Source organism: Microbispora sp. NPDC088329 (genome assembly GCF_040685655.1).
Classification (GTDB): domain Bacteria; phylum Actinomycetota; class Actinomycetes; order Streptosporangiales; family Streptosporangiaceae; genus Microbispora.
In genome coordinates this window covers 166,764-224,434 of record NZ_JBFBIP010000010.1, presented here as the reverse complement: position 1 = coordinate 224,434, position 57,671 = coordinate 166,764, and the positions used below count along the sequence as shown (strand labels likewise).

The following is a 57,671-nucleotide window of genomic DNA, read 5'->3' as shown; positions in this document are numbered from 1 at the left end:
GCCGGGACGCGCGCACAGCGCCAGAATCGCACCGCCACGCTTGCGCTGCCACAGATCCGTCTGGGCGTCTCTGCCGTCCGGGTCCACTGCCGGAAGGTGTCAGTGAAGCGGTCCTACCGTTCCCGTCATGGCATTCGCGGAGAAGCTGCTCTTCGTGCCGCCCCCGATCACGGTGAGCGGCTACCACGTCAAGCGTTACCACGTCACCGCCGACCCGGCCGGCATCGATCCGGCGGTCGAGAAGGCGGCGTACGCCGTCCTGCCCGAGCTGCTGCCCGAACCGGACGGCACGCCCCCGGCCGCCTTCGTCGTCCTCCACAGGGGCGGAGACGACGGGGCCTACGTCAACGCCTACACCTGGGCGTGGGACAACGCCCTGCACTACGGCAACGCGGTGGCCGGTCAGCCCGTGCTCGGCTGTCCCGACCGGGATCCCACGCACTTCATCCGGCCGGAACGCCCGCTCATCGGCTGCGTCTGGGAGCTGCCGCCGATCCTGCACGAACGCGACGCGTGGGTGCGGCACGTGCTCGCCCCCGACCGGCCCGACCTCGGCGCCTACCTCGCCGACACGCTGCCCGAGGGCACGACGGGAGACCGCCGATGAAAGAACGCCGCTGAAAGAACCACGGGTGCGACGAGCGTGCCGATCAGGGACGACACCGCGCGCACTTGACCGGGAGATCATCGCGGGTGATCGTGAGGCCTGGCTCCACGAACCGGTCCCCCCTTCGACACCGGAGTGATTGATGCGCGCAGCTCTGGCCGTGCCGCTCGCCGCGTTCGCGGCCGCCGTTCTGCTCGCGGCGGCCCCCGCCCCGCCTCCGCCGCCCCCGTCCCCCGCTCCTTCGCACGGTCACGCCGTAGAGGTCACGGTCAACGCGAACGCCGGGCTCGGCACCGTCCACGAGGCGGCGTACGGCGCCAATGCCGCCATCTGGGACTCCCACATGAACGATCCGGAGGTGGCGCGGCTGTACAATCGGGCGCACATCGCGGCCGTACGGTATCCCGGCGGGTCGTACGCCGATCTGTACCACTGGCAGACCCACACGGCGCCGGGCGGGACCGTGGCTCCGGGCACGGGGTTCGACGCGTTCATGGGCACGCTCAGGAGGGCCGGCGCACAGCCCGTGGTGATCGCCAACTACGGCACAGGCACTCCGGAGGAGGCCGCCGGCTGGGTGCGGTACGCCAACGTGACGAAGAAGTACGGCGTGAAGTATTGGGAGGTCGGCAACGAGCTCTACGGCAACGGCCACTACGGAGCCACCTGGGAGACCGACGACCACCCCGACAAGAGCCCGGCGGCGTACGCCCGCAACACGCTCGAGTTCGTCCGCGCGATGAAGGCCGTCGATCCCACGATCAAGGTCGGGGCGGTGCTCACGATCCCCGGGAGCTGGCCGGACGGCGTGGTGGCCGCGGGGGACTCCGCGACCTGGAACCACACGGTCATCCCGGCGCTCGCCTCCGAGGTCGACTTCTTCACCGTGCACTGGTATCCGGGCACGAGCATCCCGGACACGACCGGCGACGTCGCCGCGCTGCTCGCCTCTCCGCCGGGGCTCGCCGAGATGCTGGCCCAGGTGCGGGCCGACGTCACCGCCCTGGGCGGACGCGACGTGCCGCTCGCGCTGACCGAGGTCGCCTCCAACATCGGGCGCAACACGCACGCGGCCGGGCTGTTCGCCGCCGACACCTACCTGACCGCCCTGGAGAACGGCGTCTTCACCGTGGACTGGTTCGACACGCACAACGCGCTGGAGAAGGCCGGCACGATCGACGGCGAGACCGACTACCAGGACATCGGCTTCCTGTCGCTCGGCCAGTGCGCCGACGGCGTCTGCGAGCCGCCGCTCAACACGCCGTTCCCCTCCTATCACGGCATCGAGATTCTCGGCACGGCCGCCCGGCCCGGCGACGGCCTGGTCAGGGCGTCCTCGGACGAGCCGAAGGTGGCCGTGCACGCCGTACGGCAGGCCGGCGGCGACCTGGCCGTCGTGATGATCAACAAGGATCCGGCCACCGCCTATCCCGTACGGCTCCGCTACACCGGGTTCGCTCCCTCCGGCCGGACCCCGGTCACGTACACCTTCACCCGCGGGGCCACCGCGATCGCCCGCGCCGAGCAGGGCGACCCGTACACCCGGACGCTCCCGCCGTACTCGGTCACCACGATGACGGTGCCCGCGGCGAAGGGCCCGAAGGCCGCACCCGCCCCGGGCACGCCGACGGCACGCGGCGACGCGGGCGGCGTCACGGTGACCTGGCCCGCCGCCGCGCCCAGGGTGGCCGGATACGAGGTGTACCGGCAGGTGGGCGCGGACGCCGTCCTGCTGGGCACGACCCGGGGCACCTCGCTGACGCTGCGCGAACTGGAGCCCGGCGCCTCCTACACGGTCAACGTGCTGGCCAGGGACCGGGCCGGACGGCTGTCCCTGCCGTCCGCGCCGGTGACCTTCACCGCTCCCACGCCGCCGGACAGCACCTGCGCGGTCCGCTACCGGGTGACGCAGGGCTGGGGGCGGGGCTTCACCGCCGCGGTGACGGTCACCAACCGCGGCGCCGCCGACGTGACCGACTGGGCGCTCGCGTTCCGGTTCCCGGTGGCCGGGGAGCAGGTCCGCAGCGGGTCGGGCGGCACGTGGACGACCGAGGGCCGGGACATACGGGTCATGCCCGACGGGCAGACCAGGACGATCCCGGCGGGCGGGTCGGTCACCCTCGGGTTCGTCGGCGCCAACGAAGGCGCCTACCCCTCCCCCACCGTGTTCCGCCTGAACGGCACGGTCTGCTCGACGCTGTGACCGGTGGTTTCTTGGGGCGATCGTGGCGCCGTCTTGCACGCGGTCGAATACCGCGTTTGACGGCCGAATGCGACACTTTTGAGCAGACGCCTGACGTGTCAGGCGCGAACCCCGCGGCTCATCGCCACAGAAGCCGCCCGGTGTGGTAACGGCGAACCGCTGGAAGCCCGCCCTCCTCGCCGCGAAGGCCGAGGAGGGCGGTGCCCTTTCAGGGCCCGATCCCGTACGGACGCTTTCCGCGCCGGACCACGGGTGGGGCGTCCGTGCGGACGGACGACCGCCGAGCAGCACCGCGCATGCCGGCCATATCATCAGGTGTCGCTTTCCCGGAACACAGCGGACGGGGCGCGAGGGAAAGGTGGTCCGGCAGTGCTGTGCGTGGCGCGCGGCGGGGGCGTCGTGAGACACCGGATGACGGCACGTGGCGGTTGCGCGCGATGAGCCGCGACGACTCGGGCGGGCCGCGGTCCGGCGCCCGCGGCATCGGGAGCCTCGTCGCCGGCAACCTGCTCGGCGGGGTCGCCGTCGCCTCCGGATTCGCGGTCGGCGGCCTGCTCGTCGAACGGCTCGGCGGCACGTCCCTCGCGGGGCTGGGCCAGGCCGCGAGCGTGCTCGGCGCGGCGGTCGCCGCGGTGCCGCTGGCCGGTGTCGCGGCCCGGCACGGGCGGCGCCGCTCACTCACCCTGGGCTACGCGATCGCCGTGCTCGGCGGCGTGCTGATCGTCACGGCCGCCGTCGTCTCCCAGGTCGTCGTGCTGCTGGCCGGGCTGGCCATGTTCGGCGTCGGCCAGGCGGTGAACCTGCAGTCCCGCTACGCCGCCGCGGACGGCGCGGCCCCCGGCGCCCGGGCCAGGGCGATGTCGATCGTCGTCTGGGCCACCACGATCGGATCCGTGGCCGGCCCCAACCTCAGCGAGGTGGCCGACCGGCTCGGCAGGCGGCTCGGGCTGCCGGGCCTCGCCGGGCCCTACCTGATCTCGGTCGTGTCGTTCGCCCTGGCGGGCGCGGTGGTCGCGCTGTTCCTCCGGCCCGCCGTACGGCCGCTCGCGCCGGTCGCCGGCGGAGCGCACGCCCCTCCCCGGACCGTGGGAGCGGCGGCGGCGCTGCGGTGGGCGGCGGCCCATCCCGCGGCGCGGTTCGCGGTCGCGCTCGTCGCGGTGGCGCACGCCATGATGGTCATGGTCATGGTCATGACGCCGCTGCACATGCAGCACCACGGCATGTCGCTGCGGCTGGTCGGTGTCGTGATCAGCCTGCACGTGCTCGGCATGTACGCCTTCAGCCCCGTCTTCGGATGGCTGGCCGACCGGCTCGGCGTGGTCAGGGTCGCGTGCGCGGGAATGCTGATGCTCGTGGCGGCCGTCGTGCTCGGCTTCGTGGCCGCGTCCGCCTCGGAGGGCAGCGCGCTCACCGCGCTCGCGCTGACCGTCCTCGGCATGGGCTGGTCGGCGTCGATGATCTCCGGGTCGGCGCTGCTCACCGGCGCCGCGCCGGACCACATACGGGTGCCGTTGCAGGGCGCCACCGACGCCGGCATGAACTACGCGGGCGCCGCGGCGGCCGCGCTGGCCGGGCCGATCCTCGCCGCCGGCGGTTTCCGCGCGGTCAACGTCGCGGCGGCGGTCATCCTGGTGCCCGCCGTCGCGGCGGCGACCGCCGTCCTCGGCCGGGGCGGCGCTCCCGCCGGCGCCCCCGGGATCCGGGGACGGCACGAGGAGTCCGCGGAGCGCGGCGCCCACCCCGCCGACACCGGCTCCGGCTGACCCTCCTCGTCCGGTCACCGGCAGCCCACCAGGACGTACTCCATGGCGACCCCTACCCTGAGAGGGGTGCCGTGACTCTACGCCGGTCACGGCACCCCCGATCGTTCCCCTTCAGGAGGTTCGGATGAGGGGTCGGGTCCGGATCTGCCGGCGTCCCTTATGGGCAGGAGTGTGACGGCTGACATGCGGTTCGAGACCGGCGTCGACATCGACGCCTCTCCTGATCGGGTCTGGCGGGTCCTGACGGACGTCGCCAGGTGGCCCGAGTTCACGCCCACCATGACCGCGGTGGAGCACCTCGACGACGGCCCGCTGAGCCCCGGCGTCCGCGTACGCATCAAGCAGCCGGGGCTTCCCCCGATGGTGTGGCAGGTGACGGAGCTCACCGACGGCAGGTCCTTCGCCTGGCAGGCGGCCGGCGGGGGCGTGACCACGCTCGCGACGCACGTGCTCACGCCCCGGGACGGCGGGGTGTCGGTTCTGCTCGGGATCGACCAGTCCGGGCCGCTGGCGCCACTGATGAGCCTGCTGATCGGCGGCCGCACCCGCAGATACGTCCGCACGGAGGCCGAGAGTCTCAAGCGGCGCTGCGAATCCGGCTCCTGAGGGGGCCGGAGTCCGGGGACGCCGGCCCACCTGCGCGAACAGGGTGACTACTGGGCCGGGTAGTCCGCGACGTACTGCGGCGCTCCGACCTTGGTCGTGTCGGCCGCGTCGCCGACGCCGTTGACGACGTGGTCGATCGTCCCGGCGTTGAGGTTGACCGTCATGATGTGGTGCAGCTTCACGCCCGGGGTCGCCGGAACCTCGAAGCCGTTCTCGGTGTGGATGGACGGGTTGTTCTGGTTGAAGACGTAGACGCCCGCGCCGTACAGGTTGTGCCGCTTCACGCGGTCGCCGACCTTGTAGCCGGCGTAGCCCTTCACGCGGCCGTTCATCCAGTCGGCCTGCGTGGGCGGGTCGTACGGCAGCTCGTTCTGGTAAAGGATCGTCGTGCCGTCCTCGCCGTTCCAGACGGTGTTGTACCGCTGAAAGTGCTCGACGAACAGGCCGGTCGCCGTGACGTGGTCGCCGTTGACGACGGCGCCGTAGCGGCCGATGTTGGTGTTCCAGCGCTGGGTGTCGGTGAAGCCCTCGACCCCGTGGTCGGCGCGCCACACCCACGTGTGGTCGATCAGCACGTTGTCGCTGTTGACCTCGAGAGCGGTCTCGGTCTTGCCGACGTGCGGCCCGCCCACGCGGAAGTACACGTCGGACAGGGTCGTCGGGTTGTCCGCCGGGGCCCTGCGCCCGCCGTGCTCTCTGCCCACCCGCAGCAGGACGGGGGACTTCTGCGGACCCGCGTCGACGGTGACTCCGGCGATGATCACACCGGGCACGTCGGCGACGTCCAGCGGGATCGAGCCGCGTACGGCGGTGAGCGTGGCGTGCCCGACGCCGAGGACCACGGTGTCCGGTCGCTTGACCTCGATGCTCCGCGCGATGTCGTACACGCCGGGCGTCAGCAGCAGGTTCTTACCGCGCGCGAGCTGGCTGTTGATGGTCTGCACCGAATCCGACGGCTTCGCGACGTAGAAGTCCGACAGCGGCACCGTGCGGCCCGGGGTCATGCCGTTCGCCCACGAGACACCGCGCGTGTTCGTCCTGGCCGCGGGCACGCGGACGTTGAGCCTGCCCTGCGCGTCGGCGTACAGGTAGGGCTTCTCCCGGCTCACGGGAGTGGCGTCGACCGTGGTGTAGGGCGGGTTCGGGAACCCGGACTCGTCCGGCGCGCCGACGACCCCCGAGAAGACCTGGTTCCACACGGCGTTGGACCACCCGGCGACCTCGGTGTTGCGGGTCAGCCACTGCTGCTGGGAACCGTTGGTGACGGACGGCAGCTTGGAGTCGGCGATGAACCCGCCGCTGGCGTACTGCGGGCCGGCGGTGCAGTAGTCCATCAGCGACAGGGTGCCGCCACTGATGTTGAGGCGGCGCATGGACACCGCCTGCGAGACGGCCCAGAAATTCGCCGTCTGGCGGCAGTCGTCCTGGCCCGCGCCGTTGACGTTGACCGACAGGTTCGACAGCGTGCGCCAGAAGTTGACGAGCGCGAGGCAGTTGCCGGTGCCGTTGTTCTCCAGGCAGCGGTTGTAGACCTCGACCTTGCCGTTGATGACCACATCGGTGGGCGATGCGCCCAGGCCGGCGATCTCGGTGTAGTAGCCGACCTTGATCTGCAGCGGGTGCTCTGCTGTGCCGTACGTGCCGGGCTTGAAGAGGTAGGCGTGGCGCTCGGCGCCCATCTCGTTGTCGACCTGCGCGGCGTGCGCCGCGTCCAGAGTCGCCTGGATCTCCTCGACCGGCATGCCCGGATCGAAGACGGTGACGTTCGGCCCGAGGTCGACGACTCCAGGAAGCCCGTGATTCCCATGATTTCCGGGGTTACCGGGGCCGGGTGCCGCGGCGGCGGCCGTCGCTCCCGCCGTCACGACGACGGTCGTCAGCACGAGACCGAACGTCAACGCCCGGTCGATCAGCCGGCGGCGTGGCCGCCGCCGTAGAGGACTCCCACTGCCAGGGGTGTGGGTCGTCATGCGGTTGGTCCTTTCCGCTGCGTGACCCTGCGAGAGAGCGCTCTCTCGCAGGCTGGCCTTGTATAAAGCCCTGAAAAATGTGTGGGACGTTTGTACCGCGTGAACCCGCCTCGGCGCTATGGCCTGAGTGCCCTTGATCTCCGCGGTGGGCGGGCACGCCGGAGCGCCTGATCGAGCCCGCCGCTGGAGGACCGGGAGGCGTACGAGGACCAGTGCTGCAGCCGGCCTGTGGGCGGCTCCCGTTGGCTAGGGTCGATCTATGCGGGCTACCACGGACGCCGACGTACGCCGGGTGTTCGACCGGATGGCGGATCGGTACGACAGCCAGATGCTGGCCTGGGAGCGCCGTCTGTTTCCGGGCAGCCGCGAGTGGGCCGTCGGGCAGGCGCGTGGTCAGGTCGTGAAAATCGCGGTCGGCACCGGGCTCAACCTCCCGCTGTACGCCGCCGACGCCACGGTGATCGGGATCGAGCTTTCCGAGCGCATGCTGGAACTGGCGCGGCGGCGGGTGGCGCAGGCCGGCCTCGGCGAGCGAGTCGAGCTGCGGCAGGGCGACGTGCAACGTCTGGACCTGCCCGACGGCGTCGCCGACACGGTGCTGTCGACGTTCACGATGTGCACCATCCCGGATCCGCCGGCCGCGGCACGCGAGGCGTATCGCGTGCTGAAGCCGGGCGGGCGGTTCGTGCTGGCCGAGCACGGTCCTTCGAGCAACCCGGTCATCCGGGCCGGGATGCGGCTGCTGGAACCGCTGTCGGTGCGGTTCGAGGCCGACTACCTCACCCGCGATCCCCGGCCCTACCTGGAGCAGGCCGGTTTCGCGATCGAGTCGGTAGCACGGACGACCCGCGGGATCGGCTTCCGGGTGCTGGCCGTCCGGCCCTGACCCGGCCGGCTCGCGAAACCGTCGCGGCCGTCGTCAGCCCACACCGGCGAGCCCGCCGGGGAGACGCGACCTAGTCGAGCCAGAGCACGATGCCGGTCATGCCGTTGAGCACGGCCGCGGCACCGGCCCGGACCGCACGCCCGGCACGCTCGGGGGTGAAGCTGGCGGGATCGTACGCCGAGGACATGCCGAGCCCCTCGCCGCGGAACGACGCACCGGTCCAGTCGGCGGCGGTGACGTTCTCCGTGGGCTCGGCCAGCTCCGCGCCGACCACGAGAAACTGCTGGTCCAGGTGGTTGGGGGTGACCAGGGCCAGGGGGTCGACGAGGTCGTCGCCGGCGCTGACGACGAGGTCGGGCCTCATGTCGATGGCCCTGCCGATGGTCGGCACGAACTGGTCCGGCCGCGCGGCCGTGAGGGTCCTGAGGCTGACGCCCTCCTCCTCGGCCCACGCCGTCACCGCGCTCGCCAGCGTCGTGGTCTGGCGGTCCTCCCCCGCGGTGAGCAGCACCACACGATAGCCCTCCGGCGGACGGACCCCGTTCCATGAGCCGGGCCGGGGCGTGATCGTCGCCTCCGGTGCCGGTGACGCGGCCGGGAAGAAGCCCGGGCCGGGGGTGCCGACGGCGGTGGGCTTCGCGTGCGGCCGGGACCAGTCGTCGGCGGAGCCGCATCCGCCGGCCGGCAGGGCGATCGCGACCGCCGCGGCCAGTGTGCAGGCAGGCAGAAGCCGAGAGCGCATGGGGATCGTCCTTCAAGGTGGTGCCGGGAAGTGCGCCTATTTCCTACCGCATGATCTGCGGCTTTCGGCGCCGAGGCCGTCTCCGCCGGGCGTGATTCCTCGACGGTTCTCGCGCGAGATACCGCTCGTTCATCTCAATCGAGCAGATTTCGTACGCCAAAGCCGAAAAGGAGTCATATGTCCCCCGCCGCTCGGCGTCGTGTCTGTGCTGTCATCGCCGCCGCAGCCGTGGCCGTCCTGTTCAGCGCCCTTTCCGCCGCGCTGGGTGCCCTGCCCGCCCTCGCTCACGGGTTCACCTCGACGGTTTACGTCAACCTCGTCTCGCCCCGGGCCGGGCACGTCCGCACCGAGCTCCAGCTGGAGTACGACCTGCTCGTCGTCTCCGCCGCCGACTCCGAGAAGGACGACCCGCTCTTCCGGGCGGGCACCGCGGCGTTCGAGGCCGGTGACGCGGCACAGCAGGCCGCCGCGCTCGACGCCCACACCGGCTCGGTCGTCGCGTACGTCACCGAACGCTTCGGCGTCACCGCCGGGGGCACGGCGTGCGCCCCGGTCAAGGACGGCGGCTTCACGATCGGGCGGCGCGAGGGCGTCCCGTACGCGCGGCTGACCCTCGACTACCGGTGCCCGGGGTCCGCCGACGCGCACGAGGTGCGCAGCGCGCTGTTCGCCGGCTCCGAGGGGTACGTGCGCGACAGCAAGACGATCGTCACCTACGACCTCGACCTGACGTCGGGGAGCACCGCCCTCGACGCTAAGCATCGGTCGTTCTCCACGCAGCAGTCCTGGTTCGAGCGGTTCTGGCAGTTCTTCCGGCTCGGGGCCGAGCACCTGCTCGGCGGGATCGACCACATCCTGTTCCTGCTGGCGCTCATCGCGGGGTCGCGCCGCCTGCGCGAGATCGTGCTGGCGGCGACGACCTTCACGCTGGCCCACTCGGTGACCTTCGTCCTCGCCGCCCTCGGCCTCGTGGAGGCGCCCGCGGCGTTCGTCGAGCCCGTCATCGCGCTCTCGATCGCGGTCGTCGCGGGCTGGCACCTGTGGCGGCTCTGGCGACGCCGCTCGCACGCCACGGACCTCGAGACCGCCGGTCACGGCCGCCTCGGCCTGGACCACGCGGGCTGGACGCGGCTCGCGGTGGTCTTCTGCTTCGGCCTCGTGCACGGTCTCGGCTTCGCCGCGGCCCTGGGCATCGACCAGGCCTGGTCGTGGACGCTCCTGTGGTCGCTGCTCGTCTTCAACGTGGGCATCGAGGTCGTCCAGCTGACGATCATCGTCGCCGTCTTCCCGCTGCTCGCCCTGCTGCGTCATCGCCGGCCGATCGCGGGGCTGTGGACGACCGGGGCGATCGCGGCCGGCGTGTCCGCGATGGGCCTGGTGTGGTTCGTCCAACGCGTTCTCGGAACCTGAGATCACGGCACAACTTCCGGCAAGCGCAACGGCTCGCCTGCCCCACGTTCATCTCCGCGACACCGAATCCCGAAATCGTGCAAATCGCTCCAATACCCCCAAATGGATGGAAAGCAATGAAGCTCGACAAGGGGACTCAGGGCCCCAGCGTCCTGCGCCGGGTGGCCGTGAGCGCCACGGCGGCGGCCCTCGGCGCCGGCGCCGTGTTCGGCGGCCTTGCCACCGCGGCCCACGCCGACAGCGCGACGCTCACCGGCATCGTCCTCGGCGTGGGCGCCGACGAGACGCAGCGCGTTCTGTCGTGGTACTCCTCGGCCGGCACCGCGCAGGTGGTGCAGGTCGCGCCGGCGTCCAAGGTCGTCGACGGCCGGTTCCCCGCGAACGCCGTCACCTTCCCCGCCACGGTCACCGCGAACGTCGTCAACGGCGGCTACAACGCGCACGCCACGATCGACAGCCTGAAGCAGAACACCGCGTACTCCTACCGGGTCGGCGCCGAGGGCGACTGGTCCCCGACGTACTCCTTCACGACCCAGGACTTCAACGGCAACAACCTCGACTTCCTGTTCTTCGGCGACCCGCAGATCGGCTCGTCCGGCAACGTGGCGAAGGACGGCGCCGGGTGGGAGGACACCCTGAACGTCGCCCTCGCCGCCAACCCGAAGGCCGAGCTGCTGGTCTCCGGCGGCGACCAGGTCGAGTCGGCCAACACCGAGACGCAGTGGAACGCGTTCCTCGCGTCCGACAAGCTGCGCCAGTATCCCTGGGCCGCCACAATCGGCAACCACGACGTCGGCGGCAAGGCGTACGAGCAGCACTTCTGGACGCCGAACACCGACCGTTCCGCGCCGTACTACAACGGCAGCGCGACGACCCGGTCGGGGGGCGACTACTGGTTCAAATACAAGAACATCCTGTTCATCGACATCAACAGCAACGCGTACGCGAGCGGCTCCGACGCCGCGCACATCGCCTACATCACCGATGTCGTCAACAAGCACGGCGCCGGCGCCAAGCACACGGTGCTCATCTACCACCACGCGATCTACTCGCCGGCCAGCCACGCGAACGACGCCGACAACAAGGTGCGCCGCCAGGACTTCCCGACGGCCTTCTCGAAGCTCGGCGTCGACCTGGTCCTGCAGGGTCACGACCACAGCTACTCCCGCAGCTACGTGATCAAGAACGGGCAGAAGGCGAACAAGGACGAGCAGCCCGGCGCCACCGAGGTGTCCAAGGGCCCGGGCGGCGTCATCTACGTGACGGCGAACTCGGCCTCGGGTTCCAAGTACTACGACCTCACCGCCCCCGACACGAACAAGGACCCGAACTACGGTCCCGACCCGCTGAACCCCAAGAACCACTGGGCCAACTCGGTCGAGAACCAGGAGCACGTCCGTACGTACGTGCGGGTCCAGGTGCGCGGGAACAAGCTCGTCGTCGAGAACATCCGCAGCGGCACCTGCGCCGCTCCCAACGCCGCGGTGGAGCTGGGCCAGGAGTCGTGGTGCGGCCCGGACAGCGGCGCGAGCGCCGCTCAGCCGGTCGGCTCCACGGTCGACAAGGTCGTGATCCACACGAACGAGGGCAAGGCCGGCGAGGACAAGCAGGCCGCCTCCGAGTCCGACTGGCTCCAGTAGACGGCCGAGGGTGAGCGGGGTCACGACGAGCTGATCGGCCCCGCTCACCCCGGTGGGCACCGTCGAGGCGCCCGCCCCACGGCACGTCGTCCTGTCCCGCCGCTTCCGGAACCACCCGAGGACCGATCAGATGCACCCGTCAAGGCCGCGTACGACAACCGCGGCACGCTCCCTCGCCCGAGCCGTCCTCGTGGCGCTGCTCGCCGCGTCCGGTCTGATCGGAACGGGGACGGGCCCCGCCGCGGCGGCGGACGGCGAGGTCACCTGGACGGTCGCGACGGCCTCCGGCGACTTCGGGCCCGGCCGGCGCAACTACAGCTACACCCTGGACCCGGGCGGGCGGGCCGAGGACGGTCTCGTGGTCGCCAACCACGGCACGACGCCGCTCCACCTGAGCGTGTACGCCGCGGACGCGTTCACCACCGGGCAGGGCCGGCTCGACCTGCTCGGTGCGGACGCGAGGTCGACGGGGGTGGGCGCGTGGGTCCACCCGGACCGGCCCGGCGTGACGGTACGGCCCGGAGAGTCGGCCGAGATGCCGTTCACGGTCGCGCTTCCCGACGACGCCGCGCCCGGCGAGTACATGGGCGGCATCGTCACCACGCCGACCGGCGCGGCGGACGGGCGGCGTCTCGGCATCCGGATCCGCCTGCGCGTGGGCGGAGAGCTCAAGCCGAGCCTGTCGGTGGAGGACCTGGACGTGCGCTATTCCGGCACGCCCAATCCGCTCGGGACGGGCGAAGCCACCGTCACGTACACGATCCGCAACGACGGCAACAGCGTTCTCACCGCCCGTCAGGCGGTGTCCCTGTCCGGTCCCTTCGGGCGCTGGGACGCCCGCGCGGGACACATCGACGACTCGCCACGGCTGCTGCCGGGCGACACCTGGAAGGTCTCCGTACCGGTGCACGGAGTGACTCCCGCGCTGCGGCTGACGGGGACGGTCACGCTCGTCCCGCTGCTCACCGACGCCGCGGGCTCGACCGCTCCGCTCGCCGCCGTCGAGGGCACCGCACACGCGTGGACCCTCCCCTGGGCACTGCCGCTTGTCCTCGTCGTCCTCTGCGGGCTCGTCGTCGCGGCTCTGGTCTTCCGGCGCCGCCGGAAGACCACGCTCCACGAGGGACCCGGCGTACCGCTCACACAGGGATGAACCGGCGGGTCGCTGGTGATGTCACGAGTTCCTGGAACCGCACGCGTCCGGCGCACGGCGAAGACACAGGACGGGAAGCCCGCTCATCGCGTCCAGCACCACACGATCGCCCAGCGGCCTGTCGAGCTCGACGACGCCCTGGCCGCCCATGCCGGTGCCCAAGCACAGGCCGCCGCCCTGGGAGGGGACGTCGAGCCCCAGGACCACCACGTCCGGCTGCTCGCTGACCCGTAGGACGACATCGAGCGGCTCACCGCCGCAGGTCCCGTACTCGTAGCTCACCAGCAGCCGGCGTGCGCCGCGCGTCTCGACGCCCATGATCTGCTCGTCGCCCGGGTCGTGCCTGCCGACGGCGCGTTTCACGGTGTCGAGCGCCTCCTGATCGACCGCGACGCGGTCGATCGGGCCGGGCAGGTTGGAGAAGTGCAGCCGCCACGCGGGCACGGTCGCCATGCCGCGTACGGTTTCCAGCCGTATCGTCGTGAACTCCGCACCGGTCAGCTTGTACGCCTCCCCGTCGGGGTACGCGTGCCGGTCAGGCCAGATCCACTCCTCGGGCCAGGGAGACACCGCCTGCAACGCCTCCACCGGCCCGATCACGGGGACCCGCATCGCCGACCCGTCGTCCCAGCGGACCTGCCCCGCGCCCGGCGAGGCGGGGAGCGGGCCGGCCACGACCCAGCCGTATTCCTCGTCATGCTCGATCTGCTCGCGCACCTCCGGCGGCATCACGGTCAGGTCGCCGACAGGGACGAAGCCGTCGCGCCAGATCTGCGCGGCACCGCTGGCCCGCCAGATCCCCACGGCCTGTGCGGCGTGCTCTTCGAACGTGCGCGGCCCGGTCAGAAGGCGGCCGCCGCCGAGCAGCGGCACCGCGACCAACAGAGCCGTGACCAATCGCAGCATGGTGTGATCTTGGCAGGAGCCCGCCCGGAGGCGCCGGTCTTTCAGCGTGGTTCCGCGACGGCCTCCGGGAGACGCGTGGATGTCCTTCTCGGCGCCAGACCGGTGTGTTCACCGGCGAAGGCCAGGATGTCCGCGGTCAGGGCGCGTTCCTTGCTCGCGGGCGAGGCGGCGTGTGCGGTGTCGGGTTCCCTGCGCATGAGGATCGGCCGGTCACCGCTGGTGGCGTGCTGGAGGGCCGCGCACATTTTCGCGACATGAGCCTCCCCGGTCTGCAGATCGGTCACCGCGCCGGTGAGGAGGAACGCCGGGTAAGCGGCTCCTGGCACGACGTTGTGATAGGGGGAGTATCCGAGCAGCCAGCGCAGTTGGCCGGGGTCGGAGGCGCTGCCGAATTCGTCGGTCCACGTGCACCCCAGGCCGAACTGTTCATAACGCACCATGTCACACAGCGGACCTTCGGCGACGACCGCGGCGTACAGGTCCGGTCGCTGAACGGCGGCGGCGGTGACCAGCAGCCCGCCGGCGGATTGGCCGTAGATCGCCAGTTGGTCGCGGGTGGTTCGGCCGGTCTCGATGAGCCAGGCCGCGGCGTCGTTGAAGTCGCTGACCGCGCGGTGTTTGTGCGGCCCGCGACCGGCGTCGTGCCAGCGCTGGCCCTCTTCGCCGCCTCCGCGTACGCAGGCGACCGCGTAGGTGCCGCCGGCGCCGACCCATGCGGCCGCCAGGGGGAAGAACCACGGGCGCATCGGCATGCCGAAGCTGCCGTAGCCGTACAGGAGAGTGGGGCGCGGCCCCTGACGATCCTCGTCCGGAGTGAACAGGAACAGCGTGATCTCGGTGCCGTCACCGGCGCGACAGCCCACGGCACCGCTGCGGATCTCCGGAGTGCGTCCCGCTGTCGCGGCACCGGCTTCCTGCTCCGTCGTGCCGAGCACCGCGTCGTAGCGATAGATGGTGGGAGGTGTGGTCGCGTCGCAGTAGCTGAACCACGCCCGATGTCCGTGCGGGACACCGGCGCGCAGGGATGACACGACGCCGGCGCCGGGAAGGGGCAGATCGGCCAGCGTCCGCCCACTCGCCAGGTCGTGCAGTGTCAGGACCGAGGTGCCGTGGCGGGCGCGTGCCACCAGCAGGAGGGGCCGCGCGAGCGCCGGGCCGTCCAGGACCAGGCACTCGTCCACGGGGGCCTCGGGATCCTCGGCTACCAGCGTGCGCCAGGAGGCCGGGTCGGCATCGTGCCGGTCCGCCACGCAGACGCGGCCGCACGGAGCCTGATAGTCGGTGACCAGCAGCAGATCGCCGTCCGCGAGGAAGCGCGGGAGGACGCGGGCGCCGATGGCGCCTCCATCCACGATCTTGACGAAACGCGGGGCCTGTGGATCGACGAGTTCGGCCACGTACACGTCGTTGCGCGCGGCGGGTCCGGCCATCGCGGTGATCGCCAGATGGCGGCCGTCGGCGCTGACCGTGAGCCCGTAATAGTGGTCCGGGGCGTCCTCCGCGCCGAACACCACCGCATCGGCCTGCCAGGGCGAGCCGATCCGGTGCAACCGCACCCGCCGGTGCAGGCGCATGTCGCCGGGGGCCAGTTCCTCGTCGGGGACTCGGCTGACGTAGTAGAACGCCTCTCCTCCCGGCAGCCAGGCGAGCGAGGTGTTGCGGGCACGCGGCAAGGGCCCGTCCACGACCTCGCCGGTACGGACGTCCAGCACCGTGATGTCGCTGCCGGGCTGCTCTGCGACCTCTAATTGCACGGCGACACGGTCACCCTCGCGCGACGGCCACCAGGCGTACAGCCCGGTGCGGCCGGACGGGTCGATTCTCGCCGGATCGACGAGCACCCGCCTGCCGCCCCCGGCTCCGACGACGAGCAGGCGCCGCTGCTCGTCCCCACGGAGCTGCTCGGCGAGGAACATGACCGGACCACGGACCATCGGAGGCTCACACACGCCGAAGGACGACAGATCATCCACCGAGGACGTCCACGAGTCCTTCTCCCGCCACCGGGCGCCGCAGGCGCGGAAGAGACGATCCTGGGCCGCGAGCCATTCCCGTACGCGTGGATCGTCGCCGTCTTCCAGCCATCGGTAAGGGTCGGGCACGGAGATTCCGGACAGATTATCCACCGTATCGCTGCGCCACGCCGCAGGGTAGAACAATCGCGCCATATACGCCCCCGATGTACGGGCCCCGCTTGAGAAGAGGTGGAGGCACTGCGGCCCGTATGCGCCGCAGTACCCCGGTCCACTCGATTACGACTCGCCGCGGAGAATGTCCGCCTGCCAGCCGCGTACGCCGCCAATGCGGGCGGCCGGAGTGGAGTCCTTATACGGCAGGTATCCAGTCATGTCAGCCTCCTGGATTCCGGCGACTCGCCCATAATGGGCGATTACGACGGCAACCGTCCCCACACCCGGGATCGATAAACACCCACGCGCTTCGCGGACCTCGACTACTGCGAAGCGAAAAGCCGTCAATCATCTTTGCGTTAAATCCCCCGAAAGAACGAGGGCATACGGGAATGCCGATGGAGATCAATTCCATCCCGCGCCTGACGGCAGAAGGACGCGGCCGGATCGACCCGGCGTCGCGAACCGTGATCCCCTGTCAACGCCCCCGGGCGGGCAGGTGAAAAGCTGTACGGGTCCATCCGCCGGCGGAACGGGGCCATCATCATGGGGGATATCGATGCGGAGAGCCATCGCAGCGGTAGAGAAGACCTCGACCAGGCGGCGGCCACCTTCGCGAGCGTGCGGCCACGCCTGTTCGGAATCGCGTACCGGATCCTGAGCAGTTCCACCGAAGCGGAAGACCTGTTACAGGACGTCTGGCTGCGCTGGCAGGCCTACGACCGCAGCACCGTGGCCGACCCGGGGGCGTTCCTCGCGACGGTGACCACGCGCCTCGCCATCAACACCCTCCAGTCCGCGCGGGTCCGCCGCGAGACGTACGTCGGCCCGTGGCTTCCCGAACCCGTCGACACCGGTAACGACCCCCACCTGGGCGCCGAACGAGGCGAAGCCCTCGGCTTCGCGGTCCTGCTCCTGCTGGAGAAGCTCTCGCCCACCGAACGCGCGGCCTACGTGCTGAGAGAAGCGTTCGACTATCCCTATCGGCAGATCGCCGAGATCCTCGAGGCCAGTGAGGTCGCGGTGCGGCAACTCGTCAGCAGGGCACGCAAACACATCGTCTCCGAGCGCCGGGCACCGGTGACCCGAGCCGACCAGCGCAGGCTGCTCACCGCCTTCGTCGCCGCCGCCCGCTCAGGCGACCTCGCCGCGTTGGAAGAGCTCCTCGCCGCGGACGTCGTCAGTTACTCCGACGGCGGCGGCGCCGTCCGCGCCTCGCGCATCCCCGTGATCGGCGCGCTCCGGGTCGCGAAGTACATCAGAGCGTTCGCGGATCACTTCTGGGCCGGGGTCGAGGTGGAATGGGCCGACGTGAACGGGCAGGCGGCTGCTCTGCTGCGTCACGACGGCGAGCTGTTCACGGTCCTCACCGTCAACGCCTCCGACGAGGGCATCGACCAGGTGCTGTGGATGATGAACCCTGCCAAGATCTCCGCGCTGTCCGCCCCGGGCTGACGCCGTCGCCTCGCGCGCCGGGTGACGGCCGCCGGCCGTGAAGCCGTCTCGCCCTTCCTCAGGCGGGGAACTCGACCCCGGCCAGTCGCTCGGAGACGGTCCACAGCCGGGCCGCGTCGCGCTCGACCCGGACCGATCTGTAGAGGGGCAACTCCGTGGGTCCACCGGTGAACTGGCCGATGCCGTCGGGGCCGTAGAAACGGCCGCCCTGCGCCTGAGGGCTCGTGGCCGCGTACAGGGCCGGCTGCAGCCCGGCGTCGACCGTCTGTACGAACAGACCCCACCGGAGGAGTAGCGTCATGATCCTCTCGTAGGGTGCGGAACGGGTGCGGCCCAGGTTCGGGCCGGACGCGTAGAGGTTCGTCAGGGTCGTGCCGGGGTGCGCGACGGTGCTGACGACGCCCCACCCGCCGGCCCTGCTGCGCCGGTCCAGTTCGAGCCCGAAGAGAAGGTTGGCCAGCTTCGACTGACCGTACGAGCGGATCGGCGAGTATTTTCGTTCACTCTGCAGGTCGGCCCAGTCGATGGCGGCGGAGCGGGCGGCGCTGCTGGACATCGTGGTGACCCGCGCTCCGCGCAGGCGCAGCAGCGGAAGGAGCCGTGCCACCAGCGCCACATGGCCGATGTGGTTGGTGCCGAACTGCAACTCCAGGCCGTCCGCGGTGGTCTGCCGGGTGGCGGGGGCCATCACGCCCGCGTTGTTGATCAGGATGTCGATCGGGCGGGCCTCGCGACGAAGGGTGGCGGCGAGCGCCGCGATCGATTGCAACGAGGCCAGGTCGAGCTCACGAGTGGAGACGGAGGCCTTCGGCACGGCCGAGTGGATCTTCTGGACGGCGGCGGCGCCCTTGGCGGAATTGCGGACCGGCAGCACGACCTCGGCCCCGGCCTGCGCCAGTCGTATGGCCAAGCCGAGACCGAGCCCGTCGCTCCCGCCCGTCACCACGGCCACCTTGCCGGTCAAATCGGGAACGCTCCCGGCATCCATAGCAAGCCTCCTGGTCAACAGAGAGTTCCGGTCTGCCGAAAAAGACAGGCCAGGGTTCTCGTCTGTGACACGTGCGAGGCGCCGGCCCCGGCTACTCCACGTGAGTGCCGAAGACGTAGGCCCCGGGAGCGTTCGGGTCGTCGCCTGCCCAGAACTCGGTCCAGTGGGTGCGGAACTCGTCGCGGGTGAGGTGGCCGTCACCGTCCAGGTCCAGGCGCGGGAAGATGTCGTCGGTCGCCGTGGGCGTGCCGTTCCACGTCTCGATGAGCGCGCCGTACTCCGAACGGGAGATGAGGCCGTCCCCATTGAGGTCGACGGCCTCGAACATGGCGTCGGCGGTGGCGGAGACGGCGTCCGCCCTGTCGCCGAGGCCGTCCACGACGAGGAGCACCTCGTCGAGGGTGACCGCGTTGTCGCCGTCGAGGCCCGAGGCGGCCCGGAGCACCGGCCACCAGCCGGTCATGACGGCGGCGAGCCGCTCAGGATCGGCCGATCCGGCGACCTCCGTCCAGCGGCGGGCGAGCGCCTGGAAGTCCGCCTCGGTCAGCCGGCCGTCGCCGTCCACATCCATGGCCCGGAAGACTCCGTTCACCTTTCTCCGCTGGAACTCACTGGCCACATCCGTCTCCGTTCCTCGAGGGAGACTCAATGATGCCAAGGGGTCACTTTCGGTGACCATAGTCACCGGGTGACTAAAGCATTACGCAGAGTGGAACGCGCATCCGAATGAGCCGTGGCGCCCGCGGCCGTCGAACACGTTGATGTGGCCGGTGCCGTCGTACCAGGTGTTCTCGATCGCCGGGACCGCGACCAGCTCCTTCTGGCCGGCGTTGAACTTCTCGGCGCTCTCGTGCAGGTAGCGCCACTCGGCGTCCCGCCAATCGTCGACGGAGTCGCCGTCGTCGGGACGAACGTCGTGGCCGCCGTGAAGCCGCAGGCCGGGCACCGAGCCGGACCACCCTTGCCCTCGACTCGCCGCGGTCATCCCCGCCGGTTGGCGGCGAACTCCCATACGTCGACGGCGACGACCACCACGACCAGCAGGCAGAGTGCGCCCAGAGCGGGGACGAGACGGGCGACCGGCAGCAGCGCCGGCATGAGCACGGCCCCGGCCAGCCGGATTCGGGGCACCGAGCGCGAGATGCGCCATCCCGTGTAGGCGAGGGTGGCGACGAAGAGCGCGCAGCCCCCGAACAACAGGACGCCCGGCGTGCCGCCCAGGTGGTGGCCCGGCCGGTGCACGGCCTCCCCGACGCCGTACGCCACGCAGACGATGCCGGCGATGAGACCGAAGTGCGCGTACGTGAGGATCTGCCGCACGGTGTCCGCGGGCACCCGCGAGGTTTCCACCGCGTGGTGCACGGCCTCGGCGGCGAACTCGAAGTACATCCACCACAAGCCGCCGACCAGCACGAACGCGACGGCCACGGCCACACCCACGCCGGTGTCCAGCGCGCCGTGGGCCGCGGCGGGCGCACCGAGCGCGACGACCGACTCGCCGAGCGCGATGATCAGGAACAGGCCGAACCGTTCGGACAGGTGCGCCGGGTGGAACCGCACGACCCGGCTCACCCGCCTGCGGGTCAGCGCCGGCGCGGCGATGTCGACCACCGCCGCCACCGTCCACAGCGCGACCTGCCAGGCCCCGCCCAGAGCCGCGCCGGCCAGCCGCAGCGGCGCGGCCACGAACACGGCGACGCTGAACGGGTTGGCGAACCACCCACGGGTGCGGGCCACCAACACCAGCAACAGCGTCCGGACCGCGAGATAGGAGACGGCGAACAGCATCGCCCGCTCGCCGTACGCGCCGGGGATGGCCAGTGTCATGAGCAGGCTGCCGAGCCCGGCGGCCAGGATCCCGAAGCGGTCGACCGCGTTGTCGACGTCGCGGGTGTTCGTGTGGACCGACGTGCTCACCCACACCCAGTAGACCGGGACGAAGACCACCAGTGCCCGGCCCAGCCCGGCCAGGGAGTCGTCCGCGTGCAGCGAGGCGGACAACTGCGTGACGGCGAAGACGAAGACGAGGTCGAAGAACAACTCCGCCCAGGTGACCCGCTTGGCCGCCGGTGTTCGCGCCGCGGCGCCGGCCGCCGGGGCGTCCGCGGTCACGAGTCGAAATCCGTCCGAAGCGAGCGGACATATCCCATGATCAGCAAATATAACCCAAGGGCCGGGTCCGCACCGGGCGTATCACGCCCACGCGGTCTCGGAGGGCGGTACGTCGCGCACCACGTTGAGACAGGTCACGACCGCACGGACATGGCGGTGGTCCCGGTCGGACAGCTGCAGGCCGAGCTTGTCCGATCTCGGACAGTTCGGCGTGGTCGCCGATGCAGGCCAGCAGCGGCTGTCCCTACTCGCCCGGCAGCGCCGCCGGGTTCGGCACGTATCCGCAGGTGACCCCTTCGGTAGTAGGTATCGCCAGGAGAGCACGAAGACCGCCCCCGAGCCCGTCGTGAAGAGCGACCATCGTCACCAGGCGCAGGCACCGCTTTCAGCGGCACCTGCGCCTACGGCTTCTACAGATCCAGCTGTGCGGCACCAGGTCGTGCAGGACTCGCGGCCGTCTTCCAGGTGTCTGTCGTCCCCCGGCTCAGCGGTTGGTCCACAGGTGCCAGAACCAGTCGCCCTCCGAGCAGGTGTAGTGCTCCCAGTGGCCTCGATCGATCCCTCCCTGGCCGGCTGCCACGCAGTTGGCGTGGCTCGTATACCAGGTGCGGTACACATCGTCTCCGGCGGGCCGCTGGGCAGCGCCGCTGTCCCGGATCCCGACTACGCCCGGTGGCGGTTGCGCCGGCAGAGTGGCCGCCGTGGCAGGCAGGGCGGCGGCGCCGGCTGCCAGCACCAGGGCGGCGGCGCCGGCCAGACGGCGGACGAGGGTGGGAATGCTGGAGAGCGTCAAGGAGCCTCCTCGGCAGTTGTGGTGGTCACCCCCAGATCCTGATGCAACTCTCTGTTACGTAACAACTACCTGAAGTGACATAGTCGCCTGTCGGTCAGACGGCTTCAGCTCACCCACGGGGGCGCACGGCTGCGGCGGCCGAAGGGGAGCACGCTAGTCGGAGGCCGGCTGTGTACGGCCGGCCAGGGCGCAGAGCCTGTCGATGATGGCGGGCCAGAGTTCGCGTGGAAGGTTGTGGCCCATACCCGGATAGAGGACGAGACGGGCGCCGGGAATGGCGGCTGCGATCTCCTTCGCCGCGCGCGGCCGGATCATCGGGTCGTCCTCGCCGTGGATGACCAGGGTGGGCACGTCTATCACGGCCAGCCGGGGCAGCAGGTCACCGGTTGCCGCAGCCGCGGCGGACTGGCGCATCTCTCCGCCCGCGGGGCCGGAGTCGCGCTCATAGGACACGCCCGCGGCGTGGCGCCACCATGCCTCGTCGAGCGGATAACCGGGCGATCCGAGGATCCGCATGGCGTCGACGACGCGTTGGATCGCCCCCTCCCTGCCTGTGGGGTACCTCTTGAGACTCTGGCCGAGCACCAGTTTGAACACGGTCGACATGTTCACCCTGCCGCGCTTCCAGCCGGCGTAGGCGGAGGAGACGGTGAGGGTGCGCACCCTCTCGGGGTGCCGGATCGCGGCGAGCTGGGCGATGGCGCCGCCCAGAGACGCTCCGAAGAGGTGCGCGCCGCTCCAGCCGAGCGCGTCCATCACGGCGAGGGCGTCGTCGGACATGTCCTCCAGCCGGTACGCCGCCGCCCTGCCGGCCCTGAACCAGTCCTTGGCCAGGCCCGGCCGCCCGGCCTCGGGAAAGTGGGTCGACAGGCCGGCGTCGCGGTTGTCGAACCTGGCCACGGCGAAGCCTCTATCGGCCAGCATGGCGCACAGGTCGTCGGGCCACATCACCATCTGCATGGCCGTGCCCATGATCAGCAGTAACGGGTCGCCGTCCGGCGATCCGAACGTCTCGTAGGCGATCTCCACCGCGCCGTAGCGCGTCGTCCGGATGGGCATGGGTCCTCCTTCAGAGGATTACAATGCACTCGCATCGTAAAAGCGAGAGAGACAGATTGCAATGCATCTGCATTGTGAAAGCGAACTGGCATGCCCAAACAGGTTGATCATCAGGCCCGGCGCAGGCAGATAGCCGACGCGCTGCTGCGAATCGTCGATCGCGAGGGGCTGGAGGGCGTCAGCCTGCGGCACGTGGCGGCGGAGGCCGGGGTGTCCATGGGCAGGATCCAGCACTACTTCGCCACCAAGGATCAGATGATGATTTTCGCGCTGATCCACGTGCACGAGCGCATCTACCAGCGGGTCAACGCCTGCCTCGATCCGCGCTCACCGCGCGATCTCGTCCGCAGCGCGATCATCGAGATGCTGCCCCTGGACGACGAGCGGCGCACCGAGGCCCGGATCGCGCTGGCGTTCCTCGCCCGGTCGGCCGTCGAGCCGGCGTACGCCGCGACCCTGCGAGAGGGCTACCCCTACCACACCGTCTTCTTCGCCGAGCAGATCCGGCGCGCTCAGCGGAGCGGCGAGGCGCCGGCCGATCTGGACCCCGAGCGGGAGGCCGTGCTCCTGTTCGCCATCACCCAGGGACTGGTCAACCCCACGCTGATCGGCCATTACACCGAGGAGACCGTTATCGGCGCCGTCGACCGCCACCTGGACCGCATATTCCGCGTCCGATAACGCCGCGGCAACCGAGCACAGGATCGGTGCCGACCGCGCATATCTGACATAACATCCTTCTCTTGGGCAAATACACAGAGTACCTATGCATATACGCGGAGTTGTGATGACATAGTGGCCGACCGCCTGGCCCTGCGTCAGGCGCGCTGAATGAACCCTGGCCGGGACAGCAAGCCGATCGGCGAAGTGCCGAGTCGTGGTGGACCTGAGCAGGAAGGGCGACATGAGCGCGGACGACCCGACAGCGGAGCAGGCATGGCCGGAGCACGCGGCGGCGGTGGTGGGCGTGGGATGCCGCCTGCCCGGCGGCGTCGTGAACCTCGACGGGCTCTGGCAGGCGTTGCGGCAGGGCGCGGATCTGGTCGGCCGGATACCGCCGAGCAGGTTCGAGGCCGATCGGTTCGTCGACGACACCATGCCGAGGCCGAACAGGAGTTACACCCGGGCCGGAGGCTTCCTCGACGAGGACATCACCGTCTTCGACGCGGCCTACTTCGGTATCTCCCCCAAAGAGGCCGCCTCGATGGACCCGCAGCAGCGGTTGCTCCTGGAGATGGCCGTCGAGGCCCTGGACGACGCGGGCATCGATCCGGCCGTGCTGGCAGGCACGGACACCGGAGTGTTCATCGGCATCTCGGATCCCGCCTACGGCACGATGCAGGCGTTGGAGCCGGGCGCCATGGGTCCGTACTCGATGTCGGGGGGAACCCTGTCCATCGCGGCCAACCGGCTGTCGCACTTCTTCGACCTGCGCGGTCCGAGCATGAGCATCGACACCGCGTGCTCGTCGTCGTTGACGGCCGTGGAGCGCGCCTGGCGGTCCCTCGCTGAGGGATCCAGCCGGATGGCGCTGGCCGGCGGGGTCAACCTGCTGCTCGGTCCCGGCCCCTTCATCGGTTTCAGCCAGGCGTCGATGTTGTCGCCGACCGGCCGCTGCCGCGCGTTCTCCGCCGACGCCGACGGGTTCGTACGCGCGGAGGGCGGCGGTGTGGTGGTGCTCAAGCGCCTGGCCGACGCGATCGCCGACGGCGACCGTGTCCACGGCGTCATCGTCGGCGCCGCCACCAACAACGACGGCCACACCATGGGGCTGGCGCTGCCGAACGCCGAAGCGCAGGAAGCCCTGTTACGGCAGGTGTACACCACGGCGGGCATCAGCCCCGACGAGATCGTGTACGTGGAGGCGCACGGCACCGGCACCCAGGCCGGTGATCCGGCCGAATGCCAGGCCCTGGGGCGGGCCCTCGGCAGCCGGCGCACGCGCGGAGTCCTGCCCATCGGCTCGGTGAAGTCCAACCTGGGGCACCTGGAGCCCGCCTCGGGCATGCCGGGGCTGTTCAAGGCCCTGCTGGTGCTCCGGCATCGGATGATCCCGCCCTCGTTGCACGCCACCACGCTCAACCCCCGCATCGACTTCGACGCCCTCGGGCTGAGCGTCACCGTCGGGCCGCGACCGCTGGACGAAGCAGGCGAGCGGCCCGTCGCCGGAGTCAACTCCTTCGGGTTCGGGGGCGCGAACGCCCATGTGGCGCTCGCCGCACCGCCCACACCGGCCGCCGCCGGGGCGGAGGGGGACGAACCGGCGGCACCCCCCGCAGGAGCGCTGCCCGTCGTCGTGTCCGCGCGCAGCCGGCCGGCGCTGCGGGAAGCCGTGGAACGGACCGCCGCGCACCTGGCGTCCCTCGACGAACGGGATTTCTATCACGTGGCCTACACCGCGACCCGGCGGCGCGGCGGCCACCGGCATCGCGCCGTGGTGCTGGCCGGCACCGCCGCCGCGGCGGCGCGGGCGCTGGCGAGCCTGGCGGATGCCCCGGAGCGAACCGGCCCCGCCACCGGTGAATCCGGTACGGGCAGGCGGCCCGGAGCCGGGGACGCGGCGGTGGCGGAGTCGGAGGCGGTGGAGCACGGGCGGGTGGCCTTCGTGTTCTCCGGCAACGGTTCACAGTGGGCCGGGATGGGCGCCGACCTGCTGTCCGACGAGACCTTCCGCTCGGCCGTTGAAGCGGTCGACGCCGAACTGTCCGAGCGGCTCGGCTGGTCGGTGCTCGAGGAACTGTCCCTGCCTGCCGAGCGGGCACGGCTGTCGGCGACCGAAGTGGCGCAGCCGTTGCTGTTCGCCGTCCAGGTCGGCCTGGTGGAGATGCTCAAGGCGGCGGGCGTACGGCCGGGAGCGGTGCTCGGCCACAGCGTGGGCGAGATCGCCGCCGCCCACACCGCCGGCGCCCTGTCATCGGCCCAGGCGGCGCAGGTGATCTCCGAGCGCGGCATGGCCCAGTCGGTCACCCGGGGGCAGGGCCGGATGGCCGCGCTCGGGCTGCCCGAGACCGCGGCCAGGCAGATCCTGGCCGGCTACCCTCACCTGGAGATCGCGGCGGTCAACTCCGACCGCGACGTCACGATCGCCGGACCGGACGAGTCGCTGAAGTCACTGGCGAAGGACCTCGCCTCGCGCGAGATCTTCTTCCGCGAGCTGGACCTGGACTACGCCTTCCACAGCAGCGCCATGGATCCGGTGCGGCGGCCCCTGGCCGAGGGACTCGCCGGGCTGCGGCCGGCCACGGCGCGGATCCCCCTGGTGTCCACGGTGACAGGCGACCTGGTCCGGGGGCCGGAGCTGGACGCGGCCTACTGGTGGCGGAACGTCCGCGAGCCGGTGCGGTTCGACACGGCGGTCGAGCGGGTGCTCGGCGACGGCTTCGACGTGCTGCTGGAGATCGGACCGCATCCGGTGCTGCGCTCGTACCTGCGCCGCATAAGCGGCACCGCACGGGTACGCGCGGCCGTCGTGACCACCTTGCGCCGGCACGAGCCGGGCCCGGCGCGTATCCGCGGCGCGGTCGCCGAACTCGTCGCGGCCGGTGCGCGGCTCGACTGGGATCGGTACTTCCCCCGCCCCGGCGCGGTGCGATCGCTGCCTGCCTACCCCTGGCAGCGCGAACGGCACTGGATCGGAGGTCCGCACACCTGGGTGCAGACCAACATCGACACGACGATCCGGCATCCGCTGCTCGGACAGCGGATGCCGGTGCTGGACCCCACCTGGCAGGGAGAGATCGACCGGGTACGGGTGCCCTGGGTGGCCGACCACCGGGCCGGCGGCGCCGCGGTCATGCCGGCCACCGGATACGTGGAGATGGCCGTCGCCGCCGCCCGGCTAACCATGCCCGACGCCGCCGAGGCCGTGGAAGTGGACAGGGTCGACATCAGCCGGGCCATGGTGGTGCCGTCACAGGCCGACGCCGATCCGGTATACGCGCAGACGTCGCTGTGCGCCGAGACCGGGCGGATCACCGTGGCCAGTGCCGGCCGGCAGGCGGATCAGCCCCGCGAGCACTTCCGTGCCCGGGTACGGCCGCTGCTGCGCCGGACTCCGCCGCCGCTGGACGTGGCCGCGCTGCGCGCTCGCATCGGCACGCGCGTGGACGTGCCCGGCTACTACGCGCGGGCCGCGGAAGGACACATGGTGTGGGGGCCGCGGTTCCAGGTCCTGACCGAGCTGTGGATGGGCGAGCGGGAGGTGCTGGGCGCCTACTCGTGCCCGGAGCAGGGGCAGGGGCGCTATCAGATGCACCCGGTGGTGCTGGACAGCGCGCTGCAGGCCGGCGTGCTGTGGCTGGTGGACTCGCTACGGTCGGGCCGCGGCTACATGCCGGCCGCGATCGGCTCCGTCCGTCTGTGGGGAACGCCCTCCGCGCAGGGGCTGGTGTACGTACGGGAACGTTCCCGCAGCGCCGAGGAGGTCTGCTGGGACATCGTGGTCGCCGACGACGACGGCCGGATCGCCGCCGAAGTGGAGGGCTGCCGGCTGCGCCGGATGCCCGGCGTCCACATCACCCCAGTGGCCCGTTACGAGACGGCGCTGCGGGCCGCGCCCCGGGCCGGCGCTCCAGCCGAGCCGTGGCCGGCCCCCGGTCCCGGGCGGATCCTGTCCGGCGCGGCCGAGCGGATCGACCGGCTGCGCTCGGCGTGGCACGAGCTGCACTACCCGGAGTACGCCGCACGGCTCGAGGAGGTGTTCGCGCACACGCTGGCCGGCGCGCTCGGGGAGCCGACCGGCGGGCGGCCGATCGACGTCGAGGAACTGATCGAGGCATGTCCGGGGGCGCATCACCGGCGGATGATCCGCGCGGCCCTGCCACTGCTGGAACGGCACGGGCTGCTCAAACGGGACGGGCTGCTCAAACGGGACGGGCTGCTCGAACGGCCGGTCGAGGGCCCTCCCCCGATGCCGACGCACGTGGACGACCTGCATCGGGACCTCCTCGCCAGGGGAGCCGCCTTCGCCGCCCAGAGCGCCCTGTCCGTACGCGTCGGCCGGTGCCTGCCCGAACTGCTCGCGGGCCGGCGTGCCGGGTCCGACGTCCTGGATTCGGGCGGCGGTCACGAGCTGATGGAGCAGTTCCACGACATCGGGCCGGTCAACCTGTTCACCAACCGGATCGCCCGGGCGCTCGTCGAGGAGATCGTCCGGCGATGGCCGGCCGACCGGCCGCTGCGTGTGCTGGAAGCCGGCGCGGGGACGGGCGGCACCACCGCCATGCTGCTGCCCGTCCTGCCCGCCGGCCGCACCCGCTACCTGGTCACCGACCTCGCCGAGACGGCGTTGACCCGTCTGCGGCAGCGCTTCGCCGACTTCGACTTCGTCGATTACGCCGTCCTCGACCTGAACGCCGACCCGGTCGAGCAGGGGCTGGCCGCGAGCGGGTTCGATCTCGTGGTCGCGGCGAACAGCCTGCATCTGGCCCGTGATCTGCGCGCCGCGCTGCACCGCCTGTCCGCCCTCCTGGTTCCCGGCGGCCACCTGCTCATCGCCGAACCGCATCGGGTGGGGACCCTGCTGCCGTTCCTCGGCGTGCAGGAGGACTTCTGGGACTTCACCGACGCGCACCTGCGCCCGCGCTCGCCGCTGCTGTCCCGGGAGAAATGGCCGGAGGTGCTCGCGGAGGCCGGCTACACCGGGGTCGTCCAGACCGGCGACGACGACGAACGTGCGGCCGGCGACTTCTCGGTGATGCTGGCCGCCGCTCCGGCCGTCGCCGTGGAGGGCGCTGTGGAAGGCGCGGTGGAGGGCGCTGTGGAAGGCGCGATGAAGGGCGCCGCGGCCGCCGAGCACCCCCTGCCGGACGCCGCAGGCACGTGGATCCTCGCCGACGAGAACGGCACCGGCGCTCTGACCGACGAACTGCGGGCTCTGTTGCGAACGCGGGGCGGCGACGTGCTCCACTCGCCGCTCAGCGACGATCCCGACCACTGGACCGATCGCATCCCGCTCACCGCCCAGACGGTCACCATCGCGATCGTCCTGGGCGGAGCGGACGACAGCGACCCGCGCGGAGCGGGCGGCACCGAGCCGAAGGCGAGCATCGGCACAGAACCGAAGGCGACCGGCGACACAGAGCCGGGGGCGACCGTCGAGCGGATCACCCGGCGGGCCGCGGCGCTGCGGGCCGTCGCACTGGCCTGCGAGCAACTGCCCGAGCACGTCGCGACCGCGGTGTGGCTGGTGGCCCGCCCCTGCGCCGCGCTGCCGGAACCCGACCTCCCCGACGTCCGTCTCCACCCCGAGGACGCGGCGACATGGGGGACGGCGCGCTCGCTGGGCAACGAGCAGCCGCGGCTGGGGATACGCCGGCTCTGCCTGCACCGCACCGGTGACGCCGCACGGGACGCGGGCCGCCTGGCGGCGGAACTGCTCGACCCGGGTGAGGAGGACGAGATCCTGCTGACCCGCCGGGGACGTTTCGTGCCACGGCTGCTCGAGTCGGGCGAGCACGCCCGCGGCCTGCCTGCCGGTTCCGGTGGCGCCTACCGGCTCACGGTGCGCGATCCCGGGCTGTCGTACACGCTGGCCTGGGAGGAGATCCCGATGCCGCGGCCCGAGCCCGACGAGGTCGTGGTCGAGGTGCGGGCGATCGGGCTGAACTACCGCGACGTGATGCACGCGGTGAACCTGCTGCCCACCGAGGCCGTCGAAGCGGTCTTCGGCGGGCACGGGCTGGGCCTGGAATGCGCCGGGATCGTCACCGCCGTCGGCGCCGGCGTCACCGGGACGCGGCCCGGTGACCGGGTCATGGCCGCGGGACCCGTCGGGTTCGCCAGTCACGCGAGGGTCAAGGCCTGGGCGGCCGTCACCGTCCCCGAGGGGATGACCTTCACCGAAGCCGCCACCTTGCCGATGGCGTTCTCCACCGCGCACCATTCGCTGGGATACTGCGCACGCGTCAAGGCGGGTGAGACGATCCTGGTCCACGGCGGCGCCGGTGGGGTCGGCCTGGCCGCGCTGCAGTACGCCCGGCACCACGGAGCCCGGGTGATCGCGACCGCCGGCACCGCCGCCAAACGCGACCTGCTGCTCGCGATGGGAGCCGACCACGTCCTGGACTCGCGCAGTCTGCGTTTCGCCGAGCAGGTCAAGGAGCTGACCGGGGGCCGGGGAGTGGACGTCGTGCTCAACTCGCTGGCCGGTGAAGCCGTCAACCGGGGCGTGGAATGCCTGCGGCACGGCGGCCGGTTCATCGAGCTCGGCAAACGGGACATCTACCAGAACAGGTCCCTGCTGCTGCGCCCGTTCTCCGACAACATCGCGTTCTACGGCGTGGACGTGGGCACCCTCATGTGGAAGGCGCCCGAGCTGATGGCCGAAAGCACGGCGCAGGCCGCACCCCTGTACGAATCCGGGCGGTTCCGGCCGCTGCCGCACACGGTGTATCCGGCCGCCCGTGTCGCCGACGCCTTCGCGATGATGCGCCACTCCCGGCACATCGGAAAAGTCGTGGTTTCCTTCGACCCGTGCGACGAACCGGTCACCGTCCGGCCCCGGCAGGAGGTGCTGCGCCTGGAACCGGAGGGGACCTACCTGGTCACGGGCGGCCTGGGCGGGTTCGGCGCGGCGACGGCTCGCCGCCTCGCCCGGCGGGGCGCCCGCCACCTGGCCCTGGTCGGCCGCCGGGGCGCCGAGGCGCCCGAAGCTCCCGCTCTGCTGGAGGAACTGGAGAGATCGGGGGTGGAGGTCCGCGCGTACGCCGCCGATGTGGCCGACCGCGACGCCATGCGGCGGATCCTGCACGACCTGGACTCCGGCGGCCACCCGCTGCGCGGCGTCGTCCACGCGGCCATGCACCTCGACGACGGCCCGCTCGCCGACCTCGGCGACGACCGGATCCGAGCCGTCCTGCACCCGAAGGTCGCCGGCGCGATGGTGCTGGACGAGCTGACCCGGGATCGGCCCCTCGACCTGTTCGTCATGTACTCCTCCCTCACCACCATCGGCAACCTCGGCCAGACGTCGTACGTCGCGGCGAACCTGTTCCTGGAGGCGCTGGCCCGGCGGCGGAGCCGGCAAGGCCTGCCGGGACTGGCGGCCTGCCTGGGCGCGCTCGCGGAGACCGGGGTGCTGACCCGGGGCAGGCAGGGAGAGGCACTGGCCAAGGCCGGGATCCCGCCGATGTCTCCCGCCCGGGCGCTGGACGCCGTGGAGGCCATGCTCGGCGAGCACGCCGACGTGGCCATGGTCGGCCGCTGCGACTGGGGCCGGTTGCGGCAGGTGCTGCCCGGCCTGCAGCGTCCGTGGCTGTCCCCGGTGCTGCCGCCCGGCACGGAACAGCAGCTGCCCGACCTGCGGTCGCTGCTGGCCGGGATGACCTACGAGCAGACGTACGCGTACATCACCGAGCAGATCACCGGGTTGTTGTCGGGCGTCCTGCTCGTCCCTGCCGACCAGATCGCCGACGACCGGCGGCTGGACGAGTACGGACTTGACTCCCTCATGGCCACCGAACTGCTGACCTCGATCCGGAGCCGGTTCGGCGTCGACATCCCGCCCATGGAGCTGATGCGCAGCGGCGGGACCGTCGCCGACATCGCCCAGAGCCTGCTCATCCGTCTCGGGCTGCGCGGCGACCAGCAGCCCGCCGGTGTGCTCGCCCGTGCGGGAGAGCCGGCCTGAACCAGTGACGGCGGAGCCCGTGCCGCGGCGACGTCCGCGGCCACGGGTCCCTCCCTCCCCCGCCGGCCGTTCAGGTCCGGCACCCAAGACCGGCACAGAAGAGAGGCCTGTGTTGACTCTGCACACCCGGCTGGCCGGGGTGGCCGCCCACCTGCCCGAGACCACGCTGAGCACGGCCGAGCTGGAGGACCGGCTCGCCGCCCGCAACCCGTCACTGGACCTGCCCCGCGGGCTGATCCACGACCACAGCGGAGTCCGGCGCCGGCACGTCGCCCCTCCCCACGAGAAGCCGTCCGACCTGGCGGCACACGCCGCCCGCCGGGTCCTGGAGGACAACGACCTCCAGGCCGCCGGCCTCGACCTGCTCATCTACGCGGGAGTGTCGTCCGACGCCGTCGAGCCGGCCACCGGACACGTCGTGGCGGCCAAGATCGGGGCCTGCTGCCCGGTCTTCGACATACGCAACGCCTGCAACAGCGTGCTGAACGCCATCCAGGTGGCCGACGCGCTGATCTCCGGCGGCCGTCATCGGCGGATCCTCATCTGCTGCGGAGAGCTGCCCACCGCCGGCACACCGTGGACCCTGGCCGACGCCGAGGAGTACGTCACCGTCGCCGCGTCCTACACCGTCTCCGACGCCGGCGCCGCGTTGCTCCTGGAGGCCGGCACCGAACCGGGGGTGCTCGCCCACCGGTTCTCCGCGTACTCCGCCGGATGGCAGGCGGCGGTCTCCGCCGTGGACAACCTCACCAGCGACCCGTGGGCGGACCGGCCCACCATCGGGCCGCTGATCGTCGACTCCGTCGAGCTGGTGCGCGGCATCGAGAACATCGACTACGCCGTCTTCCACAAACCCCTCGCCGATCTCGGGCTGACCTGGGACGACTTCGCGGCCGTCTGTGTGCACCAGGCGACGCTGCCGACGCTGTGGTGGTTCTGCGACCAGGTGCGCATACCGCAGGGCAAAGTCGTCGTCACCATCGCCCAGCACGGCAACCTCGTCGCGGCGACGCTGCTCGTGCAACTGGCGCGGGTGGTCGGGTCCGGACGGGTACGACGCGGCGACCTGGTCGCCCTCGTCGGCCTGGCCAGCGGGGCCAGTGCCGGAATCGTCGTCGTGCGGTGGTGATCCGGTGACCACACAGGCGACCCCTCCCAGCGAATCCGGCCCGAGCGAATCCGGCCCGAGCCGCTCCGGCCCGGCCGAGCCGGCCGGTGAGCTGATCGCCCGCGCCGAGCGGTGGTTCCGCGAGCAGCCCGACGTGATCGCCTGCCAGGTCGGTGGCCGGACCCCGGTGGCCGTCACCTACGGACAGATGTCGCGGTCGGTGGACCGCACCGTCGCGATCCTCGCGGATTCCGGAATCCGCCCGGGCATGCGTACCGGTCTGCTGGTGCCGCCGGGCCCGGACCTGGGCGCGCTGGCCGTCGCCCTGGTGCGGCTTCGCGCGGTACCGGTGCTGGTCGATCCCGGGCTGCCACTCGAGGCCATCAAACGCTGTCTGCGCCAGGCGGCGCCCGAGGCGTTCATCGCGATTCCCGCCGTGCACCTGGCCAGGAGGTTGCTGCGCTGGACGCCCGACGTCCGCGTGTCCGTCACGGTCCCCTCGCGGCGCCTTCGCGGCTCGGCCTGCCTGTCGGACGCGGGGCCGTCGGGCGGGCCCGGACGTGGCCTTCGGCCCGGCGAGCCGGGAGGGTGGCCCTCCGCAGGCCCCGACGACCTGGCGCTGATCGCCTACACCTCCGGATCCACCGGCCCGCCCAAGGGCGTGCCGCTGCGCCACCGGCACCTGACCGCCCAGCTCACCCTGCTGGGCGAACTCGGCACGGTGGAACCGGGAACGCCGGTGTTGTCGACGTTCGCGCCGTTCGCCCTGGGCGCGGCGGCGTTCGGGGCGACGGTGGTGATCCCGGACATGGACCCGCGGCATCCTGTACGGGCCGATCCGGCCGCCCTGGTCGCCGACATCCAGCGGTATCGCGTGACCGGGATGTTCGCCGCTCCCGCGCTGCTGGACCGGCTCGCGCGTCACTGCGCCGCCCATGGTCTGGTGCTGAACACGCTCGGCGACGTGGTGTCCGCCGGGGCACCGCTGCCGATGCCGGTGATGGACCTCCTGCGCGGCTGCCTGCGCGACGACGCGCGGGTGCTGTCGGTGTACGGCGCCACCGAATGCATGCCGGTGGCCGCGATCGAGAGCCGCCTGCTCGCCGGGCACGCCGCGGCCACCGCCGCGGGGGCGGGCACCTGCCTGGGTTCTCCACTGCCGGGCACCGAGGTGCGCGTCATCGCCGTCAGCGACGACCCGATCGAACAGTGGAGCGAGGACCTGGTCGTGCCGCCCGGCACCATTGGAGAGATCGTCGTGGCCGCCCCCACCGTCAGCGACCCCTATCTGGACGATCCGGAGGCGACCGCGCTGGCCCGGATCGGCGACGGGGACCGCGTTTGGCACCGGATGGGTGACGTCGGCCGGTTCGACGAGCAGGGACGGCTCTGGTTCGCCGGGCGCAAATCGGAACGGGTCCGCACCGCCGGCGGTGACCTCTACACCGATCAGGTCGAACCCGTCTTCGCCTCCGTACCGGGGGTCCACCGTACCGCGCTGGTCGGCGTAGGTCCCGCCGGCTCCCAGCGTGCGGTCCTGGTCGTGGAGCGCGAACCGGGATCTCACGACGACGCGCGTGTGACGGCCGCCATCCTGGACACGGCTGCCCGCCATCCGCACACCGCTGCGCTTAGGGACGTGCTGTTCCACCCCGGGTTCCCGGTCGACGCCCGGCACAACAGCAAGATCCGCCGGCACGAGCTCGCCCGGTGGGCCGCGCGACGCGTACGGGCGGGCGGACGATGAGGGTCCTGGTGACCGGGGGCGGCGGCTTCCTGGGAGAGGCCGTCTGCCGGCGGCTGGCCGCCCGCGGTGACGACGTGCACGCACTTCAGCGGCACCACAGCCCCGCGCTGGCGGCTCTCGGGGTCACCCAGCACCTGGCCGACGTCCGCGACCGCGCGGCGGTGCTGGCCGCCGTCGCCGCGTGCGAGGCGGTCGTGCACTGCGCCGCGAAGGCCGGCGTACACGGACGGGACCGGGACTACGAGGAGATCAACGTGTCGGGGACGCGGAACGTGCTGGACGCCTGCGCGCGTCACGGGGCACACCTGGTTCACACGTCCTCACCGAGCGTCGTCCACGACGGGCGGGATCTGGAGGGAGTGGACGAGTCCGCGCCCTACTCCCGCCGTTTTCCCGCCGCCTATCCCCGGACCAAGGCCGAAGCCGAACGGCTCGTCCTCACCGATGCCGCGGCCGGGCGGGTGACGGCGGTCGCGTTGCGTCCGCATCTCATCTGGGGACCGGGAGATCCGCACTTCCTGCCCAGGCTGGTGGCACACCGCCGCCTGCTGTGGCTGCTCGGCGAGGCGGACAAGACCGTCGACACCGTCTACATCGACAACGCCGCCGACGCCCACCTGCTCGCCCTCGACCGGTTGCGTCCCGGTTCGCCGCAGACCGGCCGGGCCTACTTCATCACCCAGGGCGAGCCCTGTGGTTTCGGGGAATGGCTCAACCTGCTGCTGCGCGCCGCCGGGTCGCCCCCGGTGACACGCCGGGCACCGGCCGGACCGGTCCTGCAGGCGGCCCGGCTGCTGGAGCGGGCTCGCGGGCTGCCGTGGGCGCGGCGCCTGCCACCACTGATGTTCCTGGTGGAGCAGGCCTCGACGGCGCACTGGTTCGACATCTCCGCGGCCCGTCGCGACCTCGGCTACCGGCCCCGGGTGAGCATGGCGGAAGGACTGGCCCGGCTCGCCGCCCACCTGTCCGCGCAGAAGATCCGGTGACCGTGTTCCCGGATTATCCGTTCACGTCCCGATGGTTCGCCCATGCGCGTCGTGACGGCCTGCGCCAGCACTACCTGGACGAAGGAGTGGGACAGCCGGTGCTGTTCCTGCACGGGAACCCGTCCTGGAGCTACCTGTGGCGGCGGCCGATCCTCGCGCTGCGCGAGGAGTTCCGCTGCATCGCCCCCGACCACATCGGCATGGGTCTGTCGGACAAGCCGGGAACCGACCGGTATCCCTACGACCTGGCCGCCCGCGTGGACGACCTGGACGCCCTGACCGGACACCTCATCGCCGACGGCGCCCCCGACCATGGGTGGACACTCGTGCTGCACGACTGGGGCGGGCCGATCGGCATGACCTGGGCCTGCCGCCACCCCGGCCGGGTCGCCCGCCTGGTCCTGCTGAACACCGCGGCCTTCCCCAACCCGTACGGCGAACGCGTACGCCCTCTGCTGCGGCTGCCGTTCCGGGTGCTGCGCGACACCCGGCTCGGCACCCGCCTGTTCCTGCGCCACAACCTCTTCGCCCGCGGCGCCACCTGGCGGCCGCTGGGGGTCCGGCGCCGGATGCCCGCTCCGGTGCGCTCGGCGTTCCTGACCCCCTACGACCGGCCCGAGCACCGCGTGGCCATCCAACGCTTCGTCCAGGACATCCCGTTGCGCCCCGGCGACCCTTCCTGGCCCGTTCTCCAGAGCACCGGCAGGTCGCTGGCGCGGTTCGCCGACCGGCCGACGTTGATCGCCTGGGGGATGGGCGACCCGGTCTTCGACCGCGCCGTGCTGGCCGAATGGCTGCGGCGCTTTCCCGCCGCCCGGACTCGCCTGTATCCCGGCGCGGGCCACTACCTGCTGGAAGACGCCCACGCCGACCTCGTCCCCGCCATCCACTCGTTCCTGCGCCATGAGCGGTGACGGCGGGAGGTCCGGCGCCGTCGATCACAGGTGGCCGTCGCCTGACTGTTCGTGCGGCAGCAGGTATCGCCAGGAGAGCACGAAGACCACCCCTGAGCGGGTCGTGAAGAGCGACCGGCCGTACTCCTGCCCGGCGGGAACCGCCTTGGTGATAGCGTTCGCCGCCGCCCCCTCGACGTCCTTCCGCCAGACCGGCTCCACCACGCCCGAAGGCTCCGGAACGCCCTCGGGCCACGGCGACGGCCTGCCCTCCGCCGACGGGGCCTCGTCGGCGACCATCCGGACGCGGGTGGCGACGTAGTCGGCGCCCTCCGCGGCGGCCCGGGTCGCCAGGCCCTCCATCAGCTTCTTCGCGTCCACCAGTCGCCTCGGGTAGAAGTCCGCGAGCTGCTCCAGGGCCGGGACCCGCACCTCCAGCATCTTCCCGTCCTTCCCCCGTACGCCGAGGACGGTGTCGGGCAGGTCCGTCACCGACGGCGCGCCCGGCTTCGGCTTCGCGGTCGGCGACTGCCCGGCCAGGAACTCCTCCATCCGCGCGACCACCTCGCCCACCTCGGCATCGGTGAGCGTCATCCGCTTGCTCGCGTCGACGATCACCAGGCCGTCGCCGTACACCATCACTCTCGGCGGACGCAGCGCGTTCATGGTCGCGGTCACGAACCCGCCTTCCGCGCCCCAGAAGGCCACCGGCGTCACCGGCCCGTCGTCGGCCGCGGCCGCCGACGTCTCCGGTTCCACTCCCCCACAAGCCGCGGTCAGCGCCGCCACCGCCACGAGCACGATCATGCGCAGTCTTCTCATGCCTCACACCACGTAAGCGTTCTCACCGTGGTTCATCCGAAGCCCGCAAGCGTCGTTCGGACGATGATCACCTTGCGCATCTGATCGTCGATCGGCCGGTCAGCCCTACGCCTTGGTGAACTCTTGAACAATTCACAATCGAGCTGTTACCGTCACGGACCAACCTTGAAGGCTGAATTCAGGGCGATTCAGGACTTTCAGCGCCGAAGCCAGCCAGACCGCGGCGACGGTGCCGCGGTCTCACCGTTCTAGGAGCAACGCATGCAGCATGCCCTGCCCAAGCGACGCCTCGCGGCCACCGCCGCGGCGTTCGCCATGGTGGGTGCCGCCTTCCTCGGAGGCGTGACCGACTCGGCCAGCGCGGCCACCACCGACGAGCCGACGTCGACACCGGTCAACGTGGACATCCCCGACGGGATGCTCATGAGCTACGTCGTCAACGCCCGGATCGCCAACCCCGGCCAGACTCGTCTCGTCGAGCGCGCGGTCGAGGCCGCCGGAGGTGTCGTCGTCCAGTCCTGGCCCGAGATCGGTGTGGTCGTCGCCCACTCCGACCGCGCGGCCTTCCGCGTGAACGTCACCGCCAAGGGTGGCAACGCGGTCGCCTCCGTCGGCGCCACCCGCACGGCCGGGGTCTCCGAGGGGACGCCGGCCGACCTGGCCGCGCCGTGGGGCCCCGGCGCCAACGGGTACAAGCAGGGCGCCAAGAAGCCGGTCAACGGGGACATCCCGTCCGACCCGCAGCCGGGTGGGAGCCTCGACCCCAACGAGGGCGTCCAGTGGGACATGCAGATGATCAAGGCCCCGCAGGCGCAGGCGATCTCCGACGGCAACCGCAACGTCCTCGTCGGGGTGCTCGACAGCGGCATCTCGCCGACGCACCCGGACCTCAAGGCCAACATCGACGTCGCGAACTCGGTGAACTGCAGCAACGTCGGCCGTCCGGATCAGACGCCGCTGGCCTGGCGCCCGACGACGAGTGACCACGGCACGCACGTCGCCGGCACCATCGCCGCCGCCCGCAACAACGTCGGCATCGTCGGTGTCGCGCCGAACGTGCGCATGGCGTCCGTCAAGGTCGTCAACGACGACGGCTTCATCTACCCGGAGTACGCCGTCTGCGGCTTCATGTGGGCGGGCCTGAAGCACATGGACGTCACGAACAACTCCTACTACGTCGACCCGTTCGAGTTCTGGTGTGACGACCAGCCCGACCAGGCCGCCAGCAAGGAGGCCGTCCGGCGTGCCGTGCAGTGGGCCACCAAGCAGGGCGTCGTCAACGTCGCCGCGGCGGGCAACTCCAACTACGACATCGCCAACAAGACCGTGGACACGGGGAGCCCCAACGACGCGCCGAAGCCGACCGCGCGCACGATCAACAGCGGCTGCAACGACATCCCGGCCGAGTTCGACGGCGTCGTGACGGTCGCGTCCCTGCAGCGCGTGGGCACCACGCTGGACAGCGTCCGGTCGTCCTTCTCCAACTACGGCCTCGGCAAGATCGACGTCGCGGCTCCCGGCTCGTCGATCTACTCGACGACGTGGAACACCCGGACGGGGGCCGACGGCTACGGCACCAAGAGCGGTACGTCGATGGCGAGCCCGCACGTCGCCGGCGTCATGGCGCAGATGAAGTCGGCCCACCCGTCGTGGTCGCCGGCCCAGATGATCAGCGAGCTCAAGGCGCGGGCCGTGCCCAAGCCGTGCCCGCCGAACACCGCGGCCTGCACCGGCACCGCCGACGACAACGGCTTCTTCGGCGCCGGTGTCGTCGACACCCTCGCGGCCGTCAAGTGAACTGACTCTGGCATCACCTGAGCGACATCACCCGCTGGGCCTGCACTGTCATGACGGTGCAGGCCCAGCGTCATACGGCGACGTCCCGCGCCCGTCGACGGCGGGCGCGGGACGACCTTCTCGGGCTTCGCGGACCCGGCAGGGTCAGCGGGCGGTGCGGGGCAGCGTCTGGACCAGCCCGACGACGGCGGCGGCCAGACCGACCAGGAGAGCCAGGCCGAGAGCGAACGCGTGCGGGTAGTGAGCCGGAGCGGGAGCGCCCAGGGCGCCGTAGAAGACCATCCCGACCAGTGCCACCCCGATCGCACCGCCCGCCTGCTGGGCCGTGCTCAGGACGCCCGAGGCCGCGGCGGCGTGCCGGGGATCGGTGCCGGCCAGGACGATCGCGGGCAGTGGGGCCATGATCAAGCCCATTCCCGCGCCGGCGACGAGCAGGCCCGGGATGATCCACGCGACGGGACGCCCGGTGCCCAGGGCCGAGGCCGTCTCGGCCAGAGCCGCATACCCGAGTGCGACGACCAGGGCTCCCACGGTGACGACCTGGCGGCCGAGCCGGGCCGCGACCCGTCCGGACAGGGCCGAGGAGGCGAAGTAGCCGAGGCCGAGGGGAAGGAAGATCAGGCCGGATCCGAGAGCGTCCAGGCCGCGGCCCTCCTGCAGGTAGAGCGCCAGGACCAGGAAGAACGAGCCCGTCGTCATCGCGTAGATCAGACTGACGACCACACCGGCGGAGAACGAGCGGTGCCGGAACAGCGCCGGGTCGATCAGGGGCGCCGCCGTCCGGCGCTGGTGCAGGGCGAAGGCGGCCAGGAGGGCCACGGCGGCGGCCAGGCAGAGCCACGCCCATGCCGGCCAGCCCTGCTGCCGGCCCTGTACGAGCGGGTACACGATGGCAACCAGGCCCAGGCAGACCAGCGCGGCGCCGGTCAGGTCCAAACGGGCCCCAGTGGCCCGTGATTCGGGGATCAGCCGCCGGGTCAGCAGCAGAGTGACCGCGCCCACCGGGACATTGATCAGAAAGATGCTGCGCCAGCCGAGGCCGGCGATGTCGGCCCTGATGAGCACGCCGCCGATGAGCTGCCCGAAGACGCCGCCGAAGCCGAGGGCCATGCCGTAGGCGTTGAACGCCTTGGTGCGGTGCGTGCCGGTGTAGAGGGTGTTGATGATGGCGAGGACCTGCGGCATCAGAAGAGCCGCCCCGGCACCCTGGGCGACCCGGGCGCCGATGAGGAACCCGGCGGTCGGGGCCTCGCCGCAGGCGGCCGAGGCCAGGGTGAAGACGGCCAGGCCGATCGAGAAGAGCCGCCGACGCCCGTACAGGTCACCCAACCGTCCGCCGAGGACGAGCCCGGAGGCCAGGGCGACGCCGAATCCGGCGACGATGAACTGGATCGCCGACGGGCTCGCGTTCAGCTCGCGCTGTGTCGCGGGAATCGCGACGTTGACGATGAAGAAGTCGAGGGTGGTGATGAAGACACCGGTGAGGAGCACCAGCAGGCTTCCCCACCCGGCGCTGCTGCCGGTCGCCGCGACCGCTGTCGATCGCGGTGACGTTATGGTCGTCATGTTCTCCTCCTGCTCGCGCCGTTGCACGCTCAGGTTCGCCCGGGGTAGGGCATCACAGCGATTACGCGTGAGGTCATGAAGCCCGTGCGACGCGCCGAGCGGGGCCGCCACCCCGCCGCACATCACTGATTTTTATCCCGTGCAACGCGGCCGTCTCGAAGTACGAGGCGAACCGCGGTCTCGCCGTTCTCCAGGCACGGGCGACGATGCGTAGACGGCGATGGTCGGCCATTCCTATCTGTCCCTTTTCACGTAGCCGGCCTGAAACGCGGCCGTTATCGGCTCGGGCGTTCAGCTCTTCGGGCTTCCGGAGGTCCCGAGCCCCGGCAGCGCGTACGCGTCCATATCCTCAACCGAACCGGTCTGCTCAATAAAGGCCGTTGCCCGGCGCTTATCCGATGTGCTAGGGTCCCCCGCCATGGCCGTTTTCGGGAATATCAATGGGTGGCGGACGAAGATTTTCGTCTGGCTCGGACTTCCGGTTATCGCTGTCGGCGGTCTGATTTTCGGCGCTTTCGATCTGGTGCCGGCATGGCAGGCCAAGGCTGGAAACGGCACACCAGGCGCATTCACAGCCATGCACCAGGAATGCGGACGCCGTAACTGCACCTGGCATGGCGATTTCGCCACGTCCGAGGGTGGCGTGCAGAGGACCGGCGTCATTCTTTACGACGAACCCGACGGGCTGTCGGAGGGGAAAACCGTTCCGGCGCGTGACACGGGTGCCCGCAACGGGGTGTTCTCCGCGGCAGGCGGGTCGACCTGGCTGCTTCTCACCGGATTCGTCGCCGCTGGTGCGGTCGCCGGGGTGGCCTGGATCGTCATCGTGGCGCGTTCGATCAGGAGGCGGCGCCCCGCGCCTGAGCCGGCGTGAGGTTACAGATTCTTCGCCCGGCCTTCATACGCCGCGCACCAAATTCACGAGCATGCGGACGCCGATTTCGACGCCATCGCCCGTCTTACCGGACAACCGGTGCGCCGAATCAGCTGACTGAACCGGCAGTGAGACCTACGGGGCCCGCTCGCCAGATCACCTCATCACCACGGCCACGTCGTGGTCCTGAAAGATGGAAAGAATAACGTCGTAGTAGGTTGAGGGCTCGTCCGGGCCATCAAAGGGAGTCGCCGGCGAATCCCGAGCGATCTGGAAATCATGCCAGATCGATGTGAACGGCGTCCGCGCCCCGAACCTCCCGCGCAGGCAGTCGTTCAGCGCGTCGAGGTCGCAGCCGAAGTACCCACCCGGTCCGTTGATCGCCTCTCCGATCGCAAGGTAGAAGCCGGCCTTGTCGGTGACGTGCGATCCATTGAGGTCATACGTGCGGCCTGGCGGACGATCAGGCTGTCTTGTCCGCCACCGGCGCTGAAGACGGACAATGGTCAGCCATTCCTCTCTTGCCATACCTGGGCATGAAAAAACGCCCCGGGGCGTTTTGGCTGTTCAAGGGTGGCGGTCAGGGGCGGGGCGAGCTGCCGACCTTTCGCTTTTCCGGCAGACCGACCGCCCTGCTCCGCTCGACCGACTCGAGGCCAGAAGGCTGTGGACGGCTGCCGTGGTGTGCTCGTGGTGGCCGACGTTGTCGTCACCGTTGTCGTCCCCCGGAGGGGGCTTTCAGTCATCCGTGATTGCGGCGTCTCGATGGAAGGAGCAGGCGAGACCGGCGTCGGCGGGTGCGGGCGGGACTGCGCCGGCGGGCCAGGGGCGGGCGTTCAGGGCCTCCAGGGCCTGGCGGGCCATGGCCAGCTTCTCGTAGACGAACAGGACCGGGTGGCCGGCGGCCATCGTGACCGCGATGCGCAGGGCGGCCTGCGGCCCTTCTGCGGTGGCGAGGCCGATGCCGGGCCGGGCCCGGCGCATGGCCGCGGTGATCAGGCCGGTCATCTCGCCGGGCCGGCGGCCGCGCTTGTCGGCGTCCTCGTAGACGACGATCCGACCGAACCACGCCGCGACGGCCTCGGCCGAGTGAGCCACCAGATCGTCGCGGCGGTCGCCGGGCAGCGTGATCGCCGCCACGGGCTCGCCACCCCAGACATCGCTGATCATGCGGCCGGTCGCGTCGAGCGCGGCGGCGTTGTGGCCGTAGTCCAATATCACCGGGCCGCCGCCGGCCAGGTAGACGTGGCCGCGCCCCGGGTTCAACTCGGCCGGCGTGAACGTTCTCAGCGCGCGCCGGATGTCCTTGGCGCTGACCCCGAGCCCGCGGCAGGCCGCCACCGCGGCCAGCGCGTTCGCGATCACGTGCGGGGCGAGCCCGCCGTACGCGCCGGGCAGCTCGGCCACGCCGAGCAGCGCCCGCTCCCGGTCCGCATCGAACTCGACCAGCTCGCCGTTGCGAAGCTCGTAGGCCAGCCCGCCCGCCCGCCGGTGCCGTTCGATGACCGGGTTGCCGTTCACCAGGCTGAAATACCTGATCACGGACGCACGCCCGCGCACCCGCGGCCGGTCGGCGAGCGCGGCGACCAGCGGGTCGTCGGCGTTCAGCACCACGGTCCCGCCCTCGCGGACCTCCTCGGCGACCAGCGCCTTCACCTCGACCAGCTCGTCGAGATCTTCCACGCCGTCCGTGCCCAGGTGGTCGGCGGTGATGTTGGTGACCACGGCAACATCGGCCTGGTCGTAGCCGAGCCCACCGCGGATGATCCCGCCGCGCGCCGTCTCCAGCACCGCGGCCTCGATGCTGGTGTCGTCGAGCACCATGTCCGCGGACCGCGGGCCCGAGGCGTCGGCGTCGTAGACCAGCCGGCCGCCGGAGTAGACCCCGTCCGTGGTGGACATCCCCACCCGCATCCCGGCCTTGCTCAGGATGTGGCCGATCATGCGGACCGTCGTGGTCTTCCCGTTGGTCCCGGTGACCGCGACGACCGGGACCCGAGATGGGGCGCCGGGCGGGTACAGGCTGTCGATCACCGCGCCGGCCACGTCTCGCGGCGCCCCCTCGGCCGGGGACAGGTGCATCCGCAGCCCGGGGCACGCGTTGATCTCGATCACGGCCCCGGGCTCAGCCCCGCCGTGACCGGCCCCGCCGCACCGCATCGGTGCCGCGATGTCGGCCAGCCGCACGTCGATGCCGCAGACGTCCAGGCCGACCACGGCCGCGGCCCGGCGGCACATGTCGGCCACGTCCTCGTGCACCAGGTCGGTCACGTCGCGGCTGGTTCCGCCAGTGGACAGGTTCGCGTTCCGGCGCAGGGTCACGAGCCGGCCGCGGGCCGGGACCGACGCCGGGCCCAGGCCCTGGGCCTCCAGGTGCGCGAGCGCGCACTCGTCCAGTTGGATCTTGGTCAGCTCTCGGGAGTGGCCCTCGCCCCGGCGCGGGTCGGCATTCACCACGTCGACGAGTTGGGTGATGTCGGAGGCACCATCGCCGGTCACCGAGGCCGGCCGCAGCTCGGCCGCGGCCACCACCTGGCCGTCGACCACCAGCACCCGGTAGTCGGTGCCGGGCACGAACTTCTCCACGATCACGCCCTCGCCGTCGGCCGCCGCCTGGGCGTAGGCCGCGGCCGCGGCAGCGGCGGTGGTCACACCGACGGTCACATTGGCACCGTGGCTGCCCTGGAGCGGCTTGATCACGACCGGCCCGCCGAGCCGGGCCAGCGCCCCCGCGGCGTCGGCCGCGCTCCAGGCCACAACCCCATTGGGCACCGGGATGCCCGCGTCGGACAGCAGCTGCTTGGCCAGCATCTTGTCGGCCGCGATGTCCACGCCGATGACCGACGTCTGCTCGGTCAGCGCGGCACACACCAGCCGGCGATAGCGCCCGTATCCGAGCCGCAGCATGCTCAGCCGGCCGACCCGGCGGACCGGTATCCCCCGGCGGCGGGCCGCGCCCGCGAGCGCGGCCGTGCTCACGCCGAGGCGCTCCCGCTCCACGACCCGAGCGATCCTGGCCAGTTCGAGCGGCAGGTCGGGGATGCGCTCAAGGAGAATGTGCTTGACCGTGGTGATGGCCAATTCCAGCAGCTCGGCCGGCACCGAGGACTGCGCGGGCTCGTCCTGCGGGCACTCGGTCATCACGTCGTAGCGGCCGTCGGCGCCGGCCCACATGGTCCGGCCCAGGTACACGTCGCGGCCCACCAGGCTGGACAGCTCCAGCGTCACGTGCTCGGTTACGTGGCCGAAGTAGGTGCCCCGGGCCATCGCCTCCAGGAACCCGCCCGGACGCCCGGCCGCGCAGTGGTGCTCGGCCACCCCGGGCAGGGCCGCGGTCAGCCGCCCGGCGAAGCCCGGGTACTCGGTGGTGTTCCGGCCGGTCAGCTCCTCGAGCTCGAGCCGCGCGACGGTGACCGGCCGGGTGCTGAACGAGTTGGGTCCGCTCAGGTGACGCAGGTCGTCGAGACGCACGTGACACTCCCCCAAGGGTTGGGCGGATGATCGGGCTGGCGGTGATCAGTACCGGTCGTGCGCGGGCCCGATGGTGGCCTCGCGGGTCGCGATGTCGAAGACGCACCCGGCGGGCAGCAGGTGCAGCCGGACGCCGAACAGGGTGATCGGGTCTTCGTCCCCGGCGGCGTGGATGACCGTGGCGTTCCGCCCGTCGGCCACCGTGGCCACGCCGGCGCCGAGCACCTCGAAGCGGGTGCCGTCGACCAGGATCCCGGTGTTCTCGCCGATGCCGACGCCCAGGTACTCCAGGTCGAGCGCCATGGCGCTGAGCAGCCGGGGGAGCCGTCCGCGCTCGCTGAAGTGCATGTCGATGATGAGCGCCCTCGGGAGCAGGCCGAGCCCCGGGCCGGTGCGGACCGTGGCGGCGGACACGCCGGGGCCCTCGCCGCCGAGGATCATCGTGCGGCCCATGGCGGTGGCGCCGGCACTGGTCCCGGCAATGACCGCGCCGCCCGCGCGCAGCCGCTCGCGCAGGATCTCGTTGGCCCGCGAGCCGACCAGGGCGCGCAGCCGCGACTGGTCGCCGCCGGAGAAGAACACGCCCGTGGCGTCGTCGAGGAGCTTGGCCGCGTTGTCGCCGTCGGCGTCGGAGCGCCCGCGCAGCCGCAGTTCCCTGGTCTGGTCCACGCCGAGCTTGCGGAACACCCGCTCGTAGTCGGCGTGCACCTCCTCGGGCGCCCCGGTGGCCGTAGTGACCAGCACGATCCGGGCCGCCTCGCCGCCAGACAGCTCCACGAACCGCTCGAGCAGGCCGGAACCGCAGCACTCGGCGCCCCCGATGATAAGCAGGCGGCCCGGATCACCAGGCTCACGCCCTTCGTCCGCGTCCATGCGCCCCTCCTCGACCAGTTGTTACCCTTAGGCGTCGGATATCATCCGAGATGAACTAGTTCGCCCCGTATAGTCCGGTTTTGGAGCGCGGGTGCTCGCGTTACTCGGAGCGCCGGGGCGCCACACATGTGCCAGCCGCGCCCCAGGGCCCGGAGCGCTGCCCGGACAGCCCCTCGGGCGGCTACAGCGCACCCTGCCCGGACCATCGCCAACCCCCCAGCCTCCATACGCGCCCCGGTTGACTGTTGCGGCACTTCTACGCGGTCCGGAAGCGCGCCGGGCTGGAGACGTACCGATTTCACGACATCCGACAGACCGCCGTCTCGTTCCTCCTCGATCGCGTGCCGCCGCACGTGGTTTGCGAGATCGTCGGACACAGCGCCGACTCGGGGCGTTTGGGCTGTTCACGGGTGGCGGTCAGGCCAACCCATACGCTCAGGCAACCGGCGACACAGCCCAGACCGGAAGCCGTCAGGTCTTCGCAGAGATCCTGCCGCTGGGAACCCTCGCCGTCCATCGTCTCCCGATATATCAATCTGGAATCGTATATACGAGTAAGGCGGTGCCCATGACCAAGACCCTGATCGACCTCGACGACGAGGCCCTGGCCGAGGCCGCGAAGCTGCTCGGCACTTCTTCCAAGAAAGACACGGTCAACGCCGCTCTACGAGAGATCGTCGATCGACGCAGGCGTGCAGCCGCCATAGCTCGTATGCGCGAGATGGTGGCTGAGGGAGAGATCGATCTCTCGGCCATCGAGAAGGGTGATGGCACACCACAGGCTGTGGCGTGACAGAGCTCTATCTCATCGATACCAGCGCCCTGGTCCGCTTCTACCGTGGTCAGGCGGGTGCGGAATGGGATCACACGGTTTCCGCCGGGCTTGTCGGCATCTGCGAGCCGATCAGACAGGAGTACTTCAGAGCAGTCGGCGGCCGGCCTTTTACGAAGCCGACAGCCTGCTCCGGGAGACTTTTCCGTACTACTTCATCCCCGAATCGGCTTGGGACGAGACAAGTCGGCTGCAATGCGAACTCGCTGACAGGGGATGGCACCAGTGTGCCTCTCCCGTCGATCTCCTCATGGCGGTAACGGCTCGCCATCACAAGCTCACCGTCTTGCATGCAGACGCCGATTTTGACGCCATCGCCCGCCTGACCGGGCAACCGGTGCGCTGGATCAGCTGACGGAACCGGCAGTAGGACACCCGGGTCCGCTCCACGGATCACCTCAACACCACGGCCACATCGTGGTCCTGGAAAATGAAAAGAATGACGTCGTAATAGGTCGAGGGCTCGTCCGCCCCCTCAATAGGAGTCGCCAGCGACTTCCGAGCGACCTGGGAATCCTGCCAGATCAACGTGAACGGCGTCCGCGCCCCGAACCCCCCGCACAGGCAGTCGTCCAGCGCGTCGAGGTTGCAGCCGAAGTAACCACCCGGCCCGTTGATCGCCTCTCCGATCGCAAGGTAGAAGCCGGCCTTGTCGGTGACGTGCGATCCATCGAGATCACAGGTCCGCCCCGGGGCACGGTCGGGCCGCCTGAGCTCCCGCTGGTCGCGGCGGACGATGGTCAGCCACTCATCTCTGGCCGCCCCCTCGTATTCGGCCCACAGATTGAGCCGGTCGGGCCTGGCCACCAGCCAGCACTCCCAGACATCGCGCGCACCGGCAAGCGGGCTGTCCACACCCCAGACGGCGATCAGGTCCATCCGCAGAGGATCGAGAGCCGATGGCCGCCAGTCGACGATCTCACTCAGCCAGAAGTCCACCAACGGTTCTCCGGCCGCGTCGAGCATCCTTAGCCATTCCAGGCTTAACGGGTTCCGCTGGCGATAACGCTTGGACCCGGTCAGGTAGTCGCGCATCCGCTGGGACGGAAGGCACCCCAGAAGTTCGATCGTCACGTACTCGTCCTCGTCGGTCGCCTCGACGAAGAGCCCTTCGGCGTCAAGACACTGCCCGAGGATCCGATCGTCCTCGTCGATCAGAAGAAACTTCGGCCGGAGAGATTCCACAGGCATCACACTGTCCCAGCTGTCGAGCGACGACGCCATGCCTGGAAAATTGAAAAAACGCCCCGGAGCGTGGTCGCTCGGGGCGTTTGGGCTGTTCAAAGGTGGTGGTCAGGGGCAGGGTCGAACTGCCGACCTTCCGCTTTTCAGGCGGACGCTCGTACCAACTGAGCTACCTGACCTCGGCGGCTGCCGCCGTACGCGGTCCTGACGGGACTTGAACCCGCGACCTCCACCTTGACAGGGTGGCGAGCACTCCAAACTGCTCTACAGGACCTTTATGTCCGGGGGAGCTTTCGCTTCCCCGTGTTGTTCGGCTCGCCTAGCTTACCAGCTTCCGGGAGGTCTTCGACCTTCCGTCATCCGGTGCGCTCGACGCGCTCCACGTGCCCCCAACGGGATTCGAACCCGTGCCGCCGCCTTGAAAGGGCGGTGTCCTAGGCCGCTAGACGATGGGGGCTCAAGGCTTTCGCCCTGTTCCGTGACGCCTTCCGTCGGAGACCTCTGAAGCATAGGGGACGTTTGCCCCTGATGCCAAAGCGACCGGCGACGGCGAGCCGCTGCCGGTCGCCGTCGGCGACGGCGGGGCCTGCGGCGACCCGGGAAAAATTGTACGGCCAGGGTCCGGCTCGATATGACGCTCACACTGGATCCACTGCTCGCCGAGGCCACCGACGGTGATGTCGTCCCAGGCCTCCAGCCTGTGGCTCTTCTTGCCGAAGTAGAGCACCGAGGCCGTCAGCGGGGTGGGCTCGTCGTGTTCCAGGCCGCGCAGGCCGGCGCCTCCGGTGGATCCCTGGATCATCAGCCGGGTGCCCGAGGGAAGCAGCTCGGTGGACCGCGCGTGGACGTGCCCGCTCAGCACGAGCGGCACATATCCGGACAGGCCCCGGCCCACGGTCGGGTCGTGGACGGCCACGATGTCAGCCGCGATCCTGTCCGGCGCCGAGGTGGAGGCGGACCTGGGCCAGTCACGCGGCGCCAGCTTGGCCGCGCTGGCCCGGCCAAGGTCGAGGAGGCTCTTGCTCTCGTCCCCCGCCGCCTGCACGGACTTGTCCGGGGTGAACCGCGGGTCGCCGATGCCGTAGACGTTCAGCCCCTCGACCGTGGCGGCGGAGCCGTCCAGGACGACCGCGTTCTTCTGCTTCTCGACCGCCCGCTGGGTCGTCATGGAGTCGTGGTTGCCGCGCACGTAGACGTACGGCACCCCGAGCGAGCCGATCTCCTTGACGTACTCGTTCTCGGCCTTGGTCCCGTGGTCGGCGATGTCACCGGTGTCGATGATCATGGCGACCTTGAACTGGTCCTTCAACGACTTGATCACGTTCCAGCCCAGCGGGTTGATGTGCAGGTCGGAGACGTGCAGCACGCGAATGGTGTCCGGGTCGGGGTCGAAGATCGGCAGGTTCGACCCGGCCTCGTACAGCTGGGAGACGTTGGTCACCAGCTTGGCGAGCTGGCCGCGGTATTCGGTGAACTTGGTCACGATCGACTGTGCGCTGCCGACCAGGGACGGCACGCCCGTGAGCAGCCCGGTATACCGGGGCTCGGCGATCGAGCGGGGGTTGAACGTCAGCGCGGAGACGCCGCCGAGGACGACGACCATCGCCAGCGAGCCGGCCGCGGTCCAGGCCGCCCGCGACAGCCGCCGGAAGGCGACCAGGCCGACGAGGAAACCGGTGACGACGGCGAACAGCACCGCGCGCACGGCGAGGCTCCGCAGCCCGGAGACGACGTCGGCCTCGATGGTCGCCGGCAACCGGTCGGCCCACCGGGGATTCTTGAGGATGTCCTCCGCGATCTCCGGATGGACCGCCTCTATCGTCAGGTCGAGCCGCGCCGGGCCGTTGTGGGTGTCGAAGCTGAGCGTCCCCAGAGGCCGTACGTCGATGACGGTCTCCCCGCGCCAGGACGGGGTCAGGGACATCCCGATGTCGGCGGGGCCGACCGGAGTGTCCACCTTGGCGCCGAACGCCATGCCGAGCCATCCGCCGACCACCGCCGCGAGCACGACCGCGAGCACGCGAACGAGCACACGGGCGAACCGGCTGCCGACCGTCCTGTGGGCGAACGCCCTCAACCGCGAATTCTCCATCCCTCCCTGCCTACCCGAAGTCGCGGCCTTTCTGGTTACCAAATCACGGTGTTCCGGTTACCGGCCGCCCGCCTGAGCCTCCAGGCGCGCCCGCATACCGGACAGAATCAGCGCCAAACCGTGCTCGAAGGACGCCTCCGTCTGCGGCCCGCCGGTCTCGGCCATGACGGCGCGCACGTTCGGGTACGGCGCGAGGCTCTCCAGCGCCTCCTGGAACAGGGCCGGGTCGATCGACCCTCTCTCCTGGTCGGCCTGCTCCTCAAGCACGAACCCGCCGAGGAAGCTCGCGAGCGTGCCGAGCCCCCATATGGCGTCCGTAGGGGTGAATCCGGCCCGCAGCAGCGACTCCAGGATGGTCTCGACGGTCTGCAGCGTGGCCGTGCCGGGGTGGGTGCCCGCGGTGAGGCGCGCGGTGTCGCGGTGCGCCTTGAACGCGCGGCGCTGGCCCCGGCACCACTCCGCCAGCCACTCATCCCACGGCTCCCCCTCGGCGAGCGGCCGCAGCGGCTCCTGTACGGAGATCGCCTCGGCCATCTCGTCCAGGAGCTCCTGCTTGTTGCGGAAGTGCCAGTAGAGGGCGGGGGCCTGCACGCCCAGCTCGGTCGCGAGCCTGCGCAAGGTCAGTTTCTCCAGCCCCACCTCGTCGAGGAGCCGGATGGCGGTCCTGACGATCGTGTCGCGTTCGAGTGCCACGGTTGACAGCTTAACGACGTTCAATCCATGCTTAACAGCGTTAAATTTAACTCTGTTAAGGAGATGCCGTGATCCATGCGGAAGGAGTGCGCAAGCGGTTCGGCACGACCGAGGCGCTGCGGGGCGTCGACCTCGACGTACCGGGCGGCTCGGTCTGCGGCCTGCTCGGGCCCAACGGCGCCGGCAAGACGACGATGGTGCGCGTCCTCACGACGCTGCTGCGCCCCGACGGCGGCTCGGCCCGGGTGGCCGGATGCGACGTGGTCAGGGACGCCGAACGGCTCCGCTACCGCATCGGCCTCGCCGGCCAGCACGCGGCGGTCGACGAGCTGCTGACCGGACGCCGCAACCTGGAGCTGTTCGGCCGGCTCTACCACCTGCCCCGCCGTACGGCTCGCAGCCGGGCCGAGGAACTGCTGGAGCGATTCGGCCTGGCCGAGGCGGCCGGCCGGCCGGTGCGGACCTACTCGGGCGGCATGCGCCGCAGGCTCGACCTGGCCGCCAGCCTCATCGTCTCGCCGCCGGTGCTGCTCATGGACGAGCCGACCACCGGCCTCGATCCCCGCAGCCGCCTCGCACTGTGGGACGAGCTGCGCCGGCTCGTCGCCGAGGGGACGACCCTGCTGCTCACCACGCAGTACCTCGACGAGGCCGATCACCTGGCCGACCGGATCGCCGTCATGGACGCCGGGCGGGTGGTCGCGGCCGGGTCTCCGTCCGCGCTCAAGGCGAAAGTGGGCGGCGACCGGGTGAGCGTCACCTTCCGCGAGGCCGCGGACCTGGCTCCCGGCGTCGACGCGGTGCGTGGGGTGCTCCCCGGCGAGCCCGAGATCGACACCACCGAACGGCGGCTCGTCGCGCCCGTCTCGGACGGCGCCGCCTCCCTGGTCAGGGTCGCCGCGGCCCTCGGCGCCGCCGGGATCGGCGTGGAGGACCTGGGGCTGCGCCGGCCGACGCTGGACGAGGTGTTCCTGGCGCTCACGGAAGCGCCGGTCAAAGAGAAGGAGGCGGCGTGATCACCATGATCACTGTGGAACCCCCCGCGACGAGGGCGCAACGGCTGCGCTGGGCCCTGAGCGACACGTTCGTCATCGCGGGGCGCAGCTACTCCCAGCTGCGCGCCCAGCCCGGCCAGATCGCCGCCGAGCTGGTCGCGCCGGTCATCATGACCGTCCTGTTCGGGTACGTCTTCGGCAGCGCGATCAGCCTGCCCGGCGGGGGCGACTACCGGAACTACCTGATGCCGGGCATCTTCATGCAGGTCATGGCACTGTCCGCGGTCGCCGCCGCGACATCGGTCGCCGAGGACATGGCGCGCGGCATCATCGACCGGTTCCGCGCTCAGCCCATCGCGCGCGGGGCCCTGCTGGCCGGGCGGAGCCTCGCGGACCTGTCCAAGGACTGGCTGTCGCTCGCGATGATGGCCGTCTGCGGCCTGCTGATCGCGGGGTGGCGTCCGCGCGGCACCCCTCTGGAGACGCTCACCGGCTTCGCGCTGCTCGCCCTGTTCGGGTACGCGATGATCTGGGTGGGCACGTTCATCGGGCTGTTCGCGAAGAACGGCGCGCAGGCGGACGCCGCGACGTTCGGCTGGCTGTTCCCGATGACCTTCCTGGCCAACGCGTTCGTGCCGTTGGAGGGGCTGCCCGGGTGGCTGCGGGCGATCGCCGACTGGAACCCGATGAGCGCGGTCGTCTCGGCCGCCCGCGAGCTGTTCGGCAACCCCGGCTCGGCCGCCGCCTCCTGGCCGCTCCAGCACCCGGTGACCGCGTCGCTGTGCTGGTCGTTGCTCATCATCGCGGTGTTCGCGCCGCTCGCCGTACGGCGCTACCGCACCGCCGCCTCGCGATGACACGATGAGACGGTGATCGACGTCCCGCTGAAGAGGTTCGAGGAGCTCGTGGCCGAGGCGCTCGACACGATCCCTCCGGATCTGGCAAAGGTCATGAACAACGTCGTGGTCGTGGTGGTGGACGACCCGCCCGAGCCCGGCCTGCTGGGGCTCTACACGGGCATTCCGCTCACCGAGCGGGGCGACTGGTATTCGGGGGTTCTCCCCGACCGGATCGAGATCTACCGGAACCCGACGCTCGAGATCTGCGAGACCGAGGACGCCGTCGTCGAGGAGGTTCGCATCACCGTTGTGCATGAGATCGCCCATCACTTCGGCATCGACGACGACCGGCTGCACGAGCTCGGCTGGTAGGGCCGTTCTCGCCCGCCGGGTGTCGCTTCGCGTTCGCGGCCCGCGAAAGCGGACCGTCAGCGGGTTGCAAAAATCGCAGCCGACGGGCACTGTAAGTGACATGTTGACCACGCTGTGTCAGATCCAGCCGTCGAGGCGGACACCGGGGGCATCGTGCGGCGTCGGGCTGCGGAGCGACCTCTGCTGAGTGAGACGGCGGACACCAAGCCCGGCAGGCTGTCCGGCCGGCACCGCCGTTCCCCCGAGGTGCGGACCACCTATCGCGAGGTGGTCGCGGTCCCCGAGTTCCGGGCCCTGTGGCTCGGACAGGGCATGTCGCTGCTCGGCGACCAGCTCGCCCAGGTGGCGCTCGCGGTGCTGGTCTACAGCCGGACCGCGTCGCCGCTGGCGACGGCCGCCGTCTACGCGCTGACCTACCTGCCGCCCATCCTCGGCGGGCCGCTGCTGGCCGGGCTGGCCGACCGATACCCGCGCAGGCGGGTCATGCTCTGGTGCGACGCGCTGCGCGCTCTGATGCTGGCCGCGATGGCCCTGCCCGTCACCCCGTTCCCGGTGCTGTGCGCGCTGGTCTTCTTCGTGGTCCTGCTCGGCGCGCCGTTCTCGGCCGCCCGCGCGGCGCTGCTGCCCGAGGTGCTCGAGGGCGACCGGTACGTCGTGGGGTCGGCCCTGCAGAACGTGACCAACCAGGCCGTGCAGATGCTGGGGTTCGCCGCCGGGGGTGCGGCGATCGCGGCGCTCGGGCCCTATCGGGCGCTGGCGCTGGATTGCGCGACGTTCCTCGGATCGGCCCTGGTGATCGTCGCGGGGGTGCGGCACCGTCCGGCGCCGCTGCGGGAGGACGGCGAGCGGCCGTCCATGTGGCGGATGACGCTGTCCGGCGCGCGTCTGGTGTTCGGCGAACGGCGGCTGCGCACGCTCGTCCTGTTCGCCTGGCTGTGCGGGTTCTACGTGATCCCCGAAGGCATCGCGGTGCCGTACGCCGCGGCGCTCGCCGACGGGAGGCTTCCCGTCCCGGTGATCACGGGCCTGCTGATGGCGGCGATGCCGACGGGAACGGTCATCGGCGCGTTCTTCTTCGGGCGGTTCGTCACCCCGTCGGGGCGGCTGCGCGGCATGGGCTGGCTGGCCATGCTCACCTGCGCGCCGCTCGTGCTCTGCGTGATCCGGCCTCCGCTGGAGGGCGTGCTCGCCCTGTGGGTGTTGTCCGGCGTCGGCGGGGCCTACCAGCTCGCGGCCAACGCGGCCTTCGTCCAGTGCGTGCCCGCGTCGGGACGGGCCGCGGCGTTCGGGCTGGTGCAGTCGGGCCTGCTGGCCGCCCAGGGCGTCGGCATCCTCGTCGGAGGCGCAGCCGCCCAGCGGCTCGGTCCAGAGGCCGTCGTGACGCTGGCGGGCGTGGCCGGGCTGTGCGCCGCGGCTGTGCTCGCCATGCTCTGGACCGAGTCGCGCAAGGAGATCATCGCCAAGGTCCGGGCCGCCGCTACCTGAGTCAGGCCTGCGGACCCTGGTTCTGCGAGTCGCCGGTGGAGGACCGGCCGTACGGGTGCTCCTCGTAGCTCGGGGCCTGCGGGGGGTAGGGGGTGCCGGTGGAGCGGCCCTGGTTCCAGCCCTGCTGGACGTTGTCCCACTTGGCCTTGGCGTCCTGCCAGACGTGGCCGTCCTTGTTCTTGTGGATGAGGTCCTGGACGATGGAGGTGTTCTTGCCCTCCTCGGGGAGGAGGAGCCAGGCGACGGCGTAGACGCCGACGCCGAGGCCGCCGAAGAAGCTCGCGACGGCGAGCCCGAGGCGCAGGATGTTGGCGTCGATGCCGGTGTACTCGGAGACGCCCGAGCACACCCCGGCGACGATCCTGCCGTTCCGAGTGCGGTGGAGCTGCTTGACCGAACCGTTGGTGTTCATCTCGTTCATACCTCCACAGTGCCTCTTCGGGGGGTTGGCGCACATCGGGATTCCCCCTGGCCCTACCCCGAGGGAGCCCGGATACCCTGGCGCCATGGACGACCTCCTCGAACTCGACGACCAGCTCGACCCCGAGCACCGCCTGGTCAGGGACTCCGTAAGGGAACTCGTCTCCGGCAAGGTCCTCCCCCATGTCGGCGAGTGGTTCGAGCAGGGTACGTTCCCCGCCCGCGAGCTCGCCCCGGCCCTGGGTTCGCTCGGCCTTCTCGGCATGCACCTTGAGGGGTACGGCTGCGCCGGGCTCGACGCCGTCTCGTACGGCGTGGCCTGCCGGGAGCTCGAGGCGGGCGACTCGGGGCTGCGGTCGTTCGTGTCCGTGCAGGGGTCGCTGGCGATGTTCCCGATCTGGAAGTACGGCTCGGACGAGCAGAAGCAGGAGTGGCTGCCCCGGCTGGCGTCAGGGGAGGCCATCGGCTGCTTCGGCCTGACCGAGCCCGACCACGGGTCCGACCCCGCCGGCATGCGCACCACCGCCAAGCAGGACCCGTCAGGCGACTGGATCCTGAACGGCTCCAAGATGTGGATCACCAACGGCTCGATCGCCGACGTGGCCGTCGTGTGGGCGCGGACCGACGAGGGGATCCGGGGCTTCGTCGTCCCCACCTCGACCCCCGGCTTCTCCGCCGCCGAGATCCACCGCAAGCTGTCGCTGCGAGCCTCGGTCACGGCCTCCCTGTACTTCGACGACGTACGGCTGCCCGCCTCCGCGGTCCTGCCGGGCGTCGCCGGGCTGAAGGGCCCGCTGTCGTGCCTCACAGAGGCGAGGTACGGCATCCTGTGGGGCGTGGTCGGCGCGGGCCGGGCCTGCCTGGAGGCGGCCGTGGACTACGCCACCACGCGGGTGCAGTTCGGCAGGCCGATCGGCGGCTTCCAGCTCACCCAGGAAAAGCTGGCCTGGATGGCGGTCGCGCTCGGTCAGGCCGGGCTCACCGCCCTTCATCTCGGCCGGCTCAAGGACGCCGGGAAGCTGACGCCCACCCAGGTCAGCTTCGGCAAGCTGGCCAACGTCCGGGCCGCGCTCGACATCGCCCGCGAGGCGCGCACGGTGCTCGGGGCCAACGGGGTCACCTTGGAGTATCCGGTCATCCGGCACATGACCAACCTGGAGTCCGTGCTCACGTACGAGGGCACCCAGGAGGTGCATCTGCTGACGCTGGGCAAGGCGCTCACGGGTCTCGACGCCTTCCGCTGACAATCGCCTCGCCGAAGACGCGGTACTCTCTGTACCCTGCATCTTGGGGAGTGTTCTGCGGATCACGCCGCGACGCGGGCGGGTTCTGCGGGGCACGACCAAGGGGTGCTAGCTCAATGGCAGAGCTGCGGACTTTTAATCCGTCGGTTCAGGGTTCGAGTCCCTGGCGCCCCACCTTCGATGAACTGGGCAGACTCCCGAATCGTGATCGTTCGGAAGCCTGCCCGGTTGCATTTCCGGTTGCAGTTGTGCATTCGCCGCTTCACTCGTCCCACAGCGCCCGGTCCAACCGCGCCCGACCGGCCGGCAACGCCGTCCAGGTGAGCCGTGCCTCCTCCAGCCGCCACCGGTGCGTCTCAGCACCGCCAAGGTCGAGGCCGAGGCGAGGTCCCTACGTGACCCGGACGCGAACCCTGCAAGCCGATGAGGCGACCAACGCGTCCTGAGCACCTTTAGATGAATCGTCGGGAGCTTCGAACTAGAACTTGACGCCAGTGAGGTCCTCGGAGACCGACCACAGGCGCTGCTGGACGGCGACGTCGTGGGAGTCGCGGCTGGAGCTGACCAGCCGGGGGTGGCCACGGACCTCGCCGACACCGTCGGGGCCGTAGTACTGCCCGCCGAGGACGGCCGGGTCGGTGGCGGCGCGCAGGGTCGGCAGCGCGCCCATCGCCGGGCTCTGGGTGATCAACGGGGCCAGCCAGGTGAGCGGCAGCCGTAGGAACGCCGGCGAGTTGCGGGCCAGCTCGGTGTTGGACACGCCGGGATGCGCGGCCACCGCGACGGTCGTGTCGTACACCGCGAGCCGGCGCTGCAGTTCGTGGGTGAACATTAGGTTGGCCAGCCTGGACTGGCCGTAGGCGGCGACCCGCCCGTATGAGCGCTCCCACTGAAGGTCGTCGAAGTGGATGCCGGCGCGGATGCGGTGGCCGACGCTGCTGACCGTCACCACCCGCGAACCGGTCACCGGCAGGAGCCGGTCGAGCAGCAGCCCGGTGAGCGCGAAGTGACCGAGATGGTTGGTGCCGAACTGCATCTCGAAGCCGTCGCGGGTGGTCTGCTTCGGGGTGTATATCACACCGGCGTTGTTGATCAGCAGGTCGATCCGCTCGTGGGCGCGCAGCCCGGCCGCCGCGGCACGCACCGACTCCAGCGAGGTCAGGTCCAGCTCCTGGACGGTGACATCGCCGCTGATCCGGGCGGCGGCCCGCCTGCCCTTCTCGACGTCGCGTACGGCCAGCACCACCGATGCGCCGTGCTCGGCCAGCGCCCGGGCCGTCTCGAAGCCCAGGCCGGTGTTGGCTCCGGTCACGATGGCCACCCGCGGCAGCTGGCCGAGGTCCTGAGCCAGTCGCTGGCCGGCCGCGTGGTGCTGTGCGACCTGTTCGGCGCGCAGGGCGGTGTCCTTGAGCACAACGTCTCGGTCGCGGTCGTCCGGCGCCACAAGCGCGCGTCACTCGGCAGCCTCGCGACCATGGTGCACCTCGTCCGGCAGCAGGTGCCGGAGCTGGGTGACGGCGCCCAGACGGTGTGCCTGCAGACCATGATCATGGCCGGGGCGTTGTCGACCTACTGCTCGCCGCCGCCCAGCCTGCTCGCCGCATACCAGGAGGAGCCCGAGCTGGCCCTGCTCCACGTCGACCTGCGCTCCGCCTTGCGACTGGTCGTCATCACCGCGATCATGGGTACGCTGCCACGCTCGGGAGACCCTCGCCGAACCACGCCCGCACCGCCGCGGCCGTGATTCGGGGCGTGCACGTTGAGCATGCCGAAGTGGTCGCCCGCACCTCGACCCGGGCGTGTGGCACCAAACGGGTCATGCCGGTACGGCAGGCGGCCGCGTGTTCGATCGGCGGAACCGGGCTCATCCGCGCCAGGTCACCGGCATGACCTCGGTGTAGCCAGGTACTAACCTCCGTGAGGACGACGTCCGGCCACGCGTACGTCGGCACGCGATGCCTGGCGGAAGCGCGCGCCGGAGACTCGTCTGCTGCGGTTTCATCGAGCCGGACGGGACTTGACATCCGGCAGGACCCTCCGGGAGGCACTCGTGACGCGCGAACGCCAGCTGACCGACGCGTTCGCCGAGTTGACGGACACCCTGGTCGGGGACTTCGACGTCGTCGACCTGTTGCACCAGCTCACCATGCGCTGTGTGCGGCTGTTGGATGTCGATGCGGCCGGGCTGCTGCTGGCCGACCGACAAGGTCGGCTGCGTCCGATGGCCGCCTCCACCGAGCAGGCCCGCATGCTGAAACTCCTCCAACTCCAAGACGTCGACGGCCCCGGCCTTGACTGTTACCGCACCGGCGGGCCGGTGACATGT

At 70.9% G+C, this 57,671-nt stretch carries 46 protein-coding genes and 4 tRNA genes (2 of these 50 cut by a window edge); 26 read left to right on the top strand and 24 right to left on the bottom strand.

What is annotated here, in order from left to right:
- Positions 1 to 16: the start of a WYL domain-containing protein gene (locus tag AB0O28_RS20905; protein WP_363642498.1), read on the bottom strand. The gene continues 974 nt to the left of window position 1, outside the view; only the first 16 of its 990 coding nucleotides appear in the window; its start codon is at positions 14 to 16; its stop codon lies off the left edge, out of view.
- 111 nt (positions 17 to 127) lie between these two features.
- On the opposite strand from AB0O28_RS20905, the gene AB0O28_RS20900 reads away from it, so the two are divergent.
- From AB0O28_RS20900 to AB0O28_RS20885, 4 genes are all read left to right on the top strand, one after another.
- Entirely contained in the window at positions 128 to 607 is a 480-nt protein-coding gene (locus AB0O28_RS20900; RefSeq protein ID WP_363642496.1) for a hypothetical protein, read from the top strand.
- Between the two features lie 142 nt (positions 608 to 749).
- Complete coding sequence (locus AB0O28_RS20895) at positions 750 to 2,810, top strand: cellulose binding domain-containing protein (protein WP_363642494.1); 2,061 nt, start codon at positions 750 to 752, stop codon at positions 2,808 to 2,810.
- Positions 2,811 to 3,247: 437 nt separating this feature from the next.
- The gene (locus tag AB0O28_RS20890) at positions 3,248 to 4,573 is read left to right on the top strand and encodes an MFS transporter (protein WP_363642492.1); all 1,326 of its coding nucleotides are present in this window, start codon (positions 3,248 to 3,250) and stop codon (positions 4,571 to 4,573) included.
- A gap of 183 nt (positions 4,574 to 4,756) precedes the next feature.
- A complete protein-coding gene (locus tag AB0O28_RS20885) occupies positions 4,757 to 5,179 on the top strand; it encodes an SRPBCC family protein (protein WP_363642490.1) in 423 nt (140 codons plus the stop codon).
- A 47-nt stretch (positions 5,180 to 5,226) separates the two neighbouring features.
- On the opposite strand, the gene AB0O28_RS20880 is transcribed toward AB0O28_RS20885, so the two are convergent.
- Entirely contained in the window at positions 5,227 to 7,149 is a 1,923-nt protein-coding gene (locus AB0O28_RS20880; protein WP_363642489.1) for an adenylyl cyclase, read from the bottom strand.
- 259 nt (positions 7,150 to 7,408) lie between these two features.
- Between AB0O28_RS20880 and AB0O28_RS20875 the strand changes: the two genes are divergently transcribed.
- The gene (locus AB0O28_RS20875; RefSeq protein ID WP_363642487.1) at positions 7,409 to 8,035 is read left to right on the top strand and encodes a methyltransferase domain-containing protein; all 627 of its coding nucleotides are present in this window, start codon (positions 7,409 to 7,411) and stop codon (positions 8,033 to 8,035) included.
- A 70-nt stretch (positions 8,036 to 8,105) separates the two neighbouring features.
- Here the strand turns inward: AB0O28_RS20875 and AB0O28_RS20870 are convergent, their stop codons facing one another.
- Positions 8,106 to 8,777, bottom strand: coding sequence for a hypothetical protein (locus AB0O28_RS20870; protein WP_363642485.1), 672 nt, complete (start codon positions 8,775 to 8,777; stop codon positions 8,106 to 8,108).
- A 177-nt stretch (positions 8,778 to 8,954) separates the two neighbouring features.
- On the opposite strand from AB0O28_RS20870, the gene AB0O28_RS20865 reads away from it, so the two are divergent.
- The 3 genes from AB0O28_RS20865 to AB0O28_RS20855 all read left to right on the top strand — a co-directional run bounded on the left by AB0O28_RS20865 (position 8,955) and on the right by AB0O28_RS20855 (position 12,980).
- Positions 8,955 to 10,187: a HupE/UreJ family protein gene (locus AB0O28_RS20865; RefSeq protein ID WP_363642483.1), complete on the top strand. Its 1,233-nt coding sequence runs from the start codon at positions 8,955 to 8,957 to the stop codon at positions 10,185 to 10,187.
- Between the two features lie 116 nt (positions 10,188 to 10,303).
- Positions 10,304 to 11,827 carry a metallophosphoesterase family protein gene (locus AB0O28_RS20860; protein WP_363642481.1) on the top strand — a complete coding sequence of 508 codons (1,524 nt, stop codon included), beginning with the start codon at positions 10,304 to 10,306 and terminating at the stop codon, positions 11,825 to 11,827.
- Positions 11,828 to 11,957: 130 nt separating this feature from the next.
- Positions 11,958 to 12,980 carry a hypothetical protein gene (locus AB0O28_RS20855; RefSeq protein WP_363642479.1) on the top strand — a complete coding sequence of 341 codons (1,023 nt, stop codon included), beginning with the start codon at positions 11,958 to 11,960 and terminating at the stop codon, positions 12,978 to 12,980.
- A gap of 21 nt (positions 12,981 to 13,001) precedes the next feature.
- Here AB0O28_RS20855 and AB0O28_RS20850 read toward each other — a convergent pair whose 3' ends face one another.
- Both AB0O28_RS20850 and AB0O28_RS20845 read right to left on the bottom strand, forming a co-directional pair.
- Positions 13,002 to 13,886, bottom strand: a complete 885-nt coding sequence (locus tag AB0O28_RS20850) for a hypothetical protein (RefSeq protein ID WP_363642477.1) — start codon at positions 13,884 to 13,886, stop codon at positions 13,002 to 13,004.
- A 41-nt stretch (positions 13,887 to 13,927) separates the two neighbouring features.
- Positions 13,928 to 16,054: a prolyl oligopeptidase family serine peptidase gene (locus AB0O28_RS20845; RefSeq protein ID WP_363642475.1), complete on the bottom strand. Its 2,127-nt coding sequence runs from the start codon at positions 16,052 to 16,054 to the stop codon at positions 13,928 to 13,930.
- Between the two features lie 507 nt (positions 16,055 to 16,561).
- Here AB0O28_RS20845 and AB0O28_RS20840 point away from each other — a divergent pair.
- A complete protein-coding gene (locus AB0O28_RS20840) occupies positions 16,562 to 17,470 on the top strand; it encodes an RNA polymerase sigma-70 factor (protein ID WP_363642473.1) in 909 nt (302 codons plus the stop codon).
- Positions 17,471 to 17,528: 58 nt separating this feature from the next.
- Here AB0O28_RS20840 and AB0O28_RS20835 read toward each other — a convergent pair whose 3' ends face one another.
- The 6 genes from AB0O28_RS20835 to AB0O28_RS20810 form a co-directional block, all read right to left on the bottom strand.
- On the bottom strand, positions 17,529 to 18,458 hold the full coding sequence (locus tag AB0O28_RS20835) for an SDR family oxidoreductase (RefSeq protein ID WP_363642471.1): 930 nt from the start codon (positions 18,456 to 18,458) through the stop codon (positions 17,529 to 17,531).
- Positions 18,459 to 18,549: 91 nt separating this feature from the next.
- On the bottom strand, positions 18,550 to 19,050 hold the full coding sequence (locus AB0O28_RS20830) for an EF-hand domain-containing protein (protein ID WP_363642469.1): 501 nt from the start codon (positions 19,048 to 19,050) through the stop codon (positions 18,550 to 18,552).
- A gap of 108 nt (positions 19,051 to 19,158) precedes the next feature.
- Entirely contained in the window at positions 19,159 to 19,404 is a 246-nt protein-coding gene (locus AB0O28_RS20825; RefSeq protein ID WP_363642467.1) for a hypothetical protein, read from the bottom strand.
- 35 nt (positions 19,405 to 19,439) lie between these two features.
- Positions 19,440 to 20,570, bottom strand: coding sequence for a low temperature requirement protein A (locus tag AB0O28_RS20820; RefSeq protein ID WP_363642465.1), 1,131 nt, complete (start codon positions 20,568 to 20,570; stop codon positions 19,440 to 19,442).
- 484 nt (positions 20,571 to 21,054) lie between these two features.
- Positions 21,055 to 21,363, bottom strand: a complete 309-nt coding sequence (locus tag AB0O28_RS20815) for a hypothetical protein (RefSeq protein WP_363642463.1) — start codon at positions 21,361 to 21,363, stop codon at positions 21,055 to 21,057.
- Positions 21,364 to 21,516: 153 nt separating this feature from the next.
- Positions 21,517 to 22,422, bottom strand: coding sequence for an alpha/beta hydrolase (locus AB0O28_RS20810; protein WP_363642461.1), 906 nt, complete (start codon positions 22,420 to 22,422; stop codon positions 21,517 to 21,519).
- Positions 22,423 to 22,512: 90 nt separating this feature from the next.
- On the opposite strand from AB0O28_RS20810, the gene AB0O28_RS20805 reads away from it, so the two are divergent.
- The 6 genes from AB0O28_RS20805 to AB0O28_RS20780 all read left to right on the top strand — a co-directional run bounded on the left by AB0O28_RS20805 (position 22,513) and on the right by AB0O28_RS20780 (position 35,806).
- Positions 22,513 to 23,103: a TetR/AcrR family transcriptional regulator gene (locus AB0O28_RS20805; protein WP_363642459.1), complete on the top strand. Its 591-nt coding sequence runs from the start codon at positions 22,513 to 22,515 to the stop codon at positions 23,101 to 23,103.
- Between the two features lie 223 nt (positions 23,104 to 23,326).
- Complete coding sequence (locus tag AB0O28_RS20800) at positions 23,327 to 31,051, top strand: SDR family NAD(P)-dependent oxidoreductase (protein ID WP_363642457.1); 7,725 nt, start codon at positions 23,327 to 23,329, stop codon at positions 31,049 to 31,051.
- 109 nt (positions 31,052 to 31,160) lie between these two features.
- A complete protein-coding gene (locus AB0O28_RS20795) occupies positions 31,161 to 32,180 on the top strand; it encodes a 3-oxoacyl-[acyl-carrier-protein] synthase III C-terminal domain-containing protein (protein WP_363642455.1) in 1,020 nt (339 codons plus the stop codon).
- 4 nt (positions 32,181 to 32,184) lie between these two features.
- Positions 32,185 to 33,906, top strand: coding sequence for a fatty acid CoA ligase family protein (locus tag AB0O28_RS20790; protein ID WP_363642453.1), 1,722 nt, complete (start codon positions 32,185 to 32,187; stop codon positions 33,904 to 33,906).
- Positions 33,903 to 34,892 carry an NAD-dependent epimerase/dehydratase family protein gene (locus AB0O28_RS20785; RefSeq protein WP_363642451.1) on the top strand — a complete coding sequence of 330 codons (990 nt, stop codon included), beginning with the start codon at positions 33,903 to 33,905 and terminating at the stop codon, positions 34,890 to 34,892. Before AB0O28_RS20790 ends, AB0O28_RS20785 begins: the two co-directional genes overlap by 4 nt.
- The gene (locus tag AB0O28_RS20780) at positions 34,889 to 35,806 is read left to right on the top strand and encodes an alpha/beta fold hydrolase (protein ID WP_363642449.1); all 918 of its coding nucleotides are present in this window, start codon (positions 34,889 to 34,891) and stop codon (positions 35,804 to 35,806) included. The genes AB0O28_RS20785 and AB0O28_RS20780 overlap by 4 nt, the downstream gene beginning before the upstream one ends.
- Before the next feature lie 24 nt (positions 35,807 to 35,830).
- Here the strand turns inward: AB0O28_RS20780 and AB0O28_RS20775 are convergent, their stop codons facing one another.
- A complete protein-coding gene (locus AB0O28_RS20775) occupies positions 35,831 to 36,607 on the bottom strand; it encodes a hypothetical protein (RefSeq protein ID WP_363642447.1) in 777 nt (258 codons plus the stop codon).
- A gap of 261 nt (positions 36,608 to 36,868) precedes the next feature.
- On the opposite strand from AB0O28_RS20775, the gene AB0O28_RS20770 reads away from it, so the two are divergent.
- The gene (locus tag AB0O28_RS20770) at positions 36,869 to 38,404 is read left to right on the top strand and encodes a S8 family serine peptidase (protein ID WP_363642445.1); all 1,536 of its coding nucleotides are present in this window, start codon (positions 36,869 to 36,871) and stop codon (positions 38,402 to 38,404) included.
- 144 nt (positions 38,405 to 38,548) lie between these two features.
- Here the strand turns inward: AB0O28_RS20770 and AB0O28_RS20765 are convergent, their stop codons facing one another.
- Entirely contained in the window at positions 38,549 to 39,970 is a 1,422-nt protein-coding gene (locus AB0O28_RS20765; protein ID WP_363642443.1) for an MFS transporter, read from the bottom strand.
- Between the two features lie 418 nt (positions 39,971 to 40,388).
- Here AB0O28_RS20765 and AB0O28_RS20760 point away from each other — a divergent pair, with 418 nt between their 5' ends.
- Positions 40,389 to 40,844 carry a hypothetical protein gene (locus AB0O28_RS20760; RefSeq protein ID WP_363642441.1) on the top strand — a complete coding sequence of 152 codons (456 nt, stop codon included), beginning with the start codon at positions 40,389 to 40,391 and terminating at the stop codon, positions 40,842 to 40,844.
- Positions 40,845 to 41,000: 156 nt separating this feature from the next.
- Here AB0O28_RS20760 and AB0O28_RS20755 read toward each other — a convergent pair whose 3' ends face one another.
- The 3 genes from AB0O28_RS20755 to AB0O28_RS20745 all read right to left on the bottom strand — a co-directional run bounded on the left by AB0O28_RS20755 (position 41,001) and on the right by AB0O28_RS20745 (position 45,188).
- Positions 41,001 to 41,372, bottom strand: coding sequence for a barstar family protein (locus AB0O28_RS20755; protein WP_363642439.1), 372 nt, complete (start codon positions 41,370 to 41,372; stop codon positions 41,001 to 41,003).
- A gap of 210 nt (positions 41,373 to 41,582) precedes the next feature.
- Positions 41,583 to 44,315, bottom strand: coding sequence for a cyanophycin synthetase (gene cphA, locus AB0O28_RS20750; RefSeq protein WP_363642437.1), 2,733 nt, complete (start codon positions 44,313 to 44,315; stop codon positions 41,583 to 41,585).
- A 45-nt stretch (positions 44,316 to 44,360) separates the two neighbouring features.
- Positions 44,361 to 45,188, bottom strand: a complete 828-nt coding sequence (locus tag AB0O28_RS20745) for a cyanophycinase (RefSeq protein ID WP_363642435.1) — start codon at positions 45,186 to 45,188, stop codon at positions 44,361 to 44,363.
- Positions 45,189 to 45,756: 568 nt separating this feature from the next.
- Between AB0O28_RS20745 and AB0O28_RS20740 the strand changes: the two genes are divergently transcribed.
- Positions 45,757 to 45,981, top strand: coding sequence for a type II toxin-antitoxin system VapB family antitoxin (locus AB0O28_RS20740; protein ID WP_363642433.1), 225 nt, complete (start codon positions 45,757 to 45,759; stop codon positions 45,979 to 45,981).
- 432 nt (positions 45,982 to 46,413) lie between these two features.
- Here AB0O28_RS20740 and AB0O28_RS20735 read toward each other — a convergent pair whose 3' ends face one another.
- From AB0O28_RS20735 to AB0O28_RS20710, 6 genes are all read right to left on the bottom strand, one after another.
- On the bottom strand, positions 46,414 to 47,244 hold the full coding sequence (locus AB0O28_RS20735) for a barstar family protein (protein WP_363642431.1): 831 nt from the start codon (positions 47,242 to 47,244) through the stop codon (positions 46,414 to 46,416).
- A 63-nt stretch (positions 47,245 to 47,307) separates the two neighbouring features.
- Positions 47,308 to 47,384, bottom strand: a tRNA-Phe gene (locus AB0O28_RS20730).
- Between the two features lie 20 nt (positions 47,385 to 47,404).
- A tRNA-Asp gene (locus tag AB0O28_RS20725) sits at positions 47,405 to 47,479 on the bottom strand.
- Positions 47,480 to 47,589: 110 nt separating this feature from the next.
- Positions 47,590 to 47,662 (bottom strand) — tRNA-Glu (locus tag AB0O28_RS20720).
- Positions 47,663 to 49,282, bottom strand: a complete 1,620-nt coding sequence (locus tag AB0O28_RS20715) for a metallophosphoesterase (RefSeq protein ID WP_363642429.1) — start codon at positions 49,280 to 49,282, stop codon at positions 47,663 to 47,665.
- Positions 49,283 to 49,354: 72 nt separating this feature from the next.
- Positions 49,355 to 49,990, bottom strand: a complete 636-nt coding sequence (locus tag AB0O28_RS20710; protein ID WP_363642427.1) for a TetR/AcrR family transcriptional regulator C-terminal domain-containing protein — start codon at positions 49,988 to 49,990, stop codon at positions 49,355 to 49,357.
- Between the two features lie 68 nt (positions 49,991 to 50,058).
- Here AB0O28_RS20710 and AB0O28_RS20705 point away from each other — a divergent pair, with 68 nt between their 5' ends.
- The 4 genes from AB0O28_RS20705 (at position 50,059) to AB0O28_RS20690 (ending at position 53,681) form a co-directional block, all read left to right on the top strand.
- Complete coding sequence (locus AB0O28_RS20705; protein WP_363642425.1) at positions 50,059 to 51,006, top strand: ATP-binding cassette domain-containing protein; 948 nt, start codon at positions 50,059 to 50,061, stop codon at positions 51,004 to 51,006.
- Positions 51,007 to 51,011: 5 nt separating this feature from the next.
- A complete protein-coding gene (locus AB0O28_RS20700) occupies positions 51,012 to 51,842 on the top strand; it encodes an ABC transporter permease (protein WP_363642577.1) in 831 nt (276 codons plus the stop codon).
- 12 nt (positions 51,843 to 51,854) lie between these two features.
- The gene (locus AB0O28_RS20695; RefSeq protein WP_363642423.1) at positions 51,855 to 52,196 is read left to right on the top strand and encodes a metallopeptidase family protein; all 342 of its coding nucleotides are present in this window, start codon (positions 51,855 to 51,857) and stop codon (positions 52,194 to 52,196) included.
- A gap of 153 nt (positions 52,197 to 52,349) precedes the next feature.
- The gene (locus AB0O28_RS20690) at positions 52,350 to 53,681 is read left to right on the top strand and encodes an MFS transporter (protein ID WP_363642421.1); all 1,332 of its coding nucleotides are present in this window, start codon (positions 52,350 to 52,352) and stop codon (positions 53,679 to 53,681) included.
- Between the two features lies 1 nt (position 53,682).
- On the opposite strand, the gene AB0O28_RS20685 is transcribed toward AB0O28_RS20690, so the two are convergent.
- Positions 53,683 to 54,102, bottom strand: coding sequence for a PspC domain-containing protein (locus AB0O28_RS20685; RefSeq protein WP_363642419.1), 420 nt, complete (start codon positions 54,100 to 54,102; stop codon positions 53,683 to 53,685).
- 85 nt (positions 54,103 to 54,187) lie between these two features.
- Here AB0O28_RS20685 and AB0O28_RS20680 point away from each other — a divergent pair, with 85 nt between their 5' ends.
- Together AB0O28_RS20680 and AB0O28_RS20675 are read left to right on the top strand one after the other, a co-directional pair.
- A complete protein-coding gene (locus AB0O28_RS20680; protein ID WP_363642417.1) occupies positions 54,188 to 55,345 on the top strand; it encodes an acyl-CoA dehydrogenase family protein in 1,158 nt (385 codons plus the stop codon).
- 102 nt (positions 55,346 to 55,447) lie between these two features.
- A tRNA-Lys gene (locus AB0O28_RS20675) sits at positions 55,448 to 55,519 on the top strand.
- A 304-nt stretch (positions 55,520 to 55,823) separates the two neighbouring features.
- Here the strand turns inward: AB0O28_RS20675 and AB0O28_RS20670 are convergent.
- On the bottom strand, positions 55,824 to 56,696 hold the full coding sequence (locus tag AB0O28_RS20670) for an SDR family NAD(P)-dependent oxidoreductase (RefSeq protein WP_363642575.1): 873 nt from the start codon (positions 56,694 to 56,696) through the stop codon (positions 55,824 to 55,826).
- On the opposite strand from AB0O28_RS20670, the gene AB0O28_RS20665 reads away from it, so the two are divergent.
- Together AB0O28_RS20665 and AB0O28_RS20660 are read left to right on the top strand one after the other, a co-directional pair.
- Positions 56,601 to 57,089, top strand: coding sequence for a hypothetical protein (locus AB0O28_RS20665; RefSeq protein WP_363642415.1), 489 nt, complete (start codon positions 56,601 to 56,603; stop codon positions 57,087 to 57,089). The two genes, AB0O28_RS20670 and AB0O28_RS20665, sit on opposite strands and share 96 nt — an antisense overlap.
- A gap of 306 nt (positions 57,090 to 57,395) precedes the next feature.
- Positions 57,396 to 57,671: the start of a GAF and ANTAR domain-containing protein gene (locus tag AB0O28_RS20660; protein WP_363642413.1), read on the top strand. 459 nt of this gene lie beyond the right edge of the window; the window shows 276 of its 735 coding nt (coding positions 1-276); the start codon lies at positions 57,396 to 57,398; its stop codon lies off the right edge, out of view.

What these genes read in the sequence shown, in the direction of transcription:
- AB0O28_RS20850 (WP_363642477.1), bottom strand. Translation starts at nt 13,886, where the DNA reads ATGCTGCGATTGGTCACGGCTCTGTTGGTCGCGGTGCCGCTGCTCGGC.
- AB0O28_RS20875 (WP_363642487.1), top strand. Translation starts at nt 7,409, where the DNA reads ATGCGGGCTACCACGGACGCCGACGTACGCCGGGTGTTCGACCGGATG.
- AB0O28_RS20810 (WP_363642461.1), bottom strand. Translation starts at nt 22,422, where the DNA reads ATGCCCATCCGGACGACGCGCTACGGCGCGGTGGAGATCGCCTACGAG.
- AB0O28_RS20885 (WP_363642490.1), top strand. Translation starts at nt 4,757, where the DNA reads ATGCGGTTCGAGACCGGCGTCGACATCGACGCCTCTCCTGATCGGGTC.
- AB0O28_RS20770 (WP_363642445.1), top strand. Translation starts at nt 36,869, where the DNA reads ATGCAGCATGCCCTGCCCAAGCGACGCCTCGCGGCCACCGCCGCGGCG.
- AB0O28_RS20755 (WP_363642439.1), bottom strand. Translation starts at nt 41,372, where the DNA reads ATGGCAAGAGAGGAATGGCTGACCATTGTCCGTCTTCAGCGCCGGTGG.
- AB0O28_RS20800 (WP_363642457.1), top strand. Translation starts at nt 23,327, where the DNA reads ATGAGCGCGGACGACCCGACAGCGGAGCAGGCATGGCCGGAGCACGCG.
- AB0O28_RS20680 (WP_363642417.1), top strand. Translation starts at nt 54,188, where the DNA reads ATGGACGACCTCCTCGAACTCGACGACCAGCTCGACCCCGAGCACCGC.
- AB0O28_RS20740 (WP_363642433.1), top strand. Translation starts at nt 45,757, where the DNA reads ATGACCAAGACCCTGATCGACCTCGACGACGAGGCCCTGGCCGAGGCC.
- AB0O28_RS20870 (WP_363642485.1), bottom strand. Translation starts at nt 8,777, where the DNA reads ATGCGCTCTCGGCTTCTGCCTGCCTGCACACTGGCCGCGGCGGTCGCG.
- AB0O28_RS20760 (WP_363642441.1), top strand. Translation starts at nt 40,389, where the DNA reads ATGGCCGTTTTCGGGAATATCAATGGGTGGCGGACGAAGATTTTCGTC.
- AB0O28_RS20700 (WP_363642577.1), top strand. Translation starts at nt 51,012, where the DNA reads ATGATCACTGTGGAACCCCCCGCGACGAGGGCGCAACGGCTGCGCTGG.
- AB0O28_RS20785 (WP_363642451.1), top strand. Translation starts at nt 33,903, where the DNA reads ATGAGGGTCCTGGTGACCGGGGGCGGCGGCTTCCTGGGAGAGGCCGTC.
- AB0O28_RS20685 (WP_363642419.1), bottom strand. Translation starts at nt 54,102, where the DNA reads ATGAACGAGATGAACACCAACGGTTCGGTCAAGCAGCTCCACCGCACT.
- AB0O28_RS20805 (WP_363642459.1), top strand. Translation starts at nt 22,513, where the DNA reads ATGCCCAAACAGGTTGATCATCAGGCCCGGCGCAGGCAGATAGCCGAC.
- AB0O28_RS20775 (WP_363642447.1), bottom strand. Translation starts at nt 36,607, where the DNA reads ATGAGAAGACTGCGCATGATCGTGCTCGTGGCGGTGGCGGCGCTGACC.
- AB0O28_RS20895 (WP_363642494.1), top strand. Translation starts at nt 750, where the DNA reads ATGCGCGCAGCTCTGGCCGTGCCGCTCGCCGCGTTCGCGGCCGCCGTT.
- AB0O28_RS20735 (WP_363642431.1), bottom strand. Translation starts at nt 47,244, where the DNA reads ATGGCGTCGTCGCTCGACAGCTGGGACAGTGTGATGCCTGTGGAATCT.
- AB0O28_RS20890 (WP_363642492.1), top strand. Translation starts at nt 3,248, where the DNA reads ATGAGCCGCGACGACTCGGGCGGGCCGCGGTCCGGCGCCCGCGGCATC.
- AB0O28_RS20845 (WP_363642475.1), bottom strand. Translation starts at nt 16,054, where the DNA reads ATGGCGCGATTGTTCTACCCTGCGGCGTGGCGCAGCGATACGGTGGAT.
- AB0O28_RS20835 (WP_363642471.1), bottom strand. Translation starts at nt 18,458, where the DNA reads ATGGATGCCGGGAGCGTTCCCGATTTGACCGGCAAGGTGGCCGTGGTG.
- AB0O28_RS20900 (WP_363642496.1), top strand. Translation starts at nt 128, where the DNA reads ATGGCATTCGCGGAGAAGCTGCTCTTCGTGCCGCCCCCGATCACGGTG.
- AB0O28_RS20855 (WP_363642479.1), top strand. Translation starts at nt 11,958, where the DNA reads ATGCACCCGTCAAGGCCGCGTACGACAACCGCGGCACGCTCCCTCGCC.
- AB0O28_RS20745 (WP_363642435.1), bottom strand. Translation starts at nt 45,188, where the DNA reads ATGGACGCGGACGAAGGGCGTGAGCCTGGTGATCCGGGCCGCCTGCTT.
- AB0O28_RS20865 (WP_363642483.1), top strand. Translation starts at nt 8,955, where the DNA reads ATGTCCCCCGCCGCTCGGCGTCGTGTCTGTGCTGTCATCGCCGCCGCA.
- AB0O28_RS20765 (WP_363642443.1), bottom strand. Translation starts at nt 39,970, where the DNA reads ATGACGACCATAACGTCACCGCGATCGACAGCGGTCGCGGCGACCGGC.
- AB0O28_RS20860 (WP_363642481.1), top strand. Translation starts at nt 10,304, where the DNA reads ATGAAGCTCGACAAGGGGACTCAGGGCCCCAGCGTCCTGCGCCGGGTG.
- AB0O28_RS20840 (WP_363642473.1), top strand. Translation starts at nt 16,562, where the DNA reads ATGGGGGATATCGATGCGGAGAGCCATCGCAGCGGTAGAGAAGACCTC.
- AB0O28_RS20880 (WP_363642489.1), bottom strand. Translation starts at nt 7,149, where the DNA reads ATGACGACCCACACCCCTGGCAGTGGGAGTCCTCTACGGCGGCGGCCA.